The 40,832-nt window shown below is 43.3% G+C and carries 35 protein-coding genes and 6 pseudogenes; 11 read left to right on the plus strand and 30 right to left on the minus strand.

From position 1 onward, the window contains the following. From ASD40_RS38670 to ASD40_RS17835, 3 genes and pseudogenes are all read right to left on the minus strand, one after another. Positions 1-302 (minus strand): annotated as a pseudogene (locus ASD40_RS38670) (nitroreductase family protein); the annotation flags it as partial. Between the two features lie 195 nt (positions 303-497). Then, positions 498-1,145, minus strand: coding sequence for a peroxiredoxin-like family protein (locus ASD40_RS17830; RefSeq protein WP_057304538.1), 648 nt, complete (start codon positions 1,143-1,145; stop codon positions 498-500). Between the two features lie 151 nt (positions 1,146-1,296). Continuing rightward, positions 1,297-1,668 (minus strand): EamA family transporter, encoded by a 372-nt coding sequence (locus ASD40_RS17835; RefSeq protein ID WP_057304539.1) that lies wholly within the window; start codon positions 1,666-1,668, stop codon positions 1,297-1,299. A gap of 290 nt (positions 1,669-1,958) precedes the next feature. Here ASD40_RS17835 and ASD40_RS38675 point away from each other — a divergent pair. The 4 genes and pseudogenes from ASD40_RS38675 to ASD40_RS17855 all read left to right on the plus strand — a co-directional run. Next, positions 1,959-2,196: pseudogene (locus ASD40_RS38675) on the plus strand (nitroreductase family protein); the annotation flags it as partial. Position 2,197: 1 nt separating this feature from the next. Beyond that, positions 2,198-2,392, plus strand: a pseudogene (locus tag ASD40_RS38680) (hypothetical protein); the annotation flags it as partial. Between the two features lie 261 nt (positions 2,393-2,653). Further along, a partial coding sequence (locus tag ASD40_RS39410; protein ID WP_442952678.1) for a DMT family transporter occupies positions 2,654-3,477 on the plus strand: 824 nt, incomplete at its 3' end. Positions 3,478-3,853: 376 nt separating this feature from the next. Further along, complete coding sequence (locus ASD40_RS17855) at positions 3,854-4,192, plus strand: MmcQ/YjbR family DNA-binding protein (protein WP_057304543.1); 339 nt, start codon at positions 3,854-3,856, stop codon at positions 4,190-4,192. Positions 4,193-4,577: 385 nt separating this feature from the next. Here the strand turns inward: ASD40_RS17855 and ASD40_RS17860 are convergent, their stop codons facing one another. Continuing rightward, positions 4,578-5,261, minus strand: coding sequence for a Crp/Fnr family transcriptional regulator (locus ASD40_RS17860; RefSeq protein WP_063860398.1), 684 nt, complete (start codon positions 5,259-5,261; stop codon positions 4,578-4,580). A gap of 444 nt (positions 5,262-5,705) precedes the next feature. Here ASD40_RS17860 and ASD40_RS39415 point away from each other — a divergent pair. Then, positions 5,706-5,750 (plus strand): annotated as a pseudogene (locus ASD40_RS39415) (hypothetical protein); the annotation flags it as partial. Between the two features lie 131 nt (positions 5,751-5,881). Next, the gene (locus ASD40_RS39110; RefSeq protein ID WP_442952679.1) at positions 5,882-6,298 is read left to right on the plus strand and encodes a thioredoxin family protein; all 417 of its coding nucleotides are present in this window, start codon (positions 5,882-5,884) and stop codon (positions 6,296-6,298) included. A gap of 259 nt (positions 6,299-6,557) precedes the next feature. Here ASD40_RS39110 and ASD40_RS17875 read toward each other — a convergent pair whose 3' ends face one another. Genes ASD40_RS17875 through ASD40_RS17885 form a run of 3 tightly spaced genes read right to left on the minus strand, consistent with a single transcriptional unit; the run spans position 6,558 to position 10,309 of the window. Next, the gene (locus ASD40_RS17875; protein ID WP_057304547.1) at positions 6,558-7,655 is read right to left on the minus strand and encodes a GerAB/ArcD/ProY family transporter; all 1,098 of its coding nucleotides are present in this window, start codon (positions 7,653-7,655) and stop codon (positions 6,558-6,560) included. A 39-nt stretch (positions 7,656-7,694) separates the two neighbouring features. Beyond that, positions 7,695-8,807, minus strand: a complete 1,113-nt coding sequence (locus tag ASD40_RS17880) for a Ger(x)C family spore germination protein (RefSeq protein ID WP_057304548.1) — start codon at positions 8,805-8,807, stop codon at positions 7,695-7,697. 20 nt (positions 8,808-8,827) lie between these two features. Further along, positions 8,828-10,309: a spore germination protein gene (locus tag ASD40_RS17885; protein ID WP_057304549.1), complete on the minus strand. Its 1,482-nt coding sequence runs from the start codon at positions 10,307-10,309 to the stop codon at positions 8,828-8,830. Between the two features lie 129 nt (positions 10,310-10,438). Here ASD40_RS17885 and ASD40_RS37260 point away from each other — a divergent pair, with 129 nt between their 5' ends. Then, on the plus strand, positions 10,439-10,720 hold the full coding sequence (locus tag ASD40_RS37260) for a hypothetical protein (protein ID WP_156390072.1): 282 nt from the start codon (positions 10,439-10,441) through the stop codon (positions 10,718-10,720). Between the two features lie 287 nt (positions 10,721-11,007). Here ASD40_RS37260 and ASD40_RS17890 read toward each other — a convergent pair whose 3' ends face one another. From ASD40_RS17890 to ASD40_RS37265, 3 genes are all read right to left on the minus strand, one after another. Beyond that, positions 11,008-11,643, minus strand: coding sequence for a peptide-methionine (S)-S-oxide reductase MsrA (locus ASD40_RS17890; RefSeq protein WP_057304550.1), 636 nt, complete (start codon positions 11,641-11,643; stop codon positions 11,008-11,010). A gap of 74 nt (positions 11,644-11,717) precedes the next feature. Further along, a complete protein-coding gene (locus tag ASD40_RS39240) occupies positions 11,718-11,921 on the minus strand; it encodes a HAMP domain-containing protein (protein ID WP_057304551.1) in 204 nt (67 codons plus the stop codon). Positions 11,922-12,139: 218 nt separating this feature from the next. Next, a complete protein-coding gene (locus ASD40_RS37265; protein ID WP_200957429.1) occupies positions 12,140-12,313 on the minus strand; it encodes a hypothetical protein in 174 nt (57 codons plus the stop codon). A gap of 34 nt (positions 12,314-12,347) precedes the next feature. Here ASD40_RS37265 and ASD40_RS17900 point away from each other — a divergent pair, with 34 nt between their 5' ends. Next, positions 12,348-12,680, plus strand: a complete 333-nt coding sequence (locus ASD40_RS17900; protein ID WP_082562279.1) for a phosphotransferase family protein — start codon at positions 12,348-12,350, stop codon at positions 12,678-12,680. 240 nt (positions 12,681-12,920) lie between these two features. Here ASD40_RS17900 and ASD40_RS17905 read toward each other — a convergent pair whose 3' ends face one another. From ASD40_RS17905 to ASD40_RS17935, 7 genes are all read right to left on the minus strand, one after another. Continuing rightward, complete coding sequence (locus ASD40_RS17905) at positions 12,921-16,841, minus strand: OmpL47-type beta-barrel domain-containing protein (protein WP_057304553.1); 3,921 nt, start codon at positions 16,839-16,841, stop codon at positions 12,921-12,923. A 228-nt stretch (positions 16,842-17,069) separates the two neighbouring features. Then, positions 17,070-18,293, minus strand: a complete 1,224-nt coding sequence (locus ASD40_RS17910) for a hypothetical protein (RefSeq protein WP_057304554.1) — start codon at positions 18,291-18,293, stop codon at positions 17,070-17,072. An 80-nt stretch (positions 18,294-18,373) separates the two neighbouring features. Continuing rightward, a complete protein-coding gene (locus tag ASD40_RS17915; protein WP_057304555.1) occupies positions 18,374-20,077 on the minus strand; it encodes a hypothetical protein in 1,704 nt (567 codons plus the stop codon). Between the two features lie 38 nt (positions 20,078-20,115). Beyond that, positions 20,116-20,991, minus strand: coding sequence for a carbohydrate ABC transporter permease (locus ASD40_RS17920; protein ID WP_057304556.1), 876 nt, complete (start codon positions 20,989-20,991; stop codon positions 20,116-20,118). A gap of 14 nt (positions 20,992-21,005) precedes the next feature. Further along, complete coding sequence (locus tag ASD40_RS17925; RefSeq protein WP_057304557.1) at positions 21,006-21,926, minus strand: ABC transporter permease; 921 nt, start codon at positions 21,924-21,926, stop codon at positions 21,006-21,008. Between the two features lie 197 nt (positions 21,927-22,123). After that, positions 22,124-23,641 (minus strand): DUF3502 domain-containing protein, encoded by a 1,518-nt coding sequence (locus ASD40_RS17930; RefSeq protein WP_235549299.1) that lies wholly within the window; start codon positions 23,639-23,641, stop codon positions 22,124-22,126. Positions 23,642-23,840: 199 nt separating this feature from the next. Further along, positions 23,841-26,114: an AraC family transcriptional regulator gene (locus ASD40_RS17935; RefSeq protein ID WP_057304558.1), complete on the minus strand. Its 2,274-nt coding sequence runs from the start codon at positions 26,112-26,114 to the stop codon at positions 23,841-23,843. 431 nt (positions 26,115-26,545) lie between these two features. Between ASD40_RS17935 and ASD40_RS17940 the strand changes: the two genes are divergently transcribed. Beyond that, positions 26,546-26,764 carry a hypothetical protein gene (locus ASD40_RS17940; RefSeq protein WP_057304559.1) on the plus strand — a complete coding sequence of 73 codons (219 nt, stop codon included), beginning with the start codon at positions 26,546-26,548 and terminating at the stop codon, positions 26,762-26,764. A 246-nt stretch (positions 26,765-27,010) separates the two neighbouring features. Here ASD40_RS17940 and ASD40_RS17950 read toward each other — a convergent pair whose 3' ends face one another. From ASD40_RS17950 to ASD40_RS17980, 8 genes and pseudogenes are all read right to left on the minus strand, one after another. Next, complete coding sequence (locus tag ASD40_RS17950; protein WP_057304561.1) at positions 27,011-27,310, minus strand: hypothetical protein; 300 nt, start codon at positions 27,308-27,310, stop codon at positions 27,011-27,013. Positions 27,311-27,855: 545 nt separating this feature from the next. Next, positions 27,856-28,932: an alpha/beta fold hydrolase gene (locus ASD40_RS17955; RefSeq protein ID WP_057304562.1), complete on the minus strand. Its 1,077-nt coding sequence runs from the start codon at positions 28,930-28,932 to the stop codon at positions 27,856-27,858. A 127-nt stretch (positions 28,933-29,059) separates the two neighbouring features. Beyond that, positions 29,060-29,290: a hypothetical protein gene (locus ASD40_RS17960; protein WP_056830268.1), complete on the minus strand. Its 231-nt coding sequence runs from the start codon at positions 29,288-29,290 to the stop codon at positions 29,060-29,062. A 232-nt stretch (positions 29,291-29,522) separates the two neighbouring features. Then, positions 29,523-29,946: pseudogene (locus tag ASD40_RS36485) on the minus strand (IS110 family transposase); the annotation flags it as partial. A gap of 267 nt (positions 29,947-30,213) precedes the next feature. Next, positions 30,214-30,681, minus strand: coding sequence for a hypothetical protein (locus ASD40_RS17965; protein ID WP_057304563.1), 468 nt, complete (start codon positions 30,679-30,681; stop codon positions 30,214-30,216). Positions 30,682-30,853: 172 nt separating this feature from the next. Further along, entirely contained in the window at positions 30,854-31,216 is a 363-nt protein-coding gene (locus ASD40_RS17970; RefSeq protein ID WP_057304564.1) for a nuclear transport factor 2 family protein, read from the minus strand. Between the two features lie 441 nt (positions 31,217-31,657). Next, on the minus strand, positions 31,658-33,379 hold the full coding sequence (poxB, locus tag ASD40_RS17975; protein WP_057304565.1) for a ubiquinone-dependent pyruvate dehydrogenase: 1,722 nt from the start codon (positions 33,377-33,379) through the stop codon (positions 31,658-31,660). A gap of 503 nt (positions 33,380-33,882) precedes the next feature. Next, entirely contained in the window at positions 33,883-34,782 is a 900-nt protein-coding gene (locus tag ASD40_RS17980; RefSeq protein WP_057304566.1) for a phosphotransferase family protein, read from the minus strand. A gap of 172 nt (positions 34,783-34,954) precedes the next feature. On the opposite strand from ASD40_RS17980, the gene ASD40_RS17985 reads away from it, so the two are divergent. After that, a complete protein-coding gene (locus ASD40_RS17985) occupies positions 34,955-35,569 on the plus strand; it encodes a DUF6241 domain-containing protein (RefSeq protein WP_057304567.1) in 615 nt (204 codons plus the stop codon). A gap of 267 nt (positions 35,570-35,836) precedes the next feature. Here the strand turns inward: ASD40_RS17985 and ASD40_RS17990 are convergent, their stop codons facing one another. The 3 genes from ASD40_RS17990 to ASD40_RS38690 form a co-directional block, all read right to left on the minus strand. Continuing rightward, a complete protein-coding gene (locus ASD40_RS17990; RefSeq protein WP_057304568.1) occupies positions 35,837-36,097 on the minus strand; it encodes a hypothetical protein in 261 nt (86 codons plus the stop codon). Between the two features lie 349 nt (positions 36,098-36,446). Further along, a complete protein-coding gene (locus ASD40_RS17995) occupies positions 36,447-36,821 on the minus strand; it encodes a hypothetical protein (protein WP_057304569.1) in 375 nt (124 codons plus the stop codon). Between the two features lie 466 nt (positions 36,822-37,287). Continuing rightward, entirely contained in the window at positions 37,288-37,536 is a 249-nt protein-coding gene (locus ASD40_RS38690; protein WP_063860392.1) for a helix-turn-helix domain-containing protein, read from the minus strand. A gap of 356 nt (positions 37,537-37,892) precedes the next feature. Here ASD40_RS38690 and ASD40_RS18005 point away from each other — a divergent pair, with 356 nt between their 5' ends. Further along, positions 37,893-38,798: an alpha/beta fold hydrolase gene (locus ASD40_RS18005; protein WP_057304570.1), complete on the plus strand. Its 906-nt coding sequence runs from the start codon at positions 37,893-37,895 to the stop codon at positions 38,796-38,798. A gap of 345 nt (positions 38,799-39,143) precedes the next feature. On the opposite strand, the gene ASD40_RS18010 is transcribed toward ASD40_RS18005, so the two are convergent. Beyond that, positions 39,144-39,443 carry a hypothetical protein gene (locus ASD40_RS18010; protein WP_057304571.1) on the minus strand — a complete coding sequence of 100 codons (300 nt, stop codon included), beginning with the start codon at positions 39,441-39,443 and terminating at the stop codon, positions 39,144-39,146. 484 nt (positions 39,444-39,927) lie between these two features. After that, positions 39,928-40,379: pseudogene (locus ASD40_RS18015) on the minus strand (VOC family protein). Positions 40,380-40,832 lie beyond the last annotated feature (453 nt).

Here is a 40,832-nt window from a genome sequence, read left to right on the forward strand (position 1 = left end):
ACCGAGTCAGGCCGTAAGCCTTCTTCTCTTCTGGCCAATATAACTACAAAATGGCTGGCAGTGGGCAGTTGTCCCGTGGCACCGCCAGATACAGGTTTTAATTTTTCGCGAAGAGCTGCATTCTGGATCACGACAAACTTCCACGGCTCGAAGCCAAATGAACTTGGAGACAATCTTCCAGTCTCCAAAATAAAGTGAAAATCTTCATCCGAAATCTTTTTGTTGGTATCAAATGCCTTGCAAGCACGTCTCAACTGGTAAGCTTTTAAAATTTCTTGTTTTTTACTCTCCGTTCCTATCATGTTAAATCAACCTTCCTTCTATTTACTCAATTTGATGTGTCATTTCTTCAAAAATGCTTATTTGCGATAAATACCATAGCTTGTTCATCAGAATTATCAATCCTCCTAATGACTTTACGACTTATACGAGAAAATGATTTGACTACACAACTTCCACAAGTCGTTACTTTGCATAAATAAGGATTTACGATATAGTCAACCTTGATTCAAGAATCGAACTAGTTCTAATACTTCGGACGGTTCCATTCGCGTTCTGTGATTTATATCCGAGGATGATCCGATAATGAATCCCTCTTTATCGATGACATAGGTGGCTGGAATCGGAAGTTCAAAGGAATGGTCACCATTATATTGGGCGAGCATAGTGAGATTGGCATGCATAAAATCAGGCATCTTGAATTTAAGGTTGTATTTCTCCGCTGTTTCGTTATTCGTATCGCTAAGAACGAAGAAACTCAGTTCATTTTTTTCTTTCGTCGAGAGCGAATGATCCGGTGTTTGTGGGCTAATGGCAATCAATTGAGCACCGGCAGCTTTAATATCTTTCATGATGCGCTCATATGCCTTTAATTGCAAATTGCAAAATGGACACCATTCGCCCCGGTAGAATATAAGAATGACAGCGCTTTTGACCAATTCTTCAGATAGAGTAATTAACTTTCCCGAAGCATCTTCTAGTCTAAAATCGGGAGCTTTATCTCCGGTTTTCAATCCATTCCCGACACCTTGATCTCGAAGATACTGAATATATTTCTCAAATGCCACCGCAGCATTAGGGTTATTTCCATTGACCTGATTTTGTAATGATTCAAGTTCATCTTTTAAGCTTTGATATTGTGACATAATTCCATCGCTCCCTTATCATTTTAACAATTTCATTTTCATGCCTATATCAGGTGATTCTCCTCTTATAAATTAACATATGGATCGAATCCCGTATGTAATTTACTTTACAGAAGACTGTAGTGTTTTATCTGATTATTTCGGCATACCTTTAGGTCTTATTGTTGAGTGACGGAGCGTTAATCTGTGATACCTGTTTCCGTTTTATTGCAATCAATAACATACCGGCAATCGTCATGAGTCCCCCGAGCATCTGTGACATCTCCAAAGCATGCCCCAAGATAACCGAAGTAATTGCTGTAAAGACAGGAATCAGATTCATCGTTATGCCGGCCTTGCTCGCGCGTTCTTCGTTCACTTCATTTGGTTTGCGGTTCAGCTTCTTCATGCGCTCCTGGGGCAAAATGTCCAACTTTTCAAACTTGCGGCTCCACATCAATCGATACTTTCTGGTCCACTCTTCCACTTTGGAAATCGCCACCGGATTCAGTCGATAGATGCGATGCTTCGCCTGCTTCTCCATCGTGACGACGTTCGCCTCGAGCAGCACCTTGAGATGCTTAGCTCGATGATCCGGCGCAGTCGTGTAGCCCTTGACGGCGAAAAACCATGTGACGTATTGTCTTAAATCGCTCCTGTTCCCTGATTAAATTAAACTAAATTTCCCTTACACACTAAGATCGATTCAAGTATGTAATTTACTTCACATAACTTTTTTTTTGTAATGGTTATAATAAATTTGTCTCCCGTGGACACAGGAATTTGGAAGATTGAAAATCGAAAAATATGATAAGGAGAGGTATCATGGAAAACTTGGAGAAAGATTTATTCACTGCACTACGCGAACGGCGCTCCATTTATGGAATTAGCAAAGAATCACCAATTTCGGATCAAACTATCCAAGAAATAATCGAGGAAACCGTTAAACATACACCATCGGCGTTTAACAATCAAACTACCCGCGTTGTTCTGCTCTTGGGTGAACAACATGACAAGTTTTCAACCGGATGGCTTTGAGTTAATGGCTGTTCAAACGGATCGGCATGCCAAGNCCATTTGGGAACATCCATTGGTAGTAATGCTAATAACAGCATTACAATCCATTGATTGATGAACGGGTAAAAGCAGAATGGAAGTTGCCGGAAAGCTGGAAACTGATTGCCCAAATGCCGTTCGGTAAACCGTCTGCCGCAGCAGGTGAAAAGAAATTTAATYCGGTACAAGAACGTATAAAAGTTTTTAAATAAACTTAACCTTGAGGCTGTCTCAATGACAGTCTCTTTGTTTAATAACATAATATCCCATTTTATTTAAATAAGGATATCCGCGCTAGCTTCGGCCAATTCCCGAAAACTCAGATAGTTGTAGCCTGAAGGCTTCTGGAACTGACCTTGAAATTTTCCCTTTTCCGAAGTTCACGATTCCATTCGTTCTGATCTAGCGATTTTAGAGCTATTGTAGCTAACGACAAGTTAATCTGCAAAACAAAAAAAGTGAAGGTGAAAAATATGGTGAAATATAAGGCTTGGACATTTCTGATCGTGGCTAATCTGTTTTGGGCCGGTAATATCATTTTTGGAAAATTGATTATAGCTGAATTTCCTGCTGAATGGACAGTCTTTCTAAGGTGGGTCGTCGGACTGATTCTTCTTATTCCCATTGCCCAATTTATTGAGAAGCCTTCATGGGGTCAAATATGGAGGAATAACTGGGTGTTGATCATTTTGCTAGCTGCTTTATCCATTGTGCTCTACACCTATCTCTCGTATGCTTCATTGCAGTTCACATCTGCAACGAACAGCGCTCTATTTACTACCCTTGCACCTGGCTTGATTATGCTCTTTTCGTTGATTTTCCTGAGAGAAAAAGTAAGTGCCTTTCAGGTCATTGGATTAATCACCTCGTTTATTGGTGTTCTGATTGTGTTGACGAAAGGCAACCTGTTGCAGTTGTTTCATACTCAGTATAACGAGGGCGATGCGATCATGCTGTTGGCCGTCTTATGTTGGACTGCTTATTCATTGCTTTTAAAAAAAGCAAAAGGCATTCCGCCTGTGACATTGGTTGCGATGATTGCGCTGGTCGGTGCTATTCTGATGATTCCTTTTTTATTTTTTCAGCCGATTCACTTCGACAAAATCACTTCTTTGGGGATCGTAGGGGTTATATACATGGGGGTATTCCCGTCAGTCGGTTCGTTTATCTTTTGGAATCAAGGAGTAAAGATACTAGGTGCGAGCAAGGCCGGCATAACGATGAATCTGATTCCTGTCTTTACAGCAATTATTTCGGTTATCTTGGGGCATGCTTTGGAGATGTCGCAGATGCTCGGNAGGCCGGCATAACGATGAATCTGATTCCTGTCTTTACAGCAATTATTTCGGTTATCTTGGGGCATGCTTTGGAGATGTCGCAGATGCTCGGGGGACTCATGACGATTGCCGGTATGTTATTGATTGCAATAAAACGGAAACAGGAATCACAGATTAGCGCTCCTGTCGCTCAACAGCTTGGCCTAAAGGAAACAATTTAAAATCCGTGTCCATCTTGCAATTACCAATTAAAGGCATATGGGCGTATCATGAACGATATTAAAGCTACTGGTGCTCAATTGATTGGCTAACAAACACTGGATCATCCATGCTTGCCGACGGTTTAAGTTAACGGCATGGACTATACGATGTCATTTACGAAGGAGATGAGACGGTTTGAAAAATAACTTCATCGAATACTGTCTAAACAAAAAAGGAGCGATTAAGGATTATCCCTTGGGATCCGATCCACTCGCGATAAAAATTGCAGGTAAAATATTCGCTCTTTTTTATGAGGAAAAAGGGTACTTGAACCTAAAATCCGATCCGGTGATTTCGCAAAACTTGAGAGAGCAGCATGAGGACGTTCGACCGGGGTATCATATGAACAAACAACACTGGAATACGATTATTCTCGAGGGTTCTTTGCCAGAGTCGGATATCTTTGCAATGATTGATCACTCTTACAATTTGATTGTTAAAAGCCTTCCTAAGAACGTCCGGGAGTCTATTTAGATTATGCATAGGCGATTACAAGTCTGAAGTGATACGCTTACAGGTTCTTATAGCCTTTCATATATAAAAACGACCGGAGGCGCACCCGCTTCCGGTTTTTATATACCCAAATTTGATAGTGAAACCGGTCCCGCTCAAATTTCCTTTGATAAAACCGAATGAGGTGAGCTACGCTTGGACTTCCTTCATACCGGCATTGCTTGCGGGCATGATAAGCAGCTTTATGCCGATATTGCGTACGCACATTCATAAGAGAATATTGCGATGCGAGACGTTAATGCTGAGCCAGCTGAGCGGGAAGCTTCCGTGCGCCAGCAGCGCCCCGCCGACAATGATGAGTTTATTAAAAAGAACGACTGCAGTCTGCAGCCGCCCTTTGTTGAGGTTATTTGGATCGGGTTAGCATCGCGGCATCTAACTGAACAGACTTACGAGACGTTTTGATAACTCCATCCTTCACAAGCCCACTCATGACTCCACTGACGGCTTCCCGAGTTACACCAAGCATGTTGGCTATCTCTTGGTGCGTAAGAGGGAGATCGATTAAAGCAAAACCATCTACGATGATACCAAACTTTGAACTAAGCATCGTCAACAGATGAATCACCTGTTCGCGGAGACCATTAAATGCAATTTGTTCTAACTGTTCTTCTCTTTCCTTCAACCGTTCACTGACCGCTTTTAGAAATTTCAACGCCAGATTCGGTCTGCTTATCATAAGCCGGTCGAATTGTGCTTCGGATATTGAGCAAACCAGTGTTGGTTCTATGGCTTCAATGTAAACATCTTTAGTACCAAACGAGAAGGAATTGATTTCCCCAAATATGTTCCCATGAGTCAATATACCTAGAGTGAACTGTTTCCCACTGTCGTTTAATTTGTATACTTTAAGCTTGCCTTCTTTGACGAAAGAAAAACCTTTGAGAATGTTATCAGGTGTTTGAACCAATGCGTCTTTCTGTACCCAATTGAAATGGCGAATAGTATTTAGTAAATCAATTTCTTTCATTTCTTCACTGGTCATTTCTTCAAAAATGCTGATTTGAGATAAATACCATAATTTATTCATTTGGTTTTCCTCCATGTAACAATCCTCCATTTTAGGGAAAAGGTAACTCAATTTTATTGAAGTTTTTGTCCATACATCATGCTTTATAAGGATCATGATGTCAATGCATCTTATAAATTGAGCGAATTTCCTTCTGCCATCCAGGTTAAAATAAAGTTGACTGATAACATCTGTTTCTACATTACATTGTTCTGGCGTTATATACAATTTCAGGAGAACAGTAAACTACATCATGGAAGGTATCGGACTCGATCTTGCGGAGTACAACAATACCTCGAAATGGGTTTTGCCGGTTCCAGCTACATTCATGATTGATGAGAGCGCCATTATTCGCTCCCCCTATGTCAAATTGGGTGGTAAATTAAAATAGGAATGAACGAAATTTGTATTAAAGGAGATGCTCTCTCGAAGGATCTGGATCAATTAAAGCAGAAGCTTAGGCCAATGCAATATGAAGTGACCCAAAATAACGGCTCAGAACAGGCATTTAATAACAAATATTGGGATCATAAACAAAAAGGGATATATGTGGACATGGATGATATGCAGATTCGGGTGATAGAAAACAGTAATATCCCGAATACCAAAGAGCAGTTTATCTCCGTTTACGAGAATTTCACATGGACGCAAGAAGACCAGAAAGCATTCTTTACCGCTTTAAACAATCGCTCCAACCTGCACTGTTTGATTCTATGCACGGATTGGTGCCCGGACGTCATCTGGAGAAAGCATTCTTTACCGCTTTAAACAATCGCTCCAACCTGCACTGTTTGATTCTATGCACGGATTGGTGCCCGGACGTCATCTGGAACGTCCCCATACTGTTTCGAGTGATGGAGCAAAGCAGCATTTCCACTGAAGTGTTGCTCATGGAAAAGCATATGGAAACCATGGATCTCTTTCTCACGGATGGCGGGAGAGCGCAGCCGAGCGCGGTTTTCTTGAATGGGTCCGGAGATGTTCTAGGCAGATGGGGAGCGCGTCCAGCCTATATTCAGGCCGTGATGGATCGGTTTAAAAAGAACATTCCAAGATAAACAGGAAGCCGGTTATAAGCGCACAAGTTGATTAATCTCTTGCGTACTGAATATTTTTGGACCGTCTCTCGTTTTATCCATAATTCAATACCTCGCTCAATTCCTCTAGTTCGATTAAAACACAAATGACCCGCAAAAGGGGCACTTTTTATCAAAGTGTCCATCTTACGGATCAATTTGCCCCGTTTGTGACTATTTACTAAACAACCTGGCTGCATTATAATTCATTAGTTTGCGGGTGGTATCAGCTGTGCTACTACTACCCCTTATTCCATTTTTTCTTTACCTGCGTGACTACGAACATAATCGGGATATATCCATAAATAAAATAAAGTCCGACGTCTGAATAAAACTCGGAAATCCATCGAAATATGCTACGGTCCTTCAAAAAATACTCTAATATCAAAATTCCGACCAGAAAAGCAAGCAGGCTCGCATGCGGTTTGATCTGAAAAACGTTTTTCATTCCTCGGCATGCCGCCCATAAGCCTAAAGATATGCCCGCTAATATTTTTATCAACCATATTGAAATTGCCAGATATTCTATTCTCTGGAACACAGGTCCCTCAATAATCTTGAGCATATCAAGCGTCGGCCAAAAGATTTCGCGCAGCTGCCCTTCACTGTAATACATAAACGTATTGATTATTAACATCAAATACATTAATGTAACCAGAAATACCATCAAATGTGCCCATTTTTGAGATTTTTCCGGTGATTTAATGAATGGGTAAAAGAGTAGAAGAGCTTCAAATCCCATGAATTGATATAGCATGCTTTTAGAAGAGAGTAATATGTCGGTTATTGAATGGTTAAAAAGAGGCATCAAGTTTAACGGATGTGCATACGGCAAAACTAACAAATTCTCTGGTAAAATAAAGATAAGTGTAATTAGTAATCCCAAAAAACTTAGTCCGGTAACGGACCGAAACCCGCCGGATACGGTATAGTATATAAGCAACACCAAAATGGTGCTCATGGGTAAAATTTTCATTGAGGGAAACACCCAGAGACGAATAACTTCAATATAGGCTTTGAATTCAATATAAGCTCCGAAAAAAAAATAAAGAACAATTGCGAAATTGATTATGTTCCCTGCAATTTTCCCGAAACATGTACTGTTGATTGCAGTTACATCTAGACCTTCTTGATTAGAACCTAAAATTTTATAAATCATCCATAAGATTAAATGAATGCTAACCCCTACTAAAACAACAGATATATAAGCATTATATCCGGCATGTTCGGCCAATTCTCGTTGGAAATTCAGAACTCCGACCCCGACCATACTGACATACATTAGAGGAACAATTAAGAAGGGAGATATTAAGTATTTTTCGTCAACAGGATTTTTCATATACGAAACACCTCACTAAACTGTACTTCCAGATATCGTTCAAGCACTGCCAGTATTAGCAATTTTAACCTGAATACTTACTGTTGTTTTTATTACTTGATAAATTTTTTCAAAATCTTGGGCACTCCAATTCTTAGACTGACTTCTTACTAAGTCGCCCAAGCCGACTGGATCAACCTTATTTTCTTTCAATAGTGAAAGGAATTTTTCAATTTCTTTTTTAAAATAAGACTCCATCGTTTTTTCAAGCTGTGTAAGCTGCTCATCTGATCTTAAATCCACCCAATCCGGGACATTCTGAAGTTCCGTCACCAATTTCAACCGAATTGAAATAGAAGGGATTGGATTAGCTTTGTTCACAATATAGTTTGCCTTTGAATGCATGCTTCTCAATAAAATAAAATCTTCACCCTGTATGTTTGATGCTTTTCCTGCAAGTGGAACCATGTAGTTACCATTCTTCGAGTTCTGAATAAGCATTTTTAATAAGAAAGCGTCCTTCATGCTAATTTTGGTTATCATTCGATCACTTCTAAATAAAGCCAGACCATCGATTTTCACTTCTCCGTGACCGCGGCTTCCCGCAGCTCCTTCTCGCCCTATTTTAAAATACGGCAAAAACATGTCTCGTCCTTCACCATAATAATTAAACAAGGATACATGAAGGTTCATCAACGGTAAATTTCCGTTTCTCATGTTTTGCTCAATCATATCCGATAAAAAAAACGGTTCAGAGAATTTTTTGGTGATTTCCAACAGTTCCGAAGCGTCCCGATCCACGACTCCAAGCTGAAGCTTCGATGGAAATTTAGGATCGCGGAGAAAATGATGGATTACAGTCCCAGTCCCTTTTTCTGCATGCGTTTTTCCGAATAACACCATCCTTAGCTGTCCCCTTTCAATGGGATCATTTGTCCGCGTATTTAGTCGTGGCAGAGAAATATCAGTGTTGGATTCCGTATATAAAGCGTCAAGTTCTGTTTTTCCCTGTTCTTTAAAGTGAGAAATTAGAGCACCGATTTTTTTTCCATTCGCAACGGTATCAAAGCTAATTGCATGGACAAGACAAATCTCATTCACAATTTTTTGATCGGCACAAGCCGATAAAACTGCACACAAAATGATAATAGGAAAAATTTTCCTCCTATACATAATGGCCCTCTTTCCATAATTTATTCTTCATCTATGATATTTTTCCGTTTAACTGGTTTAGGCACATACTTAACTGAAGATTTTGGTCTTAAATGTTGAGGTCTTTTATTCAGAATTTGAAAAGATGAACGTATAAAACTGTCTTTAAAAGACATAATTCTGAAAGGAAAAATCGGAACAGCGTAAGGAGAGCCTAATGATTTTAAACGAATAATATGGATGAACAGAAAACCCACCCCGATAAATAAGCCAATTCCCCCCCATATCGCTGACAGAATGATGAAAGGAAAGCGTAAAAATCGTATCGTATTTGACATCTTATATATCGGTGTCGTAAATGAGGCTAAAGCCGATAGCGCGACAAGAATTAGTAAAATATTACTTGTTAAAGCTGCTGCGACCGCAGCTTGACCGATAACAATTCCTCCGACAATACCTAAGGTTTGTCCAATTTTTGTTGGTAATCTGGCCCCTGCTTCCCGAAGAAATTCAATGGTTATTTCTAAAAAAAGCACTTCAAAGAAGGGCGGAAATGGAACGTTTTGTCTGGAAAAAATAAGGGGACTAAGCAAATCTTTTGGAATGACTTCATAATGATATGTGGTTATCGCAACATACATTGACGTGCTAAACAGCGAAAAAATGACACCAAAGATTCGAATCAATCGAAAAAAAGAACCCAATATCCATGGCAAATAATAATCTTCCGGGGAAATAAAAAAATCAAACAATGTAGAGGGTCCTGTAACACAATAAGGTGATCCGTCGCAAATCACCGCGACTTGCCCGCTAATAAGTGAAAACACCACTCGTTCCCTGCGTTCCGTGGATACAAACAATGGAAATGGCGTCATAGAATTGTCTGACATTATTTGGTCCAGAATGGACGAATCAAACACGACATCGTAATCAATATCAGTAAGCCTTTGCTCAACAGTTTGAATATTCTGTTCATTTGTCAACCCATCGATATAAATGATTGCGACTTTTGTTTTTGAAGTTGTTCCAACGATTATTTCTTTTATAATCAAGTTTGGGAGATTGATTTGTTTTCTTAGCAAACCGATGTTTGTATCCAGGTCCTCTATGAAACCGACTTTAGGGCCGACGACGCTAAACTCGTTTTCCGTCTCATTGTTTTCTCGCAATCCATGATTGTCGGCTAAATTAACCAATGCACACTTTTGATCGTTTTCATGAAGTAGAACGATCGCATAACCTTTCAGCAGTTTGGATTGAATATTTGTTAATTCGTCGGTAATCTCTATATCATTAATGGGAAGCCAGGCCTTAATATCCTCAATTTCCTTGATTTCTGAATCCAATGAGCGATTTTGCAACACAAGAATCAAATGTTGCTGCATCCACTTCGCATCGATTAAGGTACTATAATAGAAAATACTCACTTCTTGTTTACCAAGTAAAATCGCTGTTGTCTTAAAGTCACTCGATTGTCTGGATAATTTTAATAATTGATCGAGGTTTTTAAATTCTGTTATCATTGCGAAGAAATCCTTCCTGGCTAAAGTGTCCAAATGTTTCTATGGTAGCATGTTATTTTTTGTAAAAAACTCTTTTTTTATACATGGGTGGAATTACAAAAAATTTCGACTGATCAAGGACGGCGGGCATTGATCTGTACGTCGTCCAGTCCGGCCATTGGATGGGTACTGGCGGCGGCTACGGGAAAAAGCGTTGTGGTATCCAGTAACGGGATCAAGTCGCTGCGGACTGTTACAGCAAACTCATTGAAAAAAACGGATTCCCTTAGCGTACGGGAAATCCGGATTTTTGGGGGATATGGAAGCTTAGCGTACGTTTTCGCGTTATGTTGGCGTGACCCCTACTTGAAACGCAAATCAAGAAAAACCGAGAATTCAGGCTTTTTCTGCTTTGCGGCTTACAGTAAGTAAGCCTGCAGGTCGGATGGCCTTCGCTTACCCACAATTTCCTCAATCGGGCATCAATGAACCAAAAAGCGCAAGTTCTGAGGTGAATTCCCCTTTCGAACTTACGCTTTTTTTTCATGACTATGATCATGGACTGCTCATTTAAGCACTGAGCAAGCTGGAAGGGGACAACACATACATGAAAATGAATATGGTCAGTTTCTCTTCCTACCTGGAGCAATTTTGCTTGAAGATCCATTAAACTACGCCGGTTTTTTACTAAGTTGGAGGATTAGGGGGGCTCACATCCCTCACCATTTTATCTGCTTGATTAGATGGATGATCTCTTCCTGTTCCTCTCCGCTAATCTGCCAAGTTCGGATTTCATTTATAATTTTCTCTAGATTGGTATAACCTTTAGCCAGACCGTTTAAGCGTGCAGCCAAGGTTGCGTTCGTCAGTTCTTCATCGGTTGGAATGATCGTTCTCAGTTTTTTAATCGCATCTGGATACCGTTTCAAATAATATTTCTGAAGTCGATCCTCGGCAGGATAAAACACGGTAAAGGGAGCAACCTCGGTGTCCAGTATTCCTTGTCCTCGTTCCTCGGTGGTTCTCTTGACCTCTCGGATTACATTGTTCTGTGTGGGGTCACGAAATAATATCAAAGATCTATACTGCTGGCCTTTGTAATCGTTTATATTCACTGGATTATGGCTGCTCCAGAACACATTCAATAGGGTCTCCAAACTTACGATACTAGAATCGAAATCCATATCGACTGTTTCGGTATGGTCTCCTAGTTGTCGGTAAGTCGGATGATCTGTAGTTCCTCCAGCAAAGCCTACACGCGTTCTTATTATTCCGGTTAATTGTCCGAACAAAGCGTCAGGGCTCCAGAAGCAACCCATACCCAATGTTAAAGTTTGAATTTTGCAATCACTCATCTTTGTCTCCTCCTTATTATCATATCATTGGGAGCTCGATAATAAGCAAGGTTGAAATTTCGAGGACCTTTGAATCAAGACACGACCAGCTCCCACTTCGCCTTTTCCGCCACTTGCCGGAAGCTTTGTTCAAGATTTTCACCCATCATATTAAATTGGCGGGCCAGTTCCCTGAATTTCTTCAAGCCCATGTCTACTACTCGCGTTTCGAGTTCCCCTTTCGCAATACGGGAAGATCCTTCGCCTATCCGTTTTACGGAAGCCTTAAGCGGGCGCACGAGCAGGGAATGCAGCCCTGTTCGTGCGCCCGCCCGCTCCGATTGTAGCTGAACCCAGCCATATAAGTCTCCCGTATCACCAGCATATATGGATATGTCAAGTCTTATCGTACGGCAAGATAATTATACATGTGATATCCAATTTAAAGCCTCGCTTCATCAGACTTGTTCTTACCATAATCGATTATTCTGCTCACAAATGAATGATGCAAAAATCGTTACAGCTTTTTTAGCTCTCGCAAAATTTCCTCCGGGCTTTGACGCTGCATGAAATTCGGATTGATATAAGCGGAGCGGATAATGGCGCTCTCATCAATCATGAAAGTAGACGGAACCGGTAAAACCCATTTCGAGGTATTGTTGTACTCCGCAAGATCGACTTGAAATTCCAATTCTTCCTTTTCGTTTTTTTTCCATCGCTTCGTTTTGTGCCACGGAGATTTATGGTATGGAAACACTTTGGTTGATGATTTATGTTCAGGTATAATGGGTATTATCGACTTTAGTGATATGACTATAGGTGACCCTGCAAAAGATTTGGCAACGCAAGGTTATCTGGGAGTAGACTTTTATAATCAGATATTAAGTGAATATAAACATTCATTTCCAGAAGACACGACCATTGAACGTAGAGTGAAAAAACATCAAGGACTGCGTGAATTAGGTGGATTACGGTTCGCGATTAAACATGATATTTCCGAACTCGAAGATTCATTATCAAAAATAAGAACCGTAATATTTGCATCAAGTGACGGTTAGAGCACGATTGCCGAGATCACCCCTATTTTATCATCATGGTTTGTTTCGTTTATTAATAATGCTCTGAAGTTTATTTTCAATTGTTTTCGTACGCTCCCAATCATCATATTGTTCGGGAAACCGCAATAAAGAAGTCACAGTTGAATTTCGTTCAAGCAAAGTTGCTCTTTTCGTAACAACCCCCATCATAAATGGCCCCCACAATTAGGGCGAGAGCCATTGTTTATCAGATCATCCTTGTCATCGGTTCTTCGGAACGGTTACCGTCAATATTACTGTTTTCTCGTTACCTGCATAATCCGTAGCGACGTAAGTAATGGTGTATACCCGTCCTCCTCCGCTTCCGGATCGCTCAGCCCTCAAATCAAACATATAATCCGGTGTGTCAAAGTCTGCATTTTGAATATCCTGCGAGGTGTCTCCGTCTCCAAGACCATCATCCGGTTCGTTGGAGGTGATGGATTTTAAAACGATGGACTGAATACTAGAAATTGGGTCTAATGTGCCGTAAGTGTCGGCCGTTACGGTCACCATTTTATGATCAGCCGGCCACAGTTCGTTTTTATTTTGATTCATTTGCATTTCCGGTGCTGTCTTATCTACTTTCACGACTACACTCTTTAGCTCTTCCGTGTTTCCTGCTTCGTCCTTACTTTGATACTCTATCGTATTCGTTCCTTCAGCTGAAACGTTGATGACGCTATCATAGGTTTGCCATTGGCCGCCATTGATCCGATATTGACTTTTATGGATACCGGATAACGGATCCGACGCATTTAAGGTCAACTTTACATCCGAATGATACCATCCGTTTTCATTTGCCGGAGGTAATCCGGCTGTAGTGACCGGAGCAGTCTTATCTATGTTGATAGACAGGCTCTTCGGGGTTTCGGCATTTCCGGCCTTATCGACGCTCATATATTCCAAAATGTTAGTACCTTCAGCTGAAACGGTAATCGGATTCGAGTACGGTTGCCACTGCCCGTCATTATTCCGGTATTTCGTGTTTTCGACACCGGATTGATCGTCAGTAGCGGCAAGCGTCACCATTATATCCGTATTCTTCCAGTCAGAAGACGCATCATCGGTCGTAACCGGCGGAATATCATCCTGCGCGGCTCCAGGCTGTTCATATACCTCAAATTCCCACAGTGAATATCCGTAAACGGTACCTCTTTGTAAACCCAGCATCCTTACATACCTTGCGTTGGTTGTCGAGAAAGAGATATCGTCTATTCCTCCATTGCCTATTTGGGTATTGTAGACGTCGGTCCAGTCAACAGCATTATCGGAGACCTGTATCTTGTATTCTTTACCGAATGCTGTCTCCCAGTTTAGTCTAACCCTACTCACTGGCTGGATTGTACCGAGGTCCGTATATATCCACTCATTGTCGGTGTAGTTCGAGCCCCACCTCGTATTTGTTTTACCATCGACTGCATTCCCGGCAACTAAAGAAGCCGTTTTGGATGAGCTGGCTGTAACCGGTCTGTCCAAGGCGAGGTTAATCCCGTAGGCATGAACATTTTCCAAACCGGCATTAATGGTCTTCATGATATTGACCATATCTGTATAGGGCTGATCCTGTTGGTTTACTAAGCCTATATTGAAATTCTCACCGTCTTTACGCCATGTAACCGCTTGATCGAAGTACGAAAACCAGCCTGAGCCAATAAACAACGGATGTGAAGTTTCGCTTTCCACGAAAGATTTGTAGGCCATACCTCTATCCGCAATACTAGCCACACTTGTAGCCCCATTTACGGGTGACAACCCGCGCTGGGTAGTACTAAATGTATATTCCAGATTCAACAGCGGTTTGCCGAAAGCTTCATATCTGGAAATCCAACTTGGATCGTTCGTGTAATTGTCCACTGAAAATGCATCTACAAACTCCATTGCCGCCGAATCCCATTCCAGGCTGGTCCGCCAAGTGGGAACTACGGACGATCCAAGGAACAGATGGTTTGTATCATGTCTTTTGAGAATATTTTTGACCGTTGAGAAATAGGTTCTGGACGCCAGCTTGATATATTCCGATACATCCGCAGCAGGCACCTTGGTAATATTGATCGAAATACCCTTTAACTCGTCAAACGATGCCGCGCTTGTACCCAGTAGCTGGTTTACGGCGACAATATCATTGTTGTACCTTGGTGCAAGAAAAGCCACGAAAGCACTTTTAGCCGGAGACGACGAATTATATGTCAGTACCTCTTTTACGATATCGGTTGTCCATCCGGCCTCATTATCGTAAGTATAACCGATTAGCCACGGGTCATTCTTCGCTTTATCAAGCTGAGGGGTCAATGCGGTCTCTATAATGGCTTCACTCTGCGGGTCAAAAACATCGTAAGTCCATTGAATCCTTTTTAAGCCGCCGGGGTCTTGCAGGACATTAATGTACGGAAAAGTTATATTTTGGGGTCTGGTCCACTTGCTGAAGGCATTAAAGCCCCAATCTATCAAACGTTTCTTTGTGATATCCTCCCATTTCGACTCATAGTTGCTGCCGTATTTTCTCATAACATTGGCAACGACGAAGCTTACTCTTTCGCCGTTGGAATCATTAACATAGGCAGGAGCATAAGCGACTGGATCGGGAAGTTCCTCAAACACCCCTCTTGGGGTACCATCAGCTTTTTTAAGCGCCGTCCCGTATCCCCACTCCCATATACTTGTGGCATCCACGCCTTTTAGAATAAATTTATTCCCGTCCGGAGAAATAAACCACCATTTGTTATCGATTTGCTGAAGTCTGAAATAACCGCTGCTTGTATAACCTCCTCCACTTTTAATCCCGCCGTACTGATCGAATTTTGCAAGATCAAGTGAAACATTTGACAGTGCATTCGCCTCATTCGTATATTCCTGCTGCAGCTGCTCGTCGGATGTTACCTTTCCAGGCCAGGTTTCATAAACCCACTGCCCGTACTTGTCTGCCATTAAGCCGTCTTTTTTCAGTTCGAGAGCCATTTGCCCCGCAGTAAGCGCAGGTCCGGAATTCACGCCTTCCTGTCCGGTCCCTTTATAAATTTGAACTTCGGTGAGGGGGATATGCTGAAAGGCATGAGGACGCTTAATATCGATGACAATAAATCTGGCCGTCTTGTTCGACATCGGTATGTTGACTGAATAATTCCAGGTTGAGCTTGGGCTCGTTGAGACTATTCCAGGTGTTCTGATGTGTTTGTCAGCAATATAATAATAATCCGTTACAGCCTCAGGGCGGTATTTTACCGTAAACTCTTTAAATCCCCAAGCCGAATTGGGTGAATTCAGCACGACGTTTATACGGTCAAGCGGGTAGTCCTTCAGCAGGTCAAATACCACTTGTATAGTTCCTGGGGCAGTCGCGCTCCCCGTCCATCCTGCATACGTTGTCGTTAATCCGTCAAACAGCACGCCATTGGTTGAGGATACGAGCCCGGTTGCTCCTTTGTCTGGACTATTGCCTCCATTCGGGGCAACGCTAAAGTAATAATTTCCGGTTTTAAGCAAATTTTCTGCCAATAAGCTGTCTTTGTTCAGTTCGAGAGCCATTTGCTCCGCAGTAAGCGCAGATCCGGGATTCACGCCTTCCTGTCCGGTCCCTTTATAAATTTGAACTTCGGTGAGGGGGATATGCTGAAAGGCATGAGGACGCTTAATTTCGATGATAATAAATCTGGCCGTTTTGTTCGACATCGGTATGTTGACCGAGTAGTTCCAATCTGAGCTTGGGCTCGTTGAGGTTATTCCTGGTGTTCTGGTGTGTTTGTCAGCAATATAGTAATACTCCGCAGCCTCCGGGCGGTATTTTACCGTAAGGTCATTAAATCCCCAAAACGAATTGGGTGAGTTCAGCACGACGTTTATACTGTCCAACGGGTAATCCTTCAACAGGTCAAATACGACCTGTACGCTCCCTGGGGTACCCGTCCCGCTCCCCATGAATCCGGCATACGTTGAGGTTGATCCGTCAAGCAGCACGCCATCAGCTGAGGATATCAATCCGGTTACTCCCTTGTCCGGAGAATTACCCCCATTCGGTGCGACGCTGTAGCTATAATTGCCGGTTTTAAGCAGAGTTCCTGCCCCATGAACATCTCCGGCAGGGATCAACGTTAATCCCATTATGAATGCCAAAATTAGTGTCAACAATTTACATATTTTTACCATTAAGTATCCGTCCTCTTTTCTTCTAAAAACGTTTTTGATAAGCTACACTATGAAACGAGATAAACTTACTTCGAATGCATAGAGTTAGTCTTGCTACATATAGACCACCTACTCTCATTTTCATCATATCTTCCTCAAAAATATAAGCGCTTACATTTATTAGGTTAAACCGGCCATTCATCGAAAATTCTCGATTTCTTGCACCGATTTAATAAATGTTCGTCTAAACTACTCCTCTATCTTCTGTCCATTAGCGTCAAATTGCTTCACATACTCAACTAGCTCAGCGAAATTCACCCAAGAAATGCCCACCTTCTGGTCTGCAGCGCCATAAGACATAATCAGGTCATCTCCTGCAATAATTCCGCCTGTTGTAAACAAGCACGGCGTAGGATAATCGCTCGGCATCTCCCAAGCCTGTTGAGCGTACATTAAGCGCTCAGAGCATCGACTCGCCACAATCGGGAAGTCGTTATCCTGCTCGCGTACAATTAGGAAGGATTGTGTATACCCAAAATGGATATCCTTCTTACCATGATAAGAAACGAGCCATTCGTTAGCTGAAATCTTAAGCGGCGCCCAGCTTGCTCCGATCCGGTTGTCCTCCCAGTGGAATTGGCTGGTTGCCAGCAGCCGGTGGGTTGCCCGGTCCGTTGCGAAGTCCTCTAATTTCTCCGCTGCTGCGAGGTAGATCGACGGTTGCTTGACTTCGGATCCTTGCGGGTATAAGGCAGGCGTCATCGGACGGTGAAGCATCACATATTGCAGTCTCCTATCAATCCGCATTTTATCGGGGAAAAGGAAAACATCGCGGTTATCACTTACATGGCCTTCCGTCAATGGGCATACGTAGATAAAGGCTTCTTCATAGCGGCCTGCTTTCAGCATGTCTAAATCCAGCTTATACAGGACAGTTACGGTATTGTTAGTGCGAGCCGTAACGATGAATGCATCATCACCCTCATTCACCCATTTCGGCACATAGTCGTTGCGCGTATCAATTGAAGGCTCCTGATCAATGAGCCAATACGGTCCCGGCGGAAACATCCGGCATGCCACGGAAAGATACAGCTCCCCTTCCACTGGAAATATGCGCGGATCCTCGATGCAGCCGTTGGAATAATCGCGCACCCGATTACCGTGTATGTCTGTAATGTAGATGTCTTCGAACCCCTCATTCAGAGCAGGAGCAAGTGCTGGCCTGGAAAAATCGGCATCCCACGTCTTGCCTAGGTCGCTGCTTACTGCGTACCCCAGAAAGATCGGATATGGATTGTGCTTACCTTCCTTGCGCTTTTGAGACCATGGACCCGTAGCCCGAAAGAGCATATGCAGCTTATCGGAAGCCGGATCTTTTACAATAGCTGGGTTTAGCACCATTTTACTTGCCCACTCACAACCAGGAACCGGTTCGAGCACCGGCTGCGGGGAATATCGGAAATGCGGCTTCATGAAGATGTTCCTCCTGTTTTTGCGATTATAAGATCAGATATTCATTAAGAAGAAAGAGAGCCAGCCCTTAGACGTCATTTCTACACATCCTCTGTCATAAAAGAGACTTCATTATTTCGGAATAGCTGCTCAATTCGTTCCGGCTTCACAGGGATGGTGATGCTCATCTTCCGTCCTTGCTTCTTGCACCAGGCGTATAGTGAGCCATCGTTATATTCGCTGCTAGCTTGCAGTTCTTCCGGTTGCGCTGATAATGTAAATAAAAACACCCATGCTGCTTGGTTCCACTCATGGAAATTAAATTCTTTCCTCAGTCCTTCATAGATGATGTAATCGATGCCTAGGGTACCTTCTTGCTCTGATCTCGTGATCGCAATACAGGGCACTCCCATGTCCGAAAAGGTAGACAACTGCTTGACCCGCAAAGTTTGACCACCGATGACAACTGCAGCATCGTAATCAAGCTTGTTGCCGGAGAAACAATCCACCCCCTCGATATAACCTCCAATTTCTATACGAATCCGAAGGTCCTCCGCTTCAAACACACCGTTAACAGGGTCCAGTACAGGGTGCCAATCCCCGAAATTCAAAGCCATATTGATTCCGAATATGATATCACTCCTATCCTGCACTCCCGTGAAGACAGCCGACGAAAAGTCCATGCCATCTTTCAAAAAACGCAGCTGTATATAGGCGGCCTTACCATGGTTATCCACATAAGCAATCAGATTCCGGCGCTGGTTCCACATCATGTCCTTTGAAAAAGAACCTAAACAATATGCTTCTTGCATGTACGTGGTGGCATAGCTCTGGTAGCCCATCTCCTCTTCGACGAATATTGGACAGCGGAGAACCCGTTCTTCTTCCAAGCTGAAATAAGGCAACAGTTCCTCGGGACAACGAATTGCTTGAGGGTTAGAATTGTTCTCAGATGCATCTCTTAGCAAACCGTACTCAAAGCTGCCCTCACTTAGCATAGGATAATAGGAGCGGCTATGAGGCCCCGCCCATTCCTTCGTACGCGGGTGGTAACGTTCAGCTATCATTTTCCATGCGACGTGAAGCAGCTGCTCTGTTAACTTGATGGAAATGGAGTCCTTGGTCTCCTCATGAATATGGTGAAGCTCCTCAATCGTAATCGGCGTATAGCAGGGACTATTAAATTCGACAAAGGTGCCTAGACTCATGGTGTAATCATAAAGCCGCAGCAGTCGATTCCGGCCATATTGTACAAATGTCTCTTGTCTAGTGACCTCGCCGCCAACGAGTGTAACGAAAGCCCCCATGGCCGCTATATTGGTATAGCTAGGGCTGACATCCCGTTTCATGATGGCTTGGCAAGCATTCCCTATTGCTTCTGACAATCCTTGTCTGAGCACTTCGCTTAAGCGATCCCCATGGTGCTTCAGCACTAAGACCAACTTCTTGCCGATGAAATCGGCATAGTTCCAATCCGGAGCTTCCATCTGGTCCAAGTGCTCCTCATAATAATAGGACCAAATACCATAGGTAGGACTATCCTGACGCTTATCCTGTAATTGCAAGATGACCGATAATATTTCGGTTGCCCGTTCCGTATAATGAGGCAGCGAACTGTCCAACAAATCTAACGCATATATAACAGACAAGTAGGTGCTGTGCACAAAAGGATAAGAATCCTTTTTAAGAGCTGTATGGTAGGTTTTCGTAATCGGTCCATACTGCAGTTTCACTGCGGAATTGTATGAAGCTTCCCGTTCCGAAAGACTTGCTATTAGATTCTCCTTATTGCTGTGAGCCGACATAAGTTATCCTCCACAGTTTAAAATGTGAGTGGTTACGACTATCCCTTAACCGCACCAATCGTCATACCCTTGATGAAATAACGCTGCAGGAATGGGTATAAGAATATGATCGGTCCAATCGTGATGCATACCGTCGAAAGCTGAACGCCTGCCGCTGAAACCGGAATATTTACATTCGTATTTAAATAATCTAAATTCTGCGCATTGGACACAACTCTTCTTAACATCATCTGCAGCGGGTGATTATGCGGATCGTCAATAAACATCAGTGCATTGAACCAGTCATTCCAATAGGAAAGCGCATAGAACAGCGTGATCGTTGCAATCACAGGCATGGAAATAGGCCAGATGATACGGAAAAAGATATACAGCTCATGCGCTCCATCCATGGTCGCCGCCTCATTTAATTCAAATGGAAGCGTTCGAAAATAGGATGTCATTAAGAATGCGTTGAATGCGGAGAACAATTGTGGCAAGATCAGCGCTAATAACGAGTCCCGCAAGTTCAGCCAGTTGGAGATGAGCAAATAATAGCCTACTAGACCAGGCGCAAAAAGCATCGTGAAATAAATGTAAAAGGAAAGGAAATTCCGATACTTCACCTTCAGATGAGCTGTAACATAAGCGAACATGGAAGTCATGAGCACTGCCCCGACGGTACCGACCACAGTAACGAATATGGAAACAAAGCCGCTTCGGTACACCTGACTGCCCTTAAATAAGAAACGATAGGAATCAAGCGTAAATTCCGTAGGGAACATTTGAAAGCCTTTAACAATCTGATGCTCCGCTGTGAACGATCCGATATATACAAGCCAGAAAGGAATAAGGCAAATAAGGGCAAAAAAACCTATGAATACATATGCTACGGCGGACACAGTCCATTGGGATGCATCTCGTTGTTTCAATATCATACTAAAGCCCCTCTCTAGAATAACTTGGAGTCATTATCAACTCGGCGGACAATCCAATTGAAGAAAAGAATGGTGATAAAACCCATGGCCGACTGGAATAATGCGATTGCCGCAGCATTGCTGTAGCTGTTCATATTCGAGAAATCCCTCAAGGATCGGTACGTATAAGTATCGATGACATCTGTAGCCTTGTAGAGCAGAGAATTGTCTCCAATAATTCCATAAATCAAGCCAAAATCACCGTAGAAGATCCGTCCCAAAGCGAGAAGCGTCAGTACGATAATGGTCGGCCGCAACAACGGCAGGGTAATGTGCCAGATCTGCTGCCAGCGCTTGGCGCCGTCAATTCTTGCGCTTTCATAATATTCTTCTGAGAAGCCGGTTATCGTCGCAAGATATATAATCGAACCCCAACCGGCTCCCTTCCATACGAATATAATGGTCAAAAGCATAGGCCAGACCGATGGTGTCTGAAACCAATCGACCGTCTGAAAGCCGGCATCCTTCAGCAGCTGATTAATCATGCCGTCCTGCCCGTTAAAGAAATTCAAGACCATCAGATTAACAACGATAATGGAAATAAAATGCGGCAAAATCACAAGTGATTGGGTTAACTTCTTGAAAAACACTTGTCTAATTTCATTCAGCAGCAGAGCAATTAATAAAGAGCTCACGGTGCCTGCCGTAATGAACAAAAGATTCAAAAATACAGTATTTAATGTAACCGCCAACCAATCAGGTCCTGTGAAAAAAAATGTAAGATTGTCAAATCCCACCCATCGGCTTCCCCAAATCCCCTTAGCAGGTATAAACTGTTTAAAGGCCAATAGATGTGCAGACATTGGCAAATAAGAAAATATAAATACGTACACAATTACAGGAAGCGCCATAGCATATAGCCATATGTTCTTCCTGAGTTCTCGTATAATACTCATGTTCATGCTCACCTTTCCTTTCGTATGTGTTTGTATCTTACCCATTCGTGGAGCTGGCGTATAGTCTTGCTTTTATCAATGAGTTTGAACTATAACAGCCCATAGAGGTTTGAATTTTATCACACACGAAAGTCCGGAGTTTACCAATATGAAAAGCCGGCGAACCTAGAATCTAGGTCGCCGGCTTTTATAACGGTTTACTTCTTTTTACTGGCCAGGTACGCATCCAGCTGTTTTTGATACTCAACTTGGACTTTCTTGACATTAGCATATGCTTTATCCTTATACTTCGCTAAACCATCTTTCGGTTCCACCAGACCCATAACTATCGGATCATACAACTCTTTACCCACAGTGCTCAATTGTGCAATTTCATTGGATACCGGGCTTGGATCGAAAGTAAATCCGGCAAGAATATCCGCTGTAAAATTATTGGGATCCCGCTGCCACTTGTTCAGCTTGATCACATCTTCCGGCAAGCTGGCATCGATGCGATCCAGCTTGGAGTTCCAACCCCATGCGAAAGGAATGCCTGAATAAGGGCTTTCTTTGATGGGTTTAAAAAGGCCTTCGCCCGAATCTTCCCAGTTTTTACCCTTTATTCCGTAGGCAAGCAAGTCGTAATTATCCTTCTGGTTTAACCAATTGACGAATTGAATGGCGCGTTCTTTGTTTTTGCTGACCACGGGGACGGCAATGAAATTTCCTGCTTTGAACGTTGAGGCCAGCTTCATGCTGGGATCATAGAAGCTGAATGCTTCTGCGGTGGCTCCCGGAACTGACTTTTCCAGAGAAGTTCGGGTACTAAGAGCTACACCGAAATCATTGAAGGTTGATACAGCTGCTTTTCCTTTAGCAAATTCCGCATTTTTAAGAATGAGGGCATCTTTGGCAAGAATCCCATCCTGATAGAACTTGTAATTTTGTTCAAAATTTTTCATGATCATAGGATCCATATTATCAAAGATATTATAGGCCTTTCCATCATTGCCTTTGGTATACAGTCCAGGATAATTCGATATAGCGGCAAGATTGGCTTTCGGATCCAGCATACTTGCCATCTTCAAACCAGTATGTTCGGTGCCGTTCGGAATGTACGGGGTGATCTCCGGAGCCTTCTCTTTCACAGCATACATAAATTTGACCAGATCATCGTAGCTCTTGATCGGAGCAATGCCTAGCTTCTCCCGGATGTCCTTGCGTATAACAAACGTCCACGGACGAATGAAATTCACTTCAAGCGGTACTGCGTACAATTTACCATTCACTTTGTTGGCTTCTAGCAGTTGCGCAGAGCGGTTGCTCTTAATCTCAGGTCCATACTTATCAATGATTGAATCTAATGGTTCGTAGAGCCCAGCAGCAATATTTTGATACGGATTATTATCCCAGATCAGATCGTAATCTTCCGCGGAGGATAATGCGACTTGGCGTTTCTGAAGGACATCTGCCCATGGAATAAACACCACGTTCAGCTTCACATTAAGTGAATCGGCAAGACGATTCTCCATCTCTCCCTTCACTTCACTCCAATTGGCCGGCGGATCTCCCGGGAACATGATTTTCAGTTTAACCGGATCTAATTTGGCCACCGTGGAAGCTGCCGGTTTGGTGGTTTCAGAAGTTGCCGTCTCCTTCGAACCGCAGGCGGCCAATGTTCCTGCCAGTATTAACGATGTCACCATTAATAAGATACCTTTACTTCTTGACTTCACTTTTAACCCCTCCTGTTTTATGATCAACCGAGCAATGATATAACCATGGTTCGCATTTTGGTTTCGTGTATCCGGTGTGCTCGGTTCGTACTAGATCATACCCGGATTGCTCAGCTTCCGTACAGTCCGGTATCTATCAATCGGTATGAAATGTTATAAAGGGGGGAGTATAAATTTCCCAACAATCAGAGTACGAATTTCAATGCTCTAAATCATGTTTTCCCAAACGGTATTGGTTCGGCGTCATCCCGGTTGCTCGCTTGAATGCAGAAAAGAAGGTACTCTTGGTTTGAAATCCGGACTGTTCCGTTATATCAGCAACGGTCCAATCGGTCGTTGTAAGCAGCTTGATGACATGCTCGATCCGTTGGTCTGTAATATAATCGGATAATGAGCAATTAAAATGGTCCTTGAATATTTGTCTCGCATAGTTCACAGACATGGATACATGTGCGGCAATGTCGTCCACGGAAAGCATCGGATTGTGAAGATGATTGCGTACATATTCGATCATCTCCGCAGCAACCTCATCCTTTCGGCTCGAAACATTCTTCTTGCGGTTCTGTTCTATGGTTTGCAGCATCACCTGGTACAGCCACGATTTTACTTCACCTAATGTGGCGAATTGTTCCAGAAAAGAATGGATACTCTTCATCCCTTGAAACGTTTTATAGTTTTTGAAGCTTTTCATGATGGAATAAATGATGTGAGTCAACTGCAGTTTGCATTCCTGATAGCTTAGTTCCTGCATATGCAAGGTGAGGTGATCCAAATAACCTTCAAGTGCTTTATCATTCTTAAGCTGAACAGATTGAATGACCTGTTTCAGCAATGCTTCATCGAGATCACTGTCTTTGCCTCGTTCATATCGCTCCAGATCATCAGAAGTAAACACCCTATCCTCATGATTAATGAATCCCATTAACGTCAGTTCGTAAAGCTGGTTATAGATAATCTGCAGATTCTCCTCAACATCAAGTACGGAACTGATAGCTGCATGCACTTCCAGCTTAAGCCATCGACTGATCTGAACCTTTACGTCATCCATCGCTCCTATTGCTAGTGCCATTTCTTCCTCTGAAGTAGACAAAGAAATAAGCGCCACAATGTGATCAGAGCCGAAATCGACTGTTTCCGCAACAAACCCGTGATTCGAAAGGACTTCGACCATAATATTCCCTAATGCAAAGCGCAATAATTTACGCGAAGCAAAGTCGAACTGTTCTTCGAAGCGTCCGTACGATTCCAGACGAATGACCGCCATGCGGAACGATCCCGTTTGGAGAATTTGCGTTTGGTTCCTAATAAACTCTTCAATTGGTTTAGATGACTTCGAATTAAGAATCCATTGACGCAAGAAATCATCCTTCACCAAAGCTTTGCTGCTCTTGATCGATGAATCCAATTGTTCAATCTTCTCAACAAGCGAATGGAAACCGGAATGAATCCATGCCATTTCATTGCCGGCATTTGATGCTTGTAGGATAGCATGTTCCTTGCCTAGCTTGCTTCGTATTTGAGCTACCAAGTCACTAAGAGGCTTTAAGCTGCGGTATGATTGCCAAAACAAATATAACAGCAAGGCTAACAACATTAAGATCGAAGAACCAATAATTTGGATACGAATCTTAGCAACCTTTGCTTGCCATAAGGAGATCGGCGTCATGTGATATATATTCCATCCTTCTACAGGGAACCGTTCTGACTGAATGGACCAGGTTTCATTGCCAGACTTCCATTTCCAACCCTGGTCTGCTGCCGATTTATCTATTTCCATTAGCGCTTTGGTTAATGCAGGGTCCGTATTCCCCAGGATGAACTCTTTATTTTTGCCTTCAATATAAATTTTATTGGGATCATCTGCTGAAATCTGCAGCATGTTCTCATTCAACAATGGTTTACTGAACAGAATTGCAACAAATCCCTGATAGTTCTGATTAGGTCCGGCCGCCGGTACGACCAGTGCAAGAAACGATTCTCCTCCCACCTCATGGTTAACATACTGCAGATACGGCGTTTTTTGATTCTTAATGTAGTCCAACATCGTTTGGTCATAAAAATTCTTTGTCGTATAGATGCTCGATTCAGAAGTGTAGATTTGATCAATATTAAAGTTAATTAAATAAATGCCTCGAATGAAAGGCTCACTGCTCATAAATTCCCTTACACTTGTCGCGGCTTTATCCAATGTCAAAGGAGAATACTGGTCCTTTCCCATGTTCATCCAGAGCGCAATACTTTGATCCGAATAGATTCTTAGCGCAAACTGGCGTAACTTTTGCAGGGTAAATTCCGAGGTTTTAACGATTTGATTAATTTTCACCTGATTGGACTTGTCCGTTTCATCCATCGCGCTTTTAGCGAACTGTTGGCTGAGGAACACGGTAAATACTAGGGTAAGCAAGCTCACTGCAATGCAGGAATACATAAATATGTTTAAATACATCTTCTTCGGCTTTATCCGGCTCCACATGGCATACCCTACCCTTCTTTCTCACTATATCACACGAAAACAATATGACAGGATTCCTGCTTTGTCCAGTATGAATCTTAACAAAGAAGTGTGAATTTTATTAATTGAGCAGAGTCATCTTCGTTTAAATCAATCTACCAAATCCCCTCATTCACTGCTTCTGTTGGGTGACAAATAAGTTTTAATGTAACCTCTGCTAGAATTAACCGTTACTTCAACGAAAATAAAAAAGGAGCCGCAAAAAGGCAACTCCTACACGATAGTTCCTTAGCTCAACAACAAATCAAAACTGGATGTTTTTTTACAATGAACGAATTAAAATCAATGTTCGTCTATCTGTAATAAAACGTTATATTTTCTTCATCTAAGGTTAATCATCAAGGGTTATAATGGGAACCCAAGACCACTTTTCCTCTAGGAGTGAGTTTATTATGAAAGCCGTCAATTTACCGTTTGAGGATTATTTACTTGATACTCATGATGAAGAAATCATTTGGATCAAGGACAGAGCTTTTGTAATTAGGCCAGCAACTGACGATGATATTGAGCGAATTGGAAGAGGGTATTTTACTTTGGATTATCCAGCAGAAATCGAAGAAGGCACGACAGAAATAGCCACCACGGGAGTACGGCTAGATAAGGTTAAGTAATTTGTATATGGAGCCACCCTTGACAGAAAATGAAAACACAAATACAAGGAGTCGTAATTCATCATGAGAATTGACGGGAAGCACAATGCATTGATTGTTCAAAATAATTCGAATCGATCTGGAAATCCCCGATTTTTTAAGCATGCCAAAGGTTGTTACCATGGCAACACCTTCATAGTTTGTATAGCGCCCCTTTATTGAACTAACGTTTCCGTTAGTTCAATGGGCACTAATTTGCATCCCTGCTTAAGGTATATATTTGTTTGGAATTCTGAAAAAATCAACATAATTATACCTTCCAACGAGATTAAAAGTTTTCTTTGTCTCATCAAACTCAAGAACAAAAACTTCGCCTCGCATTCCTGAGTTAATGTTTGTATCCACGATAGCTATTCTATTTTCACTGAGTTGTACAACAGATTCGCCAGAAGAAGGCACCTGTGTCTGCGGAGCATTATAGCTAAATTGAGGGACAGGCTTCATTGCAATGATTATCAAGCAAATAAATATTCCAAATAACAAAAATGTCCTGGGTCTATCGCTCAAGTAATTCACCTCCATTTCATTAAACGAAAAAACAACCAAAAAGTTCCAATATTTAGTTTGAAGTTCTTACTATCCTGCCCGTTAGCTCAATGAAAACGGCAGCCGATTTTCTCTTACCTGCACCAGTGCAATCGCTACGCTAAGGCTCTTCTCTTTGCCAAGAGAAATCAGTCGGTTGAACACGGAACAAGTCCTCGATGGTTGGAAGCAGTTACGGACATTCCGCCGCGAATAAACTCCGTCCAGGCGACTACGGCTTCTGGTGACACAACGCTAATCTCATTTTAATGACCTTGCATTTTCACTTCTACGGGATAGCTTACTCGAGTTGCCAACGCAAAAACACCTCCAAGTTGTCCACCATATCTTACGACACGGCTCATTTTACTTGAAGGTGTTTTAATTTGTCTCACGTTACTGGGTCAGTCCCGACTTTCCCGACTTCGTTGTATAGAATGTTTTTGTCGTCCGAATAAATGACGTCAAGCTCCCGAACGGCATCACGCCGCAGGCGATTCAGGGGCTTGTTGTGCAGCAGGGACGGTTTAACGGAAAAACTCTCTGAACAGCTTAATGGCGGCTTGCGGGTTCTCCTCCATGATCCAATGTCCGGTTTTCTCCAGCTTCACCGTCTTTGAATTCGGCGCATGCTCGTTTAAGAACTGCTCCAGCATGCCGTAACCGGACACGCCGCCGATGCCGAGCACGGGCACGGACAGCGGCTTGTACGTTTTCAGCGTTTCGATATCATCCCTGAACGTCTTGTACCATTCGTTCCCGGCGCGAAGCGCATCGGGCTGGGAATAAGCTGCGAGGTAAACCTCGCGTTCCTTCTTGCTGAGCGCATCCTTGGTGTAGCCCATATAATCGTAAATCCAATTATAGACGAGATCCAGCTGTTTGTCCTGCAGCATCTGCTCCGACAAGCCCGGGATGGTATTAACGGCAAACCACCAGTAGAACTTAGGGCGTTCGGGGTTGCTCTCGTCGTACACGCCAGGCGGCGGCAAGATCGGGATTTTCAGGAAGTTATCGTTCGGATGGGAAGCATCCATCAGCACGACTTTCTTCGTGGCCTCCGGGTAGTTGGCTGCATATGCGTACGCGATCGTCGCTCCGATATCATGTCCGGCGATGTTGATGCTCTTGTAGCCGAGCGCTTTGGCCAATTCATAAATATCCTTTGCCATCGTCTTCTTGTCATAGCCCGACTGAGGCTTGTCCGAACTGCCCATGCCCCGGTATTCCACGACATAGACATGATAGTACTTGGCCAGCTCCGGCATCATATTGCGGAACGAATACCAGGTTACAGGCCAGCCCGGCAGCAGAAACAGCGGCTCGCCCTTCCCGCCCTCGACGTAGTGAAGCTTGACGCCGTTCGCTTCCTTGTAGCCGTTCTTGAAGCCCGGAAGCTCTTTGACGAGCTCCTCGTCGGAAAACGCCTTACCGGGCGTTAACTTGCCTGCAGTGGTTAATGCCACTTTCTTTGGATTGATATCGGCGGCGCGCTCGCCGTCTTGCTCATTGCTGTTTCGCGCGCAGGCCGAAAGTAGCATAAGCGCCGCGATCAGCAGTATTGCCGTGCATTTGGCCGGCCATCTCGATTGGTTCCCGAACATCGCATTCCCTCCTATATACATTCATTATGCATGCTCATGCGCTTGACTTACATCGGCTATCATTTTCCTTATCGAGTTAACGTATGCGAAGCCTAGCAACGTTATTTGGCTTGTCCTACGGATTAGTTTATTGATCGTAGATGCCATGATCACTCCTCTTAAGTTTAATTATTCGAATAACTAACACATGACCGAGGAAGGAATCCGCGTAATGGCTTCTCACAAGGAACGGCCACTCGACCTCATTTTGCTGCGTTAAAGCGAACTGCAGCTTCGTCAGTGATTCCATCCTTTCCTCTAAAATAGAGCCGACCACCAGCACCAGCAGAACCGATACCGTTGCAATCCGCAACGTCATCCTAATTTTTTCTCCGCCATCACTTCCGCTCTCTGATCGCTAAATGCGCTCGGTCCTTAGGGTTTCGCTCGTTCTTGCACCTTAATCTTACCAAGGATGACGGAGTGCCAAATCTGTTAAAAGTCATGAATATGCAAAAAAAAAAGCATCGCCTTCGGTCATTGCGCATGACAATTTTCATGCGCCATGCCAAAAGTAATGCTTCCCGTACTCAGATCGAATGACGACAGCAATCTAACCAGTTATGGACACGTGCTTGCACTACGCAAAGGTCAGTCGTCAGGTGATCGCGAATTTTCATTGCTCCCTCAGTTCGGCATAAACGCCCTGGGAAAGGTTCGGTACGGCGTATCTCTCGTCTTTGACCAGCTGTGCAATGAACTTCGCATCCTTAATGTCATTCTTCGTTGGCGAATTGTCGTCGAGTTCTTTGCTTTCTTTACGTGCAGCGGATTTACAACGCCGTACATAACTTGCTTTTCACGCAGAAAATGAGCAAGGTTTAGCCAGTAGTGACCAGTAGGCTCCATGCCAACGATAACGTCTTGGAAACCTTGTTACGTTAAAATCTTTCGGAACCAGTCCACAAACAACTCGAACCCTTCCCTGGTGTTTTCAAACGTAATGGGCTTCCCGAACTCGACTCCGCGGTTGTCGTCCGTTAGCTGCCCAGCATCGTGGACCCATTAACATCATACCAAGGAGTCTTTTTATTTCTCAAACCTCGTATTTCTTCATAATAGGAATGCTGCCCGTGCCCTTTTCACTTCAATCCCGCAACAAGCTCACCTATATCTTCTTCTTTCATCCTAATCTAAGGGTGAAATCCTGCGAATTCATGAGTTTGAGTGAGGAAACCGAATCATTTCGAGGGAGCGGGATGAACTTGAATCGTCTCTTTATATGATTCAACTTGATTATTTTCACAATTTATAATTTTTTTCTATTCTAACTATCCATTTATAATACCCTAACAAGATTAACAGTAGGATAGGATTTATTAGTACCGAATGCCACAATCTCCACCACCCGTAGTGAAAATACCCCCAAGGTTCAGGCAGCAACGTAATTAACTCATATATGGCGGTACCTATGACCCAATAGATAAAGTAAAATGTTTTTACTCTTAATGGACTTTTAAACGGATACCAATTTAAAAACATCATGTTAATGGGAGGAAGCAGTCCAAGATGCGCAGGCACACCCTTCCAGTCAATGTCTTTAGTAAAATACCAGTAACCATGAAATTTATAATCAACAAAAGAATCGAATGTACCTTGAAAAATCGATGTAAATGTCCAAATATGAACAATTTGGTTTGCTGTCAACCTCTTATTGGTTGTAAAGGCAGTAAGATTAAAAACGACAATTGCGATAATAAGTCCGATCATAATATTTCCTTTTTCTCTTTATCATACCCGGATATTAATTAAATGTATTCTTTTCTCAACTTTTCTGTAGTTAGTTGAGAAAGGCAGCCGATCATTTGACCGACTGCCTGTCGTGGCTTTGTTGTTTCAACTAACGTTAGTTCAACAATTTAGTGTTGAGCATAGTATTGTATCACGTTACCGAACAACAATGACCTGAGACAATTTGCCATGTCCCGATACGTTTCTGCCAAACACGAGTGTACCAAAACTCGCCTTCAAATGGAGTCCCGAAAATACCGCTTAGATTGACTCTTGTAATGGTTACGGCTACCCTATCCAGAAGTCTAATTCTTTGATCCAAAATATCAATTCCAGTCATTTTCAAGTTTCCTGAACGATGTGCTTCAATATCCGATTCTTTTGATAAAACTTGTCCTAAATGATTAACAAAGGTAAGGTCGTCAGCAATCAGTTCATCTAAAAGTTCCACATCACTGAATAGCATTGCTGTCCGAAGTCGTACTTCACAAGCAATGATAAAGGTTTCATCCACAAAAATACCTCCTTTTGGTGTCTTCTCTCCAATTATGTACTACTCTAAATATGTTACGTTTATTTCGTACCTATATAGATCAACATACCATAAATTTGGTAATTTTATGGAACGTAATATTAAACATTACTGCTCGTTTAGTTTAACGAGCTGCCGGTTGCTCAAAGTTCTCTACCTCATTAGTCGGACATAGGCTCCAAATCGAATAAATTTCGATACATACTAGAGATAATTGCGATGTAACCGGCTGTAATTCTTTTTGTATTAACGTAAGCGTAAATAACCCGCATCTGGCAATCAGATGGGGGCTATTTTAAACTTGTGACTAAGGTAGTGTGTCCAGTCAGTTGTAGGAGTCTTTAATAAAGCTGATCCTCCCTCCCTCTCGGGAGTGGGAAAATAACTCTGACTTCCAATGCCACTTCAAAGGACTCCTATTTATTACCGAAAGAGATTGGTTTTCGCCAGTTCGATGACTTCGTTGCCTTGCCCGTTCAAAACGGCTTTCAGCATCCACATCGTAAATCCGCGAGCCTGCTCGAGGTTGATTTTCGGCGGCATCGCCAGCTCCTGACGATTGACGACGACATCCAGCACTACCGGACCGCTGTATTCGAGCGCTCGGCGAACGGCACTTTCCAAGTCATTCGGATCCTCGACGCGAATTCCTTCGATTCCCATGGCTTGAGCAAGTGCCGCAAAGTTTGGATTGTCGAGTTCCGTTCCGAATTCTAAAAAGCCAGCTGCTTTCATTTCCAATTCCACGAATCCAAGCGCGCCATTATTAAAGACAACGATCTTGATCGGGAGCTTATGCTGACGAAGGGTCAATAGATCTCCGAGCAGCATAGTGAGTCCCCCATCCCCAGACAGCGATATGACCTGGCGTCCCGGTTGAGCAACCTGCGCCCCAATCGCCTGGGGCATGGCGTTCGCCATTGTCCCGTGGTTAAATGAGCCAAGTAGCCTTCTTTTTCCATTCATGCTCAAGTATCGGGCAGCCCACACAGTCGGCGTCCCAACATCGCAAGTCAAAACGGCATCCTCATCTGCGAGATCGCTGATTACCTTCATGAGGAATTGCGGATGAATAAGAGCTCGGCCAGGAGCTGCAAGATTGTCCAGTTCCTCGCGGACTTTGGCATAATGTGCTGCAAAGTGCTGCAGATGATCAGGAGAGTGCGGTTCCATTAACAGGGGTAACAGCATGTCGACCGTCGTCTTTACGTCTCCGCACACCCCGTATGCGAGCGTCGTTCGCCGGCCTAGTCGGGAGGAATCCAAATCAACCTGAAGAATGGTCGCTTCTTGCGGATAAAATTGCCGGTATGGAAAATCGGTACCCAGCATGAGTAAGACATCGCATTCCATCATGGCGTGGTATCCTGATGAATATCCGATGAGGCCGGTTAATCCGACGGAATACGGGTTGTCGTATTCCAGATATTCTTTTCCTCGCAGCGCTATGACCATCGGGGATTGCAGTTTCTCACACAGCTTCATGAGCGAAGCATGAGCTCCCGCGCAGCCAGCACCGCACAGTAAGGTGATCCTCTTGCCTTTGTCTAAGTAGTCGGCAAGCGTCTTCAATTCGTCTGTAGAAGGGCTGACAATTGGCCTGGTGGAATGGATGACGCGTTCTGGAACCGGACTTTCGTCGAATTCGAAAGCGGCTACATCACCAGGAAGAACTAAGACAGACACTCCCGACCTTGCCGTCGCGGTTTGCATCGCCATCGTAACCGCTCGAGGTATTTGCCTCGGTCCGGTTACGACTTCACAAAAGAAGCTGCATTCCTGAAACAACATGTCCGGACGAGTCTCTTGAAAAAAGCCGCTGCCAATTTCACTGCTCGGAATATGAGCGGCAATCGCAAGTACGGGCACCCGGTTTCGATGGCAATCGTACAATCCGTTAATGAGATGTAAATTACCAGGTCCGCTGCTACCCGCACAAACGGCGATTCCTCCGCTGAGGGTGGCATCCGCGCCAGCCGCGAACGCTGCAACCTCTTCGTGGCGGACATGGATCCATTCTATTTTTCCGGAACGACGGATCGCATCGAGCAAGGCATTAAGCGAATCGCCGATAATGCCGTAAATTCGCTTCACGCCGGCGTTCAGAAGGGATTCCACGATGGAATCAGCTATCGTTCTCTTCAAGGGAATGCCTCCTTTTTGTTTTTATTATTTTGCCATAATATGAGCAGTATATTCTTGATTTCACTACGATCGGGCTTGTTGGGCTTTAAACTTAAATTAAGTAGTCACATTTCGGTCATTTCATTCCTAATTATCGGTACTTTATCTAACTTTCAACCTATTCGATCCGCTTGCGGTTTTCCATAAACCTAATATTTTGTTCAGACGCGAAGTGAGTCATGGACGGATGGAAGAAATCCAACCCTGTTGCTCCCGCACACTCGGCTGAGTTAAATAAATCACCACAGGATGCAAAGCAACAACCAGATCTGCGAATCCTCTGATATGTTACTTCACTAAAGTACCCGTTACACCAATGAAAAAGAAGAGTTACTTTGCTGTAGGCTCCTCAACTATAGTTCCTCGTTAACTGAACAATTTAAATCTATCTTATAAACCTTGTCTCTTCTGGGTAATGACTGACGAAAAAGTCAACCTCAACTCCAATCGAGCGGGAACTGCCCTTATATAAGCACACTCTCATTTAAAAATCGATTATCCCTGACGATTTTTCTTACCTTCTTCATCGTATCCGCGTGTTTGGGCACTCCAGCGATTCGGTCGAGCAAAAGCCACCTCAGGCAAGCAAGCGCTTCAAAGATCTCTAACTCCCCCGGCGCTATGGGCATTTTCTCTTGATATTTGTACAAAAACGTAAGGCTTTTGCTCTCGCTCAAATAGATGCGCAAAAGCAGACAAGCCCATGACAGATCATACCTAGGATCCCCCAGTTGCCCGTTCGTCCAGTCGATCACTGTGTATTGTCCATTATCTTCTAGAATATTGCCTAAATGGAAATCGCCGTGAATAATCCGATCCATTTTCATATCCGCAGAAGCGACGAGACGGATCAGTTCCTCTTTCATCGCCGGAAACGCCTCGATCCCCGGGAAAAAATACCCAACAAAATCATACCTAGCAAGCGCCCTACCCTCCAATCCATCCGGAGACAGCCGGTGAATGTCGGCTAAAACAGCAGCAATTTCCTTAAAAATGCTCGGGCTCACCTTCGTTACTGTAGTACCGTGATAGCGGGTCAGCAGCACACTGTCCCCAGTTTCGGTCCGCCCATAGCCGATCGGCTCGGATACGCGGATTCCCTGACAATGAAGAGCTTCCAAAAGGCGATATTGGCGCAGGACGTCAGGTTTCGAGCGCTTGTTCCACACCTTCAGCACAAAATGCTTCTCTCCCTGCGTGATCTTAACCACATCCGCCTCAAGCCCCGGCGAAAGCGGGCTAAACGTCAGTTCAGCCCTTGAAGTAATAAGGTTGTTTAAAATTGGGTCTGTTTCATACCATTCAATTTCCGCCAATGAGTCGTTCATGGTTTTTCCCGCTACCTTACCTTCTAATTGGTTCATATCTCACCTCTGGTTATTTACTCCTTCCAGAAAATTCAACATTTAGATGCGTTATCCTGCCCGTTAGTTGAATGCACAAGGACTTAAGACCTTTAATTATTCCTACAGGAACTAGTTGGGTGGTAATAACGTTTAAATATATAACATCCAACTCGAGGAGGACATAAATCCAATGAAAAAGAAGTTCATCATCACCGTCACTATCTCTGCTCTCATCGTCGGGAGTGCTTTCGCATATGTTAAAGCAAATAATATCACCAAGGAAATATATAATCCCGTTATGACTGTTTCCGAGACTCCGAAATCTGAGGCTCCGGCAGCTCACCCAATTGACAAAGTCAGACCCTTCACAGGGATGAAATACGGTCCAAATCAAGCGCTTATCGCGGTTGATGATGACTATTTAGGCCAGATCAAGAAGATGAACGCGAACGGCGAATACATGAACGAAGTCTCGATTATCATGAACCTTCACTCCATGACTCATCAGAAGATCAAAGCTGACCAAATCGGATTCTCTATTAAGATGACGCATGAATTCCTCGACCTCATGATCGAGAACATTGAGAAGGCTCCGAACATCGAGGAACGAGACAATTATCTCGCGCTCGCGAAAAAATGGAAAGCGAGCGACTTCACTCGAATCGTGGACGATCATGATTATCTCGATAAACGACAAGGCGGGACTGTTGGATTCTCGACCGGAGTCAATTCACCGGAGGAGGAGGCCGCCTTCGTTGAAAAATGGTTTAACAAAAAGGACGCAACAAATGAACCGACAAGCTAAATCCGAAAATTAAAACTTCTCTTGTCATTTGAGAACAACAATAGATTGTAAGGCAAGAACAAGGGTTTTACAGGACAAGAACCTGGTACCTCTTTCTTGGATGTAGCTGAAATTAAAGAACCCACAATAAAAATGTTGTGAGCCCCACAGGAATTTGGTATATTTTTCGTCGTATATTAATGTTTCATGCCGCTGCCTGATTACGCTATCGTTTCCGTTAGTTCAACGAGGTGCTGCCGTACAACAGCATTTTTTATTATTAAACCGCTAGCTATTTATAGCCTTCTCCGCGAGATATACCTCATCCTTTTTGACATAGATGTCGTATTGGCTGTTATCATTTCTGCCTGAACCCACTGTACCCGTGTCATGACTTGTTATTCGGCTGCGATAGGAAATGCCATGACTTTTTAATTTATTTACAGCATCATAATATTTCGATTGATTAAATGCAGTAAACACCAAACGCCTATGCTTGGAAAAAATTAACATGATGATATTCATAATGAGTTGCTCGATATTCCCCATATTAATTATCGCTCCCTAAATAGACATCTCTATTCAAGACACTATGCCTACCTTAACCGATTGAATTAACAGTCAATACGATCATTTAATCTATGTATCACATCCTTATATTACCACATTTGGTTAAAGACTTAGTTATGCATGTTCCCAAACAATCGTTTATTGTGCTAAATTGTCCGTTAACTGAACAAGCTGCCTAATTTAATCCGGCAGCCTCGTTACGTGTTATTTATTCAACTCTCGTTTCCGTTAGATTAATCATTATCAAATCTCGATGTCACGGTTTATTGCTGATGTCAAAAGCTAAATTCAGTTTTTTGGACAGGCTACTTTACAGAACAAGAGTACTTTATTGAATCACATCCGCCGTCGGCAATGTAAGATAGATGGCATCAATTTCAATTTTTTCATCAATTAGTGCTTTTGCAATTCTATGTCCCCCATCAATTAATTGTCCATCTGAACATATTAATATTGGGTACTCCATGTTTGCGTTGATAATCCGCTGACAATGAAGCGCAACATTGCGTATAGTTGGAACTGATGTATTCCTACTATCTGTAAACCAACAATCCTGATCAAGTTCCTTTATTGAATCTATCTTGATTTTATGAACTGGTAAGTTCTTAGATAACTCCCACAGTTTTTCTACGTCCCAGAAATGTCGCCTTCCGTCAATTATCCTTCCGTGTTTATGCTTCATTCGTGAAAGTAACTCTTCCATAATAATCACCTCAGCTTTTCATAATAATCAATGGCATGTTAGGGAAATCGTGATCAGACATAAAACCCTTCCCTTTAACAGTTCGGGATATGGATTCCTTTCCCTGCTGTTGCGTTAGTTGAGAAAAGGCAGCCGATCATTGGCCGGCTGCCTTCAAGCTTTTATTGATTGAACTATCGTTTCCGATAGCTTAATGCTAAGGTTTCACCTTTAGAAGAAGTATTGCTTCATGGGTAGTTACTCCCGGTCTCCAAGTCGTTCACGAAAGCCCCGTACTGCGACATCATGAACGTAAAAGCCTGCATCTTCGGATCCGTCAACCGAAGCTTACCGCCTCGCTCATATCGTTGAAGTAATTCGTCAGAAACTCGAGCAACCGCAGAGGGTGTTGTTGCATCCGTTCTTTAAAAGCCCGGCATCTGGGCTCCGTCCTTGATGCTGATTTGGACCAGTTTGCGGTTCCGGTTCATAATCTCGTGGTACGTCCTGCTGATCGTAAAGAGATCTTCTCCAGCTCCCATACCAGTTTGTCCGCGAAAATCTTTCTCATCTCTTCGGCATAGTGATACCTGTCGAAAGCGGCTTCAAGGAGTTTCTGCTTGCTTCCGAAGTGTCGGAACAATGTCTTCTCTCTCAGGCCGGCAGACTCAGCAATCTCTTGCGTGGTATCGCTATTGTAACCTCTTTCTGAGATCAGATTAATCGTAGCCAGCAACAGCCTGTCACTGCTTTCCAGCTTGCTGACCGTAACTACGACGAAAACGTCTTCCTCGAAGAATAAACTCAGTGGTGGCTGGACAACCTAGCCGACGATGTCACCGGGGAAGGCGCGTTCATGGAAGGCAACGTGCAAGGCCCAGATGTCGTCCATAAAATCCCGCCCGCGAGATTTATGAATACCAGGAGTTCCACTTCGCTGACAACTACGGCGAAAACGGCTTCCTCGAGGAATACACCACTTCGATTCGGGGCAACCTGAATCACAGTTAAATAGTGGTAACTCGCCGATCATTCCCAATTGGTTATAATTGGAATATCCTATGTAGCTGAAATTTTAGGGAGGAATCATGCATGTCGAATGAAGATAAAGGGATGTATGCCGAAGAACGCCGGGAAGATCCCATGACCACAATGTTGAGCCAATCGATCCGACCGCAGGTCCGCCCCATCGACGGCCTGTCCATTCGCTACGCCGAGAGCGAACCGCGCGACAATCATGCACTTTTGTTGAGCCCGTGGCCGGAAAGCATTTACTGCTACGAGCCAACCTGGAACCGGTTGGCAGAGCACGTCCATCTGGTGGCGGTTGACCTGCCGGGGTTCGGGCAGTCCGAACGCCGCGATTCATTGATGTCGCCGAGGGCCATGGGCGAATTCATTGTTCGGCTCGCTGACGCGTTCGGCCTGGAGCAGCCACACATCGTGGGGCATGATATCGGAACCAGTGCATCACTCTTCGCCGCGGCGCTGTCTCCGGGCCGGTTCCGCAGCCTCGTAATCGGTGCCGGCGGCGCCGCAGTCCCACTCCAACTCAGCGGCTTGCTGAAGGAATGGGTGGAGGCACCGAGCATCGAGCCCTATCGCAAGATCGATGGACGCAAAATTGTAACCGCCACGATTAGTAAATTTGAGCGCAGGCCCACGGATGCCGCCTGCGAGGACTATCTTTCGTCCTATGAAGGTGAGCGCTTAGCCGAGTCGATGCGCTACGTGCGTAGCTATCCGGAACAGCTGCCGATTCTGCGCGACCTACTACCCACGATCGAGACACCCGTGCTGATCATAAACGGCGTTAGAGACCACGTGGTGCCGCCGGTAAACGCCGAATATCTCCATGAGCGGCTACCCAATAGCAAGCTTAACATTATCGATGCGGCACACTTCTTCTGGGAAGATGCCGCCGATACCTACGCAGATCTGGTTACGAACTGGTGGGCCGGAGGCTACACGAAAGCCGGCTCCGTATCAGACCGATAATCCGTCGGATGCTTAGGTCTCAGAGAGGTGTTGACCGCCACGTTCATATCAGCTTAATCAGCAAGTCCAGATTATAACTTTAGTTTTTTCCGACCGCCTCTCTTCCCTGCCATCTGTCGGGAATGAGATCAAATTCTTGTCAAAATCGGGAATGGGATAAAGTTCTTGTCATCAGGATTTGACAAGAACCTTATCCCATTCTATCTTTTGCGATTTTGAGTGCGGGTTTTATTGCTGCGATGAATTTCCTACATGGACTTTACCCGTTGGTTTAATTCCCGTTAGTTGAGCAGGATTTGTTTTTCAACCAGCCATTTACTTCAAAAAAAGACAGCCCATTCAATTTTATTTCTTCGCAGCTTCATCTTTGCTTTTTACATCCCATTTAATGTTATAACTACCCGACTTCTTGGTTCCTTTAATTCGGAATATAACTTCCCCATCGTCATTTATTGGTATATTTATTGTTTCACTTCTATTATTTTTAAGAGTATTACTCCAGACAGATTCATCTTTGTTATTGTTGTTTAATCTCGTCAATATTGCGTCTAGAGATAATTCCCCAGTCTTAACAATAGCAATATAAACTACATACAGAACTTCTCCCTTATGCACCTTAATTTTATTAATATCTTGGTTTGTCATTGAGGTTCCATCAAACGTTTTATATTCACATTGAATTGAGGTCTGTGATTCGTAACACACCGAAGTTCTTTCATAACACCGATAAGGAGATTAACAATAAATAAAACTATTAAAAAAACAACTATGCCAAACAATATAGCTTTTAATAATTCATTTACATTTCCCTCACATAATCTTGAAAAAACTTATCTTCTATATTTGTTATTTTTTATTGAAAACCTATCTTTTTATTACTAAGCATAACTGTCCTTTAGTTGAGAAATGGCAGCCGATGATGTTGGATGGTTGCCGTGGTGTTGTTTATTGAACTATCGTTTCCGTTAGTTGAGTCCCTTTAATTTGGTTTTGCATTGATTTCCGTTAAAGTTCATGCATCACGAAGTCCCACCGAGTTAAGGCAGCTTGCTACCGGCCGGTGCGGATGTGTCCCGGCAATTACTTCCTCGTTCCTTGTTTCCGGGACCGAGGGTCGCCCAGACCCGACTTATTTATTACCGAGTTGTTCCGCCAAACCGATTAGAAGTCCTTCATTTCCACGAATGTAGCAGAGCCGATACGAGTCCTCATACTGAACCACTTCGCCAACGAGCTGAGCACCATACTTAGTGAGTCTGGATACCATTTCGTCAATGTCTTCAACGGTGAACATGACGCGTAGATAACCGAGGGCATTTACAGGAGCAGTTCGGTGATCTGATATAGTAGGTGGGGTGAGAAATCGCGAAAGTTCAAGTCTGCTGTGGCCATCTGGGGTAACCATCATAGCAATCTCTACACACTGTGAACCCAGCCCGGTTACGCGACCAGCCCATTCACCTTCGACAGTAGCTCGCCCTTCGAGCTTCAAGCCAATCTCCTCGAAGAAAGAGATTGCGTCATCAAGGGATTCTACACGATGCCAACATTGTCCATTCTTAGTAATTTGTTTTTTGCCATAGTTTTATCTCCTTATGTGTACAAATTTATTACCTGATCATCTTCATATTTATTCTATCAAGAATTACTAATTCCTTCCAAACGGTTAACATCTTGTCACAGTTCATGATAACAAGGATAAGTCACAGTATAGTAAAATGTGAAATTTGGTTTTCGGATATGTCATATTAACTTTTATTCTACGAAATTCAATTCGTAATTATCGTAATAAGATCGTTTTACACAATAAAATTACGTAGATACCCCTTTTCTAAACTCCTAATATTTTTATACTTTAACAATTCGGAGTTACGATATTATCTCCTGCTTATTATTTTTGATCATTAAACTAAACTGCTCGTCCCTCGGTTTTAAGGGTTTATCTCACATATACTCACTCATTCGCAGGATTTTGACACCTTGGTTTGCAGATGTTGTTCAGGAGAGCGCTCATCAGATGTAGCTATTCCCATT

It is taken from the genome of Paenibacillus sp. Root444D2 (assembly GCF_001426375.1).
In the GTDB taxonomy this organism is placed as follows: domain Bacteria; phylum Bacillota; class Bacilli; order Paenibacillales; family NBRC-103111; genus Paenibacillus_E.

Coding starts and splice junctions, on each gene's coding strand:
- ASD40_RS17985 (WP_057304567.1), top strand. CDS start 34,955: ATGAAAAAGAAGTTCATCATCACCGTCACTATCTCTGCTCTCATCGTC.
- ASD40_RS17925 (WP_057304557.1), bottom strand. CDS start 21,926: ATGAGTATTATACGAGAACTCAGGAAGAACATATGGCTATATGCTATG.
- ASD40_RS17940 (WP_057304559.1), top strand. CDS start 26,546: ATGAAAGCCGTCAATTTACCGTTTGAGGATTATTTACTTGATACTCAT.
- ASD40_RS17965 (WP_057304563.1), bottom strand. CDS start 30,681: ATGATCGGACTTATTATCGCAATTGTCGTTTTTAATCTTACTGCCTTT.
- ASD40_RS39110 (WP_442952679.1), top strand. CDS start 5,882: ATGGACGCAAGAAGACCAGAAAGCATTCTTTACCGCTTTAAACAATCG.
- ASD40_RS17990 (WP_057304568.1), bottom strand. CDS start 36,097: ATGGGGAATATCGAGCAACTCATTATGAATATCATCATGTTAATTTTT.
- ASD40_RS18005 (WP_057304570.1), top strand. CDS start 37,893: ATGTCGAATGAAGATAAAGGGATGTATGCCGAAGAACGCCGGGAAGAT.
- ASD40_RS17935 (WP_057304558.1), bottom strand. CDS start 26,114: ATGTGGAGCCGGATAAAGCCGAAGAAGATGTATTTAAACATATTTATG.
- ASD40_RS17890 (WP_057304550.1), bottom strand. CDS start 11,643: ATGAGTGATTGCAAAATTCAAACTTTAACATTGGGTATGGGTTGCTTC.
- ASD40_RS17915 (WP_057304555.1), bottom strand. CDS start 20,077: ATGTCGGCTCACAGCAATAAGGAGAATCTAATAGCAAGTCTTTCGGAA.
- ASD40_RS17905 (WP_057304553.1), bottom strand. CDS start 16,841: ATGGTAAAAATATGTAAATTGTTGACACTAATTTTGGCATTCATAATG.
- ASD40_RS17920 (WP_057304556.1), bottom strand. CDS start 20,991: ATGATATTGAAACAACGAGATGCATCCCAATGGACTGTGTCCGCCGTA.
- ASD40_RS17980 (WP_057304566.1), bottom strand. CDS start 34,782: ATGAACCAATTAGAAGGTAAGGTAGCGGGAAAAACCATGAACGACTCA.
- ASD40_RS17875 (WP_057304547.1), bottom strand. CDS start 7,655: ATGAAAAATCCTGTTGACGAAAAATACTTAATATCTCCCTTCTTAATT.
- ASD40_RS17960 (WP_056830268.1), bottom strand. CDS start 29,290: ATGACGTTGCGGATTGCAACGGTATCGGTTCTGCTGGTGCTGGTGGTC.
- ASD40_RS17885 (WP_057304549.1), bottom strand. CDS start 10,309: ATGATAACAGAATTTAAAAACCTCGATCAATTATTAAAATTATCCAGA.
- ASD40_RS17830 (WP_057304538.1), bottom strand. CDS start 1,145: ATGTCACAATATCAAAGCTTAAAAGATGAACTTGAATCATTACAAAAT.
- ASD40_RS17995 (WP_057304569.1), bottom strand. CDS start 36,821: ATGGAAGAGTTACTTTCACGAATGAAGCATAAACACGGAAGGATAATT.
- ASD40_RS17955 (WP_057304562.1), bottom strand. CDS start 28,932: ATGTTCGGGAACCAATCGAGATGGCCGGCCAAATGCACGGCAATACTG.
- ASD40_RS18010 (WP_057304571.1), bottom strand. CDS start 39,443: ATGACAAACCAAGATATTAATAAAATTAAGGTGCATAAGGGAGAAGTT.
- ASD40_RS17835 (WP_057304539.1), bottom strand. CDS start 1,668: ATGGAGAAGCAGGCGAAGCATCGCATCTATCGACTGAATCCGGTGGCG.
- ASD40_RS17860 (WP_063860398.1), bottom strand. CDS start 5,261: ATGAATAAATTATGGTATTTATCTCAAATCAGCATTTTTGAAGAAATG.
- ASD40_RS17910 (WP_057304554.1), bottom strand. CDS start 18,293: ATGAAGCCGCATTTCCGATATTCCCCGCAGCCGGTGCTCGAACCGGTT.
- ASD40_RS17880 (WP_057304548.1), bottom strand. CDS start 8,807: ATGTATAGGAGGAAAATTTTTCCTATTATCATTTTGTGTGCAGTTTTA.